The organism is Pseudoalteromonas sp. MIP2626 (assembly GCF_013414205.1).
GTDB classification, from domain to species: domain Bacteria; phylum Pseudomonadota; class Gammaproteobacteria; order Enterobacterales; family Alteromonadaceae; genus Pseudoalteromonas; species Pseudoalteromonas nigrifaciens.
The window spans coordinates 1-49,691 of sequence record NZ_JAATTW010000025.1; the positions used below are offsets into that span (position 1 = coordinate 1).

Annotated in this window: 39 protein-coding genes and 1 tRNA gene; 15 read left to right on the top strand and 25 right to left on the bottom strand. The window is 37.3% G+C overall.

What is annotated here, in order from left to right:
• Positions 1 to 968 precede the first annotated feature (968 nt).
• A complete protein-coding gene (locus HC000_RS11395) occupies positions 969 to 2,135 on the bottom strand; it encodes a nucleotide sugar dehydrogenase (RefSeq protein ID WP_011327154.1) in 1,167 nt (388 codons plus the stop codon).
• Between the two features lie 287 nt (positions 2,136 to 2,422).
• On the opposite strand from HC000_RS11395, the gene HC000_RS11400 reads away from it, so the two are divergent.
• From HC000_RS11400 to HC000_RS11450, 10 genes are all read left to right on the top strand, one after another.
• Positions 2,423 to 3,850: an MBL fold metallo-hydrolase gene (locus HC000_RS11400; protein WP_179807680.1), complete on the top strand. Its 1,428-nt coding sequence runs from the start codon at positions 2,423 to 2,425 to the stop codon at positions 3,848 to 3,850.
• A gap of 362 nt (positions 3,851 to 4,212) precedes the next feature.
• Positions 4,213 to 5,580 carry an MFS transporter gene (locus HC000_RS11405; protein ID WP_179807681.1) on the top strand — a complete coding sequence of 456 codons (1,368 nt, stop codon included), beginning with the start codon at positions 4,213 to 4,215 and terminating at the stop codon, positions 5,578 to 5,580.
• A 300-nt stretch (positions 5,581 to 5,880) separates the two neighbouring features.
• Positions 5,881 to 6,558, top strand: coding sequence for a hypothetical protein (locus tag HC000_RS11415; RefSeq protein WP_225741053.1), 678 nt, complete (start codon positions 5,881 to 5,883; stop codon positions 6,556 to 6,558).
• A gap of 4 nt (positions 6,559 to 6,562) precedes the next feature.
• Positions 6,563 to 6,895 (top strand): type II toxin-antitoxin system RelE/ParE family toxin, encoded by a 333-nt coding sequence (locus tag HC000_RS11420; protein WP_179807683.1) that lies wholly within the window; start codon positions 6,563 to 6,565, stop codon positions 6,893 to 6,895.
• Positions 6,896 to 6,967: 72 nt separating this feature from the next.
• Positions 6,968 to 7,294 carry a helix-turn-helix transcriptional regulator gene (locus HC000_RS11425; RefSeq protein ID WP_179807684.1) on the top strand — a complete coding sequence of 109 codons (327 nt, stop codon included), beginning with the start codon at positions 6,968 to 6,970 and terminating at the stop codon, positions 7,292 to 7,294.
• 27 nt (positions 7,295 to 7,321) lie between these two features.
• Positions 7,322 to 7,446, top strand: a tRNA-OTHER gene (locus HC000_RS11430).
• A gap of 1,001 nt (positions 7,447 to 8,447) precedes the next feature.
• Positions 8,448 to 10,130, top strand: a complete 1,683-nt coding sequence (locus HC000_RS11435; RefSeq protein ID WP_179807685.1) for a hypothetical protein — start codon at positions 8,448 to 8,450, stop codon at positions 10,128 to 10,130.
• 178 nt (positions 10,131 to 10,308) lie between these two features.
• A complete protein-coding gene (gene istA, locus HC000_RS11440; protein WP_086961189.1) occupies positions 10,309 to 11,853 on the top strand; it encodes an IS21 family transposase in 1,545 nt (514 codons plus the stop codon).
• 28 nt (positions 11,854 to 11,881) lie between these two features.
• On the top strand, positions 11,882 to 12,646 hold the full coding sequence (istB, locus tag HC000_RS11445) for an IS21-like element ISShfr5 family helper ATPase IstB (protein ID WP_008111090.1): 765 nt from the start codon (positions 11,882 to 11,884) through the stop codon (positions 12,644 to 12,646).
• A 40-nt stretch (positions 12,647 to 12,686) separates the two neighbouring features.
• Positions 12,687 to 13,232: a hypothetical protein gene (locus HC000_RS11450; RefSeq protein WP_179807686.1), complete on the top strand. Its 546-nt coding sequence runs from the start codon at positions 12,687 to 12,689 to the stop codon at positions 13,230 to 13,232.
• Positions 13,233 to 15,377: 2,145 nt separating this feature from the next.
• Here the strand turns inward: HC000_RS11450 and HC000_RS11460 are convergent.
• From HC000_RS11460 to HC000_RS11470, 3 genes are all read right to left on the bottom strand, one after another.
• On the bottom strand, positions 15,378 to 16,700 hold the full coding sequence (locus tag HC000_RS11460; RefSeq protein ID WP_179807688.1) for a DUF4172 domain-containing protein: 1,323 nt from the start codon (positions 16,698 to 16,700) through the stop codon (positions 15,378 to 15,380).
• A 218-nt stretch (positions 16,701 to 16,918) separates the two neighbouring features.
• Entirely contained in the window at positions 16,919 to 17,200 is a 282-nt protein-coding gene (locus HC000_RS11465; protein WP_179807689.1) for a helix-turn-helix transcriptional regulator, read from the bottom strand.
• Positions 17,193 to 17,348, bottom strand: a complete 156-nt coding sequence (locus HC000_RS11470) for a hypothetical protein (RefSeq protein ID WP_179807690.1) — start codon at positions 17,346 to 17,348, stop codon at positions 17,193 to 17,195. Before HC000_RS11470 ends, HC000_RS11465 begins: the two co-directional genes overlap by 8 nt.
• Before the next feature lie 1,551 nt (positions 17,349 to 18,899).
• Here HC000_RS11470 and HC000_RS11475 point away from each other — a divergent pair.
• The 5 genes from HC000_RS11475 (at position 18,900) to HC000_RS11495 (ending at position 26,585) form a co-directional block, all read left to right on the top strand.
• Positions 18,900 to 19,373, top strand: a complete 474-nt coding sequence (locus HC000_RS11475; RefSeq protein ID WP_179807691.1) for a hypothetical protein — start codon at positions 18,900 to 18,902, stop codon at positions 19,371 to 19,373.
• Between the two features lie 13 nt (positions 19,374 to 19,386).
• Entirely contained in the window at positions 19,387 to 20,952 is a 1,566-nt protein-coding gene (locus HC000_RS11480) for a hypothetical protein (RefSeq protein ID WP_179807692.1), read from the top strand.
• Positions 20,945 to 23,797, top strand: coding sequence for a site-specific integrase (locus HC000_RS11485; protein WP_179807693.1), 2,853 nt, complete (start codon positions 20,945 to 20,947; stop codon positions 23,795 to 23,797). The genes HC000_RS11480 and HC000_RS11485 overlap by 8 nt, the downstream gene beginning before the upstream one ends.
• Positions 23,798 to 23,807: 10 nt before the next feature.
• On the top strand, positions 23,808 to 25,118 hold the full coding sequence (locus HC000_RS11490; RefSeq protein ID WP_179807694.1) for a hypothetical protein: 1,311 nt from the start codon (positions 23,808 to 23,810) through the stop codon (positions 25,116 to 25,118).
• 312 nt (positions 25,119 to 25,430) lie between these two features.
• Positions 25,431 to 26,585, top strand: a complete 1,155-nt coding sequence (locus HC000_RS11495; RefSeq protein WP_179807695.1) for a DUF3596 domain-containing protein — start codon at positions 25,431 to 25,433, stop codon at positions 26,583 to 26,585.
• Between the two features lie 148 nt (positions 26,586 to 26,733).
• On the opposite strand, the gene HC000_RS11500 is transcribed toward HC000_RS11495, so the two are convergent.
• From HC000_RS11500 to HC000_RS11600, 21 genes are all read right to left on the bottom strand, one after another.
• Positions 26,734 to 27,495, bottom strand: a complete 762-nt coding sequence (locus HC000_RS11500; RefSeq protein ID WP_179807696.1) for an IS5 family transposase — start codon at positions 27,493 to 27,495, stop codon at positions 26,734 to 26,736.
• Positions 27,496 to 27,582: 87 nt separating this feature from the next.
• Positions 27,583 to 28,464: a UTP--glucose-1-phosphate uridylyltransferase GalU gene (galU, locus tag HC000_RS11505; protein WP_179807697.1), complete on the bottom strand. Its 882-nt coding sequence runs from the start codon at positions 28,462 to 28,464 to the stop codon at positions 27,583 to 27,585.
• 202 nt (positions 28,465 to 28,666) lie between these two features.
• The gene (locus HC000_RS11510) at positions 28,667 to 30,628 is read right to left on the bottom strand and encodes a nucleoside-diphosphate sugar epimerase/dehydratase (RefSeq protein ID WP_179807698.1); all 1,962 of its coding nucleotides are present in this window, start codon (positions 30,626 to 30,628) and stop codon (positions 28,667 to 28,669) included.
• A gap of 350 nt (positions 30,629 to 30,978) precedes the next feature.
• Positions 30,979 to 31,527: a sugar transferase gene (locus HC000_RS11515; RefSeq protein ID WP_179807699.1), complete on the bottom strand. Its 549-nt coding sequence runs from the start codon at positions 31,525 to 31,527 to the stop codon at positions 30,979 to 30,981.
• 15 nt (positions 31,528 to 31,542) lie between these two features.
• A complete protein-coding gene (locus HC000_RS11520; RefSeq protein WP_179807700.1) occupies positions 31,543 to 32,496 on the bottom strand; it encodes an SDR family oxidoreductase in 954 nt (317 codons plus the stop codon).
• The gene (locus HC000_RS11525) at positions 32,493 to 33,608 is read right to left on the bottom strand and encodes a glycosyltransferase family 4 protein (RefSeq protein WP_179807701.1); all 1,116 of its coding nucleotides are present in this window, start codon (positions 33,606 to 33,608) and stop codon (positions 32,493 to 32,495) included. Before HC000_RS11525 ends, HC000_RS11520 begins: the two co-directional genes overlap by 4 nt.
• Before the next feature lie 73 nt (positions 33,609 to 33,681).
• The gene (locus HC000_RS11530) at positions 33,682 to 34,824 is read right to left on the bottom strand and encodes a hypothetical protein (protein WP_179807702.1); all 1,143 of its coding nucleotides are present in this window, start codon (positions 34,822 to 34,824) and stop codon (positions 33,682 to 33,684) included.
• Between the two features lie 101 nt (positions 34,825 to 34,925).
• Complete coding sequence (locus HC000_RS11535; RefSeq protein ID WP_179807703.1) at positions 34,926 to 36,026, bottom strand: glycosyltransferase; 1,101 nt, start codon at positions 36,024 to 36,026, stop codon at positions 34,926 to 34,928.
• Entirely contained in the window at positions 36,023 to 36,964 is a 942-nt protein-coding gene (locus HC000_RS11540) for a glycosyltransferase family 2 protein (RefSeq protein ID WP_179807704.1), read from the bottom strand. The genes HC000_RS11535 and HC000_RS11540 overlap by 4 nt, the downstream gene beginning before the upstream one ends.
• 614 nt (positions 36,965 to 37,578) lie before the next feature.
• Complete coding sequence (locus HC000_RS11545) at positions 37,579 to 38,850, bottom strand: oligosaccharide flippase family protein (protein ID WP_346010171.1); 1,272 nt, start codon at positions 38,848 to 38,850, stop codon at positions 37,579 to 37,581.
• A 68-nt stretch (positions 38,851 to 38,918) separates the two neighbouring features.
• Complete coding sequence (locus HC000_RS11550) at positions 38,919 to 39,947, bottom strand: hypothetical protein (protein ID WP_179807706.1); 1,029 nt, start codon at positions 39,945 to 39,947, stop codon at positions 38,919 to 38,921.
• Positions 39,937 to 40,635 (bottom strand): acylneuraminate cytidylyltransferase family protein, encoded by a 699-nt coding sequence (locus HC000_RS11555; RefSeq protein ID WP_179807707.1) that lies wholly within the window; start codon positions 40,633 to 40,635, stop codon positions 39,937 to 39,939. Before HC000_RS11555 ends, HC000_RS11550 begins: the two co-directional genes overlap by 11 nt.
• Positions 40,636 to 41,688 carry a nucleotidyltransferase family protein gene (locus HC000_RS11560; RefSeq protein ID WP_179807708.1) on the bottom strand — a complete coding sequence of 351 codons (1,053 nt, stop codon included), beginning with the start codon at positions 41,686 to 41,688 and terminating at the stop codon, positions 40,636 to 40,638.
• Complete coding sequence (locus HC000_RS11565) at positions 41,678 to 42,337, bottom strand: NeuD/PglB/VioB family sugar acetyltransferase (protein WP_179807709.1); 660 nt, start codon at positions 42,335 to 42,337, stop codon at positions 41,678 to 41,680. Before HC000_RS11565 ends, HC000_RS11560 begins: the two co-directional genes overlap by 11 nt.
• The gene (gene neuB, locus HC000_RS11570; RefSeq protein WP_179807710.1) at positions 42,327 to 43,403 is read right to left on the bottom strand and encodes an N-acetylneuraminate synthase; all 1,077 of its coding nucleotides are present in this window, start codon (positions 43,401 to 43,403) and stop codon (positions 42,327 to 42,329) included. Before neuB ends, HC000_RS11565 begins: the two co-directional genes overlap by 11 nt.
• Positions 43,400 to 44,068, bottom strand: a complete 669-nt coding sequence (locus HC000_RS11575; protein WP_179807711.1) for a PIG-L deacetylase family protein — start codon at positions 44,066 to 44,068, stop codon at positions 43,400 to 43,402. Before HC000_RS11575 ends, neuB begins: the two co-directional genes overlap by 4 nt.
• Entirely contained in the window at positions 44,065 to 44,976 is a 912-nt protein-coding gene (locus tag HC000_RS11580) for a formyltransferase family protein (RefSeq protein WP_218910998.1), read from the bottom strand. Before HC000_RS11580 ends, HC000_RS11575 begins: the two co-directional genes overlap by 4 nt.
• A complete protein-coding gene (gene neuC, locus HC000_RS11585) occupies positions 44,960 to 46,123 on the bottom strand; it encodes a UDP-N-acetylglucosamine 2-epimerase (RefSeq protein ID WP_179807712.1) in 1,164 nt (387 codons plus the stop codon). The genes HC000_RS11580 and neuC overlap by 17 nt, the downstream gene beginning before the upstream one ends.
• Positions 46,123 to 47,277 (bottom strand): LegC family aminotransferase, encoded by a 1,155-nt coding sequence (locus tag HC000_RS11590; RefSeq protein WP_179807713.1) that lies wholly within the window; start codon positions 47,275 to 47,277, stop codon positions 46,123 to 46,125. The genes neuC and HC000_RS11590 overlap by 1 nt, the downstream gene beginning before the upstream one ends.
• 15 nt (positions 47,278 to 47,292) lie before the next feature.
• Complete coding sequence (locus tag HC000_RS11595) at positions 47,293 to 48,483, bottom strand: UDP-N-acetylglucosamine 4,6-dehydratase (protein ID WP_179807714.1); 1,191 nt, start codon at positions 48,481 to 48,483, stop codon at positions 47,293 to 47,295.
• A gap of 80 nt (positions 48,484 to 48,563) precedes the next feature.
• Complete coding sequence (locus HC000_RS11600) at positions 48,564 to 49,604, bottom strand: NAD-dependent epimerase/dehydratase family protein (RefSeq protein ID WP_179807715.1); 1,041 nt, start codon at positions 49,602 to 49,604, stop codon at positions 48,564 to 48,566.
• Between the last annotated feature and the right edge of the window lie 87 nt (positions 49,605 to 49,691).

Sequence of the window (49,691 nt, forward strand, 5' to 3'; positions counted from 1 at the left end):
ATTGAATTTGAGGAACGACTCAGCAAGCATATTTAAAATCTAAAAACGGGCAGTTACACAGAATCCGTTACAGGCTCATTTTTTTATATTTAGTGGGCTTAATACTTGTTCAGTACTTAGGTATTAAAACAACAAACGTGGCCCCAAAAACAATATCAGAATTTATTCGTATCATCTTTTTAAACCCAATTGGAGGATATTGGTTTCTTCACTCCTTAATCGTTATTCAACTCTCAATTCTCTTTTCAAGATATGTAACAGCTCGATTCTCTTCTGATACTAAAAGCATTGCTATCGCACTGCTTATCTCTATATTTATCTTATTAATTATGACCAAGTTCGGGGTTATAACATTTAGAACTGTTACCTATTTTATACTCGGAATTATAGTTAAGCAGCTGTACCCGGATGGCTTTTCGTTCCCCTTTAAACTGTCTTTGCTGCTTGTAGTATTGTTTTATTTAGGAAACACTTTTTGGCTTATCGATATATATAATCTGTTTTCCGCCTCAGAAGTTATATGGTGTTTACTGCTCACATCGTTCTTTTGGTCTTTGTTTATTATTTTTAAAGATAACTATGTAACAAACTTAATGGCATACCTTGGCCGAAACACTCTAATTATATTAGTTTTACATGCACTCTTTATTGTCGCCATGAAACCTTTAAATAATTTATTTTTAGTCTTAGATGCTACGGGGATCATGCAATCGCTTATCGTTACAGTTATAACGTTAGTATTGTGTTTATTTTCAGCAAGGGTATTTGATTACTTAAACATAACCAGATTCATTTTCAATGTAGAGAATATATACAGTAAACAAGATAGAACAGGCTAAAGATAGCGCTGCATTTTAGTAATACTCAAACTTACCCTAATAGGCGCGAATTTATTTCGCGTGCTTTTAACCCAAGCGAAGTATAAACCTGAAAGCAACTATTAATCTCTATCTTTAACCGCCTCACTTTCAATCACTACCAAATAAATCGCGTGTGTATACTTTATCTGTAATATCACTCAACTCTTCAACCATACGGTTAGAAACAACTACATCAGATATTTGTTTAAATTCATTTAAGTTTCTAATAACGCGAGAGTTATAAAAAACATCTTCTTTAAGCTCTGGCTCATACACCACCATTTGCACATTACTGGCTGCAATTCGCTTCATGATCCCTTGAATAGCAGACGCTCTAAAGTTATCAGATCCCGTTTTCATAACGAGCCTGTAAATTCCAACGACTTTAGGATTTCGTTTAATAATTGAATCCGCTATAAAATTTTTACGTGTGGTATTGGCATCAACAATAGCGCAAATCATATTGTTGGGTATGTCTTTATAATTTGCTAATAACTGCTTGGTATCTTTTGGCAAACAATAGCCACCATAGCCAAACGATGGATTGTTATAATGATTACCAATGCGAGGGTCAAGTCCAACCCCTTGTATAATTTGTTTACTATTTAATCCATGCGCTTCGGCATACGTATCAAGTTCGTTAAAATATGCGACCCGCATTGCAAGATAGGTATTTGAAAATAATTTAATGGCTTCAGCTTCGGTCGACTCAGTAAACAACACTGCTATATCTTGTTTAATCGCCCCTTGCTTAAGTAAATTAGCAAATACAGCAGCACGCTCACTTTGCTCACCAACCACAATGCGTGATGGGTGTAGGTTATCGTAAAGCGCCTTACCTTCACGTAAAAATTCAGGAGAAAATATAATATTGTCTACGCCCAGCTGCGCTTTCATCCGCTGCGTAAAACGCACTGGCACTGTCGATTTAACAATTATTACCGCGTGTGGATTATAAGCCAAAGCGTCGTTTATCACGGCCTCAACAGAGCTGGTATTAAAATTATGAGTGTGGGTATCGTAATCGGTAGGGGTCGCTATAATAATAAAGTCAGCGTTACAGTACGCCATGCTTTTATTAGTTGTTGCAGTAAAACTTATATCATCTCGTTGTAAATATTCACTTATATGAAAATCGACTATCGGCGATTGCTTATTATTTAAAAGGGCTATTTTTTGCTCATCTATATCAAGTGCTATAACCTCGTTATGCTGGGCTAGTAACATGGCGTTCGACAAACCAACATAACCAGTACCTACAACTGTTACCTTCATATTCATCCCTAATATTTAAAATATTCTATATCAGCTAAAAGTATAGTTAAGGCTAAATTATAGGCAAATTGAAAAGTGCAAAAAACACACTAGCAACACACTCTGCCCTTATTTTTATTTCTAACTGAAAACTAATCGCAACCCATTACCTACCCTTGCATTTAAACTAATTAAAACTAAGCTGTTACAAACAATACGTTAAAACACTTAAAAGCTGCTTTCATCTTTAATTGAAAGTTACGGCTAAAAGTAGATCACCGCCCTTTTTAAGCATACAAGGACGAACAATGAAAATACTGCATCATGGGGCTGTTAATGGCGTTACCGGTTCGTGCCATGAACTAGTGATAAATAACAGCACATCAATACTCATTGATTGTGGACTATTTCAGGGGGAGGATTCAAAAACTGATTTAGCTATTGGGTTTGATATAACTAATGTTACGGCATTAATTGTTACTCATTGCCATATTGATCATGTGGGGCGCATACCGTATTTATTGGCTGCGGGATTTAAAGGGCCTATTTACACCACTAAAGCGTCGGCCAGTTTATTACCACTGGTAATAGAAGATGCATTAAAAGTAGGGGTAACACGCGATCCTAAAATAATTGCAGCCTGTTTAAGCTTATTAGCTAGGCGCATTGTTGCGGTTGATTTTAAAACCTGGTTTAACTTATCTATCAATCCAAGCGTTAGTAATGCTGAAAATACCCAAACAGCCAAAGCACGGTTTCAGCGAGCCGGGCACATTTTAGGTTCAGCCTATGTTGAAATTGACATTCTTGAGAACAAAAGCACTAAAACCACTCCTAACAACACACAAGGTAAAAGTACGCATCGCGTGGTGTTTTCTGGCGATCTAGGCGCGCCCTATACACCGCTATTACCCACACCTAAGCCGCCGTATAAAGCCGACACTCTAGTCATTGAATCGACCTATGGCGATAAAAACCATCAAGGGCGTAAAGAGCGTACTCAAACATTAAAAAAAGTAATCGAAGGTGCGGTTGCCGATAACGGCGTAGTACTCGTGCCCGCGTTTAGTATAGGTCGCACCCAAGAGCTACTTTACGAACTAGAGCAGTTAATTCACAGCGCAGCTAAAAACTCACCATGGCACAGCATACACGTAATACTCGACTCCCCCATGGCGGCAAATTTTACTGAGCAGTACAGAAATTTTAAACATTTATGGGACGCTGAAGCCAAACGCAAAGTTGCCAAAGGCCGCCACCCGCTCGACTTTAAAAACCTAACCACAATCGACACTCATAAAGAGCATGTGGCCATTATTAACTACTTAGCCACTCGCCAAACCCCCGCCATTATTTTAGCCGCCAGCGGCATGTGCACCGGCGGGCGCATTGTAAATTACCTAGCGCGTTTTTTAAGTGACAAAACCACCGACATACTGTTTGTAGGCTATCAAGGACGCGGCACATTAGGGCATGATATACAAACCTATGGCCCTCGTAACGGCTATGTATTTGTAAACGACACTCGCATTATCATAAACGCCAAAGTACACACTATAAGCGGCTACAGCGCCCACGCAGATCAAAATGGGTTAATAAAATTTGTAACTGGCATGCGTAAAAAGCCCAGCCATATAAAAATAGTGCACGGCGACGATGATGCAAAAAATGCGCTCGCAAATAAATATCGCGAAATTTTAGGAGAAAGAACATTCGTGGAAATAGCTAAATCATAAAAATTAACCATAGGGTATGAAGTCTTAGTACACAATGTGTAAAGCTGTCATTTAGTTCAATTATCCACAATGGAAACTTTTATTGAACCGCATATTAATATTGAACACTTTAATCTTAAAATCATAAAGATATTCCCCCCTTTTTTGGTGATAATGCGTAACACATATAAGCTCTGTTACGTTCGCTGGTAATAATGTACTGAGCTAGGTGTTAGTATGCCAACCTGTTAAGTGATCCCGGCTTGGGTGAGTGACACATTATGCTGACCTAAAGTCATTGCTTCGCTCTTAACGACATCAAAGCCTGTACAAGTCAATATCTTCACGTATCATTTTAAGGCCAGTAAATAAAAGGACTCTTCTTGTTTAAACTTCCCGCGACTACTATTGCCCTTATTATCGTTTGCAGCGGTTCTATTATTGGTCCGCTTGGCATGGCGGGCGTTAACATAGCAATTCCAAACCTCGCTGAAGATTTAAATGCGAGCGCGAAAATGATCGCGTGGATGCCTACTTTGTATTTACTCAGTAGCGTCATGTTTATGCTGCCGTGCGGAAAAATAGCTGACAACTATGGTCGAAAACGCATATATGCTTCTGGTTTAGCCTTAAATGCACTGGCCTCGCTGATGTGCGCGCTAGCAAAATCGATTGAGTGGGTGCTTTTTTGGCGCTTTATACAAGGGGCCGCTGGCGCCATGATTTTTGGTATCGGCGTTGCCATCATAACCTCTGTCACACCTGATAATAAACGAGGGATGGCACTGGGCACCTCTGCGGCATGTGTGTATATAGGGCTCAGCGCAGCCCCGGCAATGGGTGGTTGGCTCACTGAAATGTGGGGATGGCGCGCCGTGTTTTACTCGCAGATCCCCTTGGTACTTATGCTGCTCATTACCATTAAACTGTGTTTACATGGTGAGTGGAAAAACGATAAAAAATCGCCATTTGACTGGTGGGGCACCGTTATTTTCTCGCTTTTTGCACTGTGCTTAGTGTTAGGGTTAAGTAATTTACCAAGTATTCTTGGCTGGCTTTTAACATTACTTTCAATCATCTTTTTGATGTTATTTATTGTTCATCAAAGTCGCAGTAGGCGACCACTCATTAGAGTGCAAATGTTTTTAGAAAGTCGTGTATTCAGCCTATCCTTGTCCACTTCCTTTTTAATGTATGCCAGTAACTTTTCACTGGCCTTTTTATTAAGTTTGTATTTGCAATATATTAAAGGATTAAGCCCCGCACATGCAGGGCAAATCGTATTACTCCAAGCGGTGTCAATGGCTATCATGGCGCCACTGGCAGGTAAATTTGCCGATAAAATACAGCCGCGCTTACTTGCTACATTAGGCTGTGTCATTGTTATGGTTGGCTTTTTTCTACTTTCTCTACTAACGGTGAACTCAAGCACAACTTATATTAGCGGCTCACTGCTATTATTGGGCATTGGCTTTGGCTTATTTTCGACCCCAAATAACAATGCCATTATGGGCGCAGTAGATAAAAGCGAGCTAGGTGTCGCATCTTCTTCAATGAATTTGTCACGCACGATTGGTAATTTATTTGGTATGAGCTTAATCAACTTAATTGTGCAGTATTACCTTGGAGACAGTACTTTTTCAGCGCAAAATAGCCCCGCATTAATGAGTACCATTTCATTGGCGTTTAAAATGTCTTTAGGGTTTGTAATTCTCGCAAGCTGTATTTCTGCACTGCGTGGTCGAGCCTAAAGTGTGTTTAAAAATAATAGAAATGGACAATGCCCATCCTTAATTGGAGCCTGGCATTGTCGCAATTATCGACCCATTTCGAATGTTCGAATAGTTGACGTGTTAAATATTTCATTTTTAGCCTGACACAGAATTATGAATGCCTTCTACTTCACATGCCCTGGTGAACGAAGATGTTACCCCGCCTAAATCACTATTCCAATATCATCCCAGCCTAATTAACCGAATTTCCTTGTTAATAGACTGTGATAGTGTAATCTATATTGCATTAAATAACATTTTGATTATGCAACGAATAAAATGCTAAGACAAATATTAGTCGATAACGATATAAATTCGCTTCTAAATGACGCGTGTACTGGTAAGTATTCACTTAAAGATAGGTATCTAATAACCCAACTTGCTTGCGTCCCCTTGTCACTTACAGAGCATAATTTATTAAAACTACATCAGTTGATAAGTGACAAAGGAGAAGTTTATCGCAAGTGGGTTTTGCCAGCAGAATATAGTCGAAACAAGAATGAGCGCATTATCGAAGTGCCTGAAGTTTTTTGCCAAGCACTAGAGCAATATTTAGACTGGTACGAACAGCAACAAGATTTACCAGTTGAATACAGGCATAACTTAGGAACGTACAGGGGGTTTAGTCAAAAAGCCCCTGCTTTACTTAATGACCGCCTAACTGCGTTTGCTATGAGTGAGCGAACCGTTAAAAAGGGCATTAATAAACAACCAACAAACCTAAGAACCAAAGTTAATACACTGCTTAAAAAGGCTGGTTTAGATTGGGCTACAGCGAAAACCTTTGAGGACTCGCTCATAATCCATTTAGCAAAAAACGTAGATCATGGTGTTGTAGCTGACTTGTTTGGTTACGCATCAAGACAAGTAGTAACAGATAAGTACAACGGTAACTTGCTGCAATTATCGGACGCTATCAATAGCGTGTATTCAAGAATTAAAGTTACAGGACATTAGGAAGTTGAAAAAGTTTAAGTTCATAAACAGTCAATCAAAAAAAGAGTTTCTAGCGTTGCCAGATAAAATTCAAAAGCGCTTTGCAAATGATTTAAACGCTATCTGTCAAAACAAAGAGCCATTTAGCAAGTTCAAGCACTTAAAGGACAGTGTAGGTATTGGCGCGGTTGAACTGATTGAAAACGGTAGACCAGCATACAGAACGATTTATGTTGCTAAATTTGCTGACACTGTTTTTATTTTGCACTCATTTACCAAAACCACCAACGGGGTAGATGGGCAGGCAATGGACACTGCGAAGAAACGATACAAATTAATGCAAAAAGAAATTAAGTGACATATATCAATACTTGTATATATATCAGCACTGATATATAGTACCTGTAAGTTAAACAATAAGGTTGTTAATATGACTCTTGAATACTCAAATATCTTTGATGCAATCACAAAAGATAAAGCAGAAGCCTCTGAACTACAGACGCGCTCAGATCTGATGATTGTTATTCGTGACATTATCAATGCTAAAAATTGGTCACAGGCCGATGCAGGGATTAAATTAGGGCTAACTCAACCTCGCGTAAGCGATTTGGTAAATGGCCGAATTGATAAATTCAGCATTGATAAGTTAATGACTTGTTTGTATAGAATTGGTTTTCGTTTCAAACCATCCTTTACGGATGATCAGTTAACAATGGCAGTCGAAGCCGTTAAAACACACTCGTTGGAATGCGAGTAGCGGCCATAAGTCGCTATTTATTCGCATGCGTTTTGTAGCTCAGATGGTTAGAGCGCTACGCCGTTACCAAAGTGTTTGCAAACGCTGAGGTTATAATTTCGCGATAAAGGCTATATGGGGTCTGTCACTGGTTCAAGTCCAGTCAAAACGCAGCCGAATAAATTAAATTGGAATAACGGGGGTAACATATGCACGTAGACAAAAAAGTCGGCTGGGCGCTAGAGGCGATAGGAGTTGTATTACTTCTTGCTACGGCTACTTTCAATCTGAAAATATTTTAGGCTGTTTTTGGTTTTTCATGCACAATAGCAGGAGCGTACAAAGTGATCAAAAGGCTTATTGTTGAGCGAAATTCAAGCGCTATTTAAAATGAAGATATTTGGATTTCAAGTGATGACATAAATGAACGACGCGAACTGGTCTTGAATAAATTTTAAGCTATTTAAAATCAATTACTTAAATTGAAACTATCTTACTTTAAACAATCATTAAACACGGCTAAAACCACGTAAACCATTGAAATTTAAATAAAAACAAACCCAATAGTTCCCGCTATTAGAAGGTTTTACTCCCCTCCCCTGAAACCCTTATACAGCAAGGCTTTTCGCGCGATTTAGCTTTTCAAATGAGACAGAAAAACGTCTGAAAATGGCAATTTGAGACAGTATTAACCAGCTAGAATCTGAGATGCAAACGTGAAAAAATTCACTTTTTTACTACGCTAACGTATCAACTAATGCCCATTAAAAAAGGGATTCACCACGTCTCAATATGAAAATTTTATAGGGTCTTAGCAGCTAAAAAGCTGAGATAAAAAAGTGTAAAAATTCACTTTTCTTTTACCAGAGAACCGAAATAAATATGCTTGAGAGGTATCCATAGTGGCTGAGTGAGGACATTTTAGGCAGGGTTAAGAGCTCGAACTCTGAGTGATTTTATGTAATTTCGTTTAAATACAGTAGACCACTTTTTAATTCAATATTAGGTCTCCCCCCTATTCATCGGCGAAATCAGTTAAAAGCGCCCCTTAAAAGATAATTTAATTTTATTCTTGCTAAAAATGAGAAAGAGCAACTAAATTATTAGTACTGCAGCGCTAAGTTGTCATATCGTAAATAGTGCTACATCACGGTTGTGAGAGGCGTCAATTGCTATGGATAAAAGAACTGAAGCTTACCTATTCTACGAAAAGTATAAAGCTAAACCGATATCAAGTTGGAAGGGCGCGACTAAAAAGCAAAGGTTTAAATGTGAAGCTATGCTTGATGGTAATCAGTGCGGCTGTATTTTCGAAAATTCGTACTCTCGTATGACAATTATTTTCAATCGATGGAGAAAAAAATTAGTGGGCCATGATTTATATGGAGTGATGTGCCCAACTCATCGTAAAGCCTTTACCAAAAGCAGAACAAAGCATACCTATTATGAAAACATGAGCAGTTTTGGTCTTTTAAAATTAGCGCTAAAAAACAGAGGTAAAGGAAAGGTTTACAAGCACGGTAACGACACTGTTCATTACCTAGAAATGTTACGAAGAAAAAATGAGGACGGTTTAACACTTATAGATCTCATTAATGAACACCTAGGTGCTCGGCGATTGCGTCCAGAATTACAGCAGTATACTTTAGATGATTGGCGCGCATATCATAAAAAGAAAAAATTTTTTAACAAATCAGAATGGAAAAGGTTGGACTCGCACACTCAGATGCTTTGTTATAAACAAGGCTACATGGCTCAGTTAACAAAAGAGTTTTTTTCAACTCCTCTCATTTTCGAATCACACACACATGCAGTAATTCAATGTGCAAGCTATGCTGAACTTGTCTTTGCAAAGGTGCTTGATGAATTACGGCTGGATTATAAAGATCACCCTGAATGGCCATTTTGGTTCAAAAATGAATCCTATAAGAGCAAAGCTGATTTTTCCATTATGCTTAATGGTAAAGTTGTTATGGTTGAACTATGGATGTTACGAAAAGATCTTTTATCCGTTGCTGAGTTGTCAGATAAGTTTGTTCAAAAGTACCTTCGTAGAAGAGCAAAAAAAGAATTAAAGATTAAGGAGTGCGCTGAGTCCGCATATGATATTTTTATAAATGTTGAAGCTAGAATACTCAGAAATGATGGTTTAGAAGCTTATTTAATAGAAATTAAGAAAATATTAAAATCATTAAACATTAAAAATATTGAATGTATTTCCCCTAGTTTATTTACTGATGTTGAAAAGTTACTCTTTAAATTAAAGACATTAGACGTTGAAGAGTTGATAAGTTATGCCAAATTAAATAACTTTCATTATTTTACGCAATTTGATGATCGTCTAGCCAAAGCGATACGAAAAAACCCTGAACTCCAAAACCAGCTAGAACGGGCACTAGCTAAGGAGTTTAATAGAGTCCCAAACTCTCGTTTTTTTGAAACCCCTCCTCTTGATAATATTATTGAATACGTTAGTGCAAGAAAAGAACTTCATAATAAAGAAGCTTATACGGCAGCTCATACTAATGGGTTGTTGCCTGATGGTTTTATGGCAAGCCCTGTCAATAGTTACCCTGAACTTAAATGCTGGAAACAACTATGGGGCGAACCACTACTAGTAAGTTACTTTGAAGCAAAACAGATAGTCAATAATTTACAGGTAAAGGGGAAAACTGACTTCACACGCAGACGCGCTAAGGTTAAAAAAAATTTAAACAAAAACGATCCTGATTTTGAATTATTAAAAGTACGTGCTAATCCTGGTAATCATATATCTGGAGGGTATGCTGAATTTACAACATGGGATAACTTTACAGGTGCGTATTCTCATGCATCGCGATCACCTAATACTATCTAAGCCGATCACCTTATACCATCCATCAAGATCACTCAATACCATCGATGCCGATCACTTTTCGGTCAAAATGGTATTGAGTGATCGACTTGAATGGTATCGTTCAATTTGTACACGTTTTTGTCTAGCCAGTAGGTGTTTTTAACCGTTATTCTTTTCATTTTTGATGATGAGAATGACCATGCCAACGGCACCTATTTCAATGCGTAAACTTAAAGAGATTTTAAGACTAAAATACAGCTGTAAACTCAGTCATCGTCAGATAGCAACAAGCTTATCTGTTTCACCCTCAATCGTGTCTAAATATGCCTGTAAATCAGCAGAGTTAGATATTACTTACTGGCCGCTTGATGAGAAGTGGGATGATCACGCTCTGCAACAAGCGTTCTTCAAAACAAAGCCTCGATTAAAGGGCTTTACCATTCCTGACTGGTCGTTAGTTCAGCAAGAGCTTCGGCCTAAAACCATGACGTTGTTGCTGCTTTGGGAAGAATACAAAGAGCGGCACGCGGAAGGTTTTTACAGTTACACTCACTTCTGCCGTCAGTACAAGGCATGGCTTAAATGCCAAAAACCCTCCATGCGACAAAATCATAAAGCAGGTGAAAAACTGTTTGTGGATTACTGTGGCCCAACCATGAGTATTGTTGATACAAGTACAGGCGAATGTCGTACTGCACAAGTGTTCGTTGCGGTCATGGGTGCATCAAATTATACCTATGCCGAAGCGACTTACAGCCAGAAACTCGAAGATTGGGTGATGAGTCACGCCCGTTGTTTTGAGTTTCTTGGCGGTGTTCCTGAGCTAATAATTCCTGACAACCTTAAAAGTGCCGTCACCAAACCGTGTCGATATGAGCCTGACTTAAATCCAACCTACCAACAACTAGCGACACATTACGATACGGTCATTGTGCCCGCTAGACCCTATAAACCAAAGGATAAGGCTAAGGCTGAAGTGGGTGTGCAAATTGTTGAACGTTGGATAATGGCGCGCCTTCGCAATGAAACCTTCTTTAGCTTGCGTCAATTGAACCTGAAAATACAAGCATTACTGGTCGATTTAAATCAACGTAAAATGAAAAAGCATCCTGGCTCACGGCTCAGTCAGTTTGATGCTATCGACAGACCTGCACTCAAACCACTGCCTACACAGCCTTACAGCTATACCTTAGTAAAACAGGTGAGCGTGCATATTGATTATCATGTGGAAATTGAAAAGCACTACTACTCAGTGCCACATACCTTAATTAAACAAAAGCTTGAAGCCCATGCCTCCGGGAAGTTGGTGACACTCTACCATCAAGGCATACGAGTCGCTGTTCACCCCAGATCATACCGAGAAGGTGCGCACACCACGCTTGATCTGCATATGCCTATCGCTCATCAAAAGCAGCAACAATGGACACCACAGCGGTTCGAACGCTGGGCGAGTAAATTTGGCACATCAACTGAGCAGTTTGTTATGCAATTGATGCAAGCTAAAAAACATCCAGAGCAAAGCTACCGTGCTTGTATGGGGTTATTAAGCCTAGGTAAAAAGTTTAGTGATCAACGTCTTGAAGCCGCCTGTCATCGCGCATTAACCACAGGTGTTACTCGCGTTAAACAAGTAAAGACTATCTTAGAAAAAGGCTTGGATAAACAACCCTTGCCACAAGCTCAAGGTGATTTACTACAAGATATTGATCATAAAAATATCCGTGGCAACCACTATTACCATTAATAAAAATTAACAAACCATAGGAAGACTTATGCAAAATATCAATCAACAAGTTAATAATCAGTTAAGTAATTTAAAGCTAAGCGGCATACGTGATGCGCTATTGCAGCAATACGAGCAACCCAATTTATACGTTGAACAAAGCTTCGAAGAGCGGCTAAGTTTATTGCTTGAACATGAAATAACGCAGCGTGATCAGCGTAAAATAGATCGCCTAACGCGACAAGCAAAGTTCAGAGTTGGCGGCACACTTGCCCAACTCAACTATGGCGCAGCACGACAACTCGATAAAGCTCAGATCCGTTCATTAGCACAAGGTGAATGGCTTCGTCTTCACCAAAACATCTTGATCACAGGAGCAACAGGTTGTGGCAAAACTTACCTCGCTTGCGCGCTTGGTCAAAACCACTGCCAACAAGGGAGTAGCGTTTATTATTTTAGGCTCAAAGAGCTATTAGAAAAGATGTTTCTAGCGCAAGCCGATGGTAGTTATCGAAAACTGATCAACAAGCTTAGCTCTGCCAATTTACTGATCTTAGATGATTGGGGATTAGAGCCATTAACGGCTCAACAACGGAGTGATTTACTGGAATTAATTGATGCAAGATATGATACAAAATCGACCTTAATAGCGAGTCAATTACCGATAGAAAATTGGTATGAAATGATCGGAGAATCGACACACGCGGATGCGATTCTAGATAGGCTTGTGCACGGGGCGATAAAGTTGGAATTAAAAGGCGAGTCGATGCGAAAAAAACTAAATTTCTTGACTGATGCCGATCACTCAAGTTAGATTTTACTGAGGTCTACTGACAGACAAAAAAGTGATCGGCTTGAATGGTATTGAGCGATCGGCATCATGGTATTACGCAACAGGCGATAATGCACTAATTCGAAAAAAGAGACGAATAAAAAAACTAAAGCAATATATAGATATAATTCAAAGAGGCGATCTTATCGAAATTACTAATGAGTTTAGTGTGCTTAATTTTTCATCTCTAACTGAATTGCGAAAAATAATAGGTAGCAAACCATGGGATGCTTTAGCTCATTTAAAAAATGTCGCTTTCATTGAGTTAGCTCTAGTTGGTAAAACAACACAGCTTATTCGAGATCTAAATATATTCGTAAATTACATTCCTGAAGACGCATATAAAACTGAAAAAGAATGGCAAAAACAGAGACTAAAAAATATTACATATCGATTGTTCCCTTCAAAACTACAAAGACATGTGATCTCAGGTGAAGAAGTCTCATGGAGTAAAGTTAAAGATATACTGAAAAAAAAATCAGACAATAGAACACCTATAGGCGAGTGGTTTGTATCAAATTTAAAATTACTTGAGCAGTTAATGAATAAAGAAGACCCAAGCATGTGACACATTTTGTGTAACCCAGTGTCAATGACCATCATGGCGCCACTGGCCGGTAAATTAGCTGATAAAATACAGCCATGCATACTTGCCACTTCTAGCTCTATCATTGTTATACTTGGCTTTTTTTGCTATCCCAACTATCGGTTAGCTCAAACACAACTTACATTAGCGGCTCACTGTTATTATTAGGTATTGGGTTTAGTTTATTTTCGACCCCAAACAACAATGCCATTATGGGCGCAGTAGATAAAAGTGAACTAGGCGTCGCGTTTTCTTCAATGAATTCGTCATGCACAATTGGTAATTTATTTGGTATGAGCTTAATCAACTTAATTGAGTATTATTACCTTGGTGACAGTACTTTTTCAGCGCAGAATAGCCATACACTAATGAGTACAATTTCACTGACATTTAAAATGTCTTTAAGATTTGTAATTCTGGCAAGCTGTATCGCTGCATTGCGTGGTCGGGCTTAATTTACCACTATTACGCTGTAAATCCATATTGCAGACCGTTAATGACACGGCGTATCAATTCGCGGCCGCGAATTGTATTCATCAGTTCGCCCAGACAGTGATTATCAAATTGTAGATTGGGTATATCTAACCACTGATTCCAGCGTTTGACATCACCAAAGTAATCCACCCCAAAGCCAGATAATTTTTCTACCTCTAATGCATGTTCACTGATCTGTTTATTGAGTGGCTTTGCAGTATTGCGAATTAAGTCCGCTCGGTTGTCCCTGTTGCTTTTGCAATATCACTCACATTCCAGCCCATTAAATTAGCAAATGCACGAAGACCCGCCGTTCTAAGACCGGTTTGCGCTATTTCAATTTCCGCAAGCGGGTTTGAGCGAACAGTTAATTTCCCACATGTAACAACAGCGATAAAGTCTGGGTTTTGCTCCCTATTCTGCCTCCTGTGTCAGGATAGTTGTCGCCTCTAACTTTCAACAGAGACAGATAAAGTGGGACGTCGATTTACAAAAGAATTTAAAGTTCAAGCAGTTGAAAAAGCATTATCTCAATGTGATGATGTTCGTCTAGAAGATATTGCAGATTATTGAGTAAAATGACCTGAGTACGTTATTCCTCTATTTAAAACCAGTATGTAGTAGCAAGTTTATACTCGGTGTTATCACTTAACTTTTTGATTATATTAGCTTAATAAATTACAGATCAGTATTCTCTATTTAAGCGTTATCCTGCGGGTTAGCGTGTTTAAATAGTCTGAGTACGTTATTCCTCTATTTGAAACCAGTATGCAAGAGCAAATTTATACTCGGTGTTAGCACTTAACTATTTGATTGTATTAGCTTAACAAATTACAGTTCAGTATTCCTCTATTTTAGCGTTTCCTGCGGGTTAGCGTGTTTAAACAGTCTGAGTACGTTATTCCTCTATTTTAAACCAGTATGCGGGAGCAAATTTATACTCGGTGTTAGCACTTAACTATCTGATTTTATTATCTTAATAAATTATAGATCAGTATTCCTCTATTAAATAGCTATGAGTAATTGTGCCACATGATATGTAATTAAACTGATATCATCATTGGCGTACTTTTCCAGCATCTATGCTCTCAGATGAAACTAGTCCAGCCTGCGTTATTTTGTCTGGTAATTCATCACTCACAGTTTAGACAACGTATTTCGCAGTTAGGCTCGAAACTCGTCATGAGTTAAAATTCTATCAAATATAGATCTAAAAAATGATGCAAACGATGTAGGAAAAATATTTAGTATACTATCCAGCGAGATTACTTCATTCTGAACACCGGTTTGCTCAACAACATTAAATAAAGCTTTAGCCTGTAAACATTAAATTTGTACTAAAAATTTTCAAAGTTATAATTTAACATGCAGCTTAAAATATACTCATCAGAAGATCATTTATGAACGTCATACAAGTAGCAACGCTATTGATTTTAGTCATGACTGCATTGACTCTCGTCGCTGGTTTATACGCTCTTAGAAATGGTAATAGATAGTGTTCTTTTTTAGTTAGGAATGTTTTCCAGCTTTAATATCGTATTGAAGAGTAGTGTTTAGAAATTAAGGGCTTTCTTTATTTAAACTGTATACCATTCAGTGAAGCGTAAATTGCAACATCGATACCACCATCACCAATGCGAGGGTGTAACTAATTTACCTGTTTCGCCCTAAAAGCTTTTCTAGCTTTTGCCCCGCTATTTTATCATCCAATGATAGAGCCTTATATTCATCAATAAGCTTCGTTAAGCCTGGATTTGTCTCACCACGAAAATATTCAATATTACGCTCTATTTTCTTTAAGAGTTTGCTTAAGCTAATATCATCCACCAATGGAGCATTTTCTTTACCTACAAACAGGTTGTGATCTTGCGGGAAGTTCACAAAGTAACGTAAGCCACGTTTACCTTCACCTGATGGATAAAGTAAGCCATTATCAACCAATGATTTTAAATCCCTTGTAGCGGTTGCCGGTGGCGCACCGGTTATGGCTCGATATTTTTCATTAGTTAAACCATCACGCACAAAGCCGTCAGCGCCTACAGTAAAGATTTTTTTCATCACTTTTTCTTGGCGTTGGTTGAGTTTGACCTCATCATATTCAGCCCAAAACCTTGATTTTTGCAATACAAATTCAACGGACTCAAGTGACTTATCTTGCGAAGTTCTAACTAGCTCAACAAACCATGTTATCCACTCATTAATTTGTAAGCTTGCATTAGTATTTCTAAGCTGTTGATAATACTCCATTCGATTAGTATTAATCATGCTCGACATACTAAAAAGCGGCGGTCTCGAAAAGTCTTGAAATAACGCATGCTCGGCTATGGCTCTACCAACACGGCCATTACCATCTTGAAACGGATGAATAGCGACAAACCATAAATGAGCAACGGCTGCTTTTATCGGGCCTGAACAATTGGCGTTGTTATACCACTGTATAAACGTATCCATTTCATGTTCAACCTCAGTGCGATTATTGCCCGATGCTTTGTAGATGATTTCACTGTCGCCGTATAAGTCTTCTCTTATTACATCAATAGGCGAATCTCGATAATCGCCTTTCGTAATAGGGTTTACATAATAATCTTCACTACCGTGCAATAGCAGCGTGTGCCAATGGCAAAGTAAGGTTTTAGACATAGCACTTTTAATGCTTTTACGCACATCAACAAGCATCGCCGCAATGCCTTTTTCTTTAGGGAAGTAACCACCACGCTCTGGCTCTTTTAACCCTAAAAAACGAGCAACCGATGAGCGCACCTCTTCACAGTTAAGTTTTTCACCTTCAATGGCACTGGTGCTTAATGCTTCTTCCACTAGTAAGTGAACAAATGCATCATTATGGTCATTTAACGATATTTGCGATAATGCCCCTTCAATGCTGTAAGCTTTTTTCGAATACTCGCTGACACTTGCCTCAAAGCGTGTCACATCATATTCAAATTGAGGCCAATTTTTTTGTTGCCAATGATACATATGATTTAAATCTTTGTTCGTTATAAATCAATTTATATATAATTTTGATTTAAAAGTCCATGCTTTATGAATCATATGGAGAGGTATTTTGATTCGTGAACTCGCAGCGACATCGCTTCGTTCTGAACACTGGGCTTCTACAGTCTGGCTTTTGTGGCTAGCTTGCTTCTCTTTTCTCAGCTCCATCAGCAAACTTCTATAGCTCGAAGACTTTCGTTTTAAGAAACAGTCCTTGTCATCACCTTTAATGTTAAAACAAACCCACACGGCTTTAGCACCTTTTTTAAAACCGATAAGCGAGGATCTGTGTTATTTTTCTCAATATCACGTAATGTTCTGTCTGATACTTTTACATAATTAGCAAAGCGTGTTTGCGACATTTTATAAAGTTTGGTGCGAACTAATCGTACTGCATCACCTATTTCTATCTCATTATTTAAAATATCGAGCTCTATTTGTGCTAAAAATGCTAACCTTTCTAATCCATCATACTTACTCATCCACAACCCCCATTTGTACAAATTTACTCTCTAAAAACTCAAGTCCGATAGACGGAAAATAAACAATACGTTCTGGGCAACCAGCGGCTAAAAGTTTTATGGGTAAATTTTTGAGCCTGTTGGCTATTTCATGTAGATATGCAGTCATTACCCACTATGGAAAATAGATAGTCCGTAAAGTAAGTGAGCCTTACTTTAGAGCTCATTTCATCACCTGTAAACGTTAATTCAGCAGCATCATGCCACTGACCACCGTGAAACAATTGGAATATTACACTCATAAACACCTCAGAAGCATGCTTCCGAAATTATAATAAAAAGGGAAGTATAGTTCTGTTATTGTATTTATTCAATAAAAAAGGAGAATTAGACTTCCGTTTTTAGTTAGTGCTATTAATAGTAGATAAGAGATGTCATGTCAGAGAGATGTTGCCGACTAAATCTTTGCAAAAGCTGTTGAACTGAGGGACTTAAATCAACCTCAGATCTGCATAAGAATTAAAGCCGAGTCACTTTTATACTCGGCTTTTTAGTCTGAAAGGTATAGGCAATTAATCCAGCCATCAAATTAACCATAAATGAGATGCTGCTGCCGTGCCTTGTGAGGTCTATTTGAATTCAGCTAAAAGCTATTAGGCTCCGTTTTACATTTATATTAAATCCGCGCCAGCTTTTCTTTAAATGCCCGCACGAAAAATAAGTGATCTAGTATGCGATTAAAAATCGCTCATTTTTGCACACTAAGGTAATCCCCCCATTTTTAATGGAGGCTATCTGTAGAATTTCCGTTGTTTAACTTTTCCAGTTTTTGTATGGGTGTGAGCTCTAATACGAGAACCTTTAAACCAGCCAAATTAATTGACGCTAGATACAAGTCAATATTTCTGGTTATTTCATACTGGATGTAACCTAACCACCTACTTAACATAATAATAGCTATCGTAAATTGGGGTTTACGAGAGTTATTTCTCACCCATGATAGGGGCTATCTGCATACTTGTAGCAACATACAAGAAGGATGAAAAAGCGCGGACACTGACAACAGGTATTGATCTATGAGGTTAATAATTTAAGCCACCTAAAACTATTAAAAAAAGAGCAAGTACTCACAAACCGACTTTTTCTCAAATACATCTACTTAAATAAAGTGCTGCATGCGTATTCATTACGCCGTATTAAATTTATAGCCCAAGATTTCATTGAGTCATTATTTTTTATGATAAATCAGCGCATCAATATGAGTCCTCATTGCTTTCCCACTCCCAACCGTACCCAAAAAACCACATTTATTTCCTTAAATTAACACTGTCAACTTATAAATAATAAAAAAAAGCGAAAAAAACGTTTTTAACAAAGAAAAGAAAAACAATCAGTAACATATTGAAAATAAATGAATTATACATTTAAAACACACTACTTTTTAAATACGCGAAATTTAGAGGGCACAAAAAGGGGTGCTCTAATTTTAGAACTATTAAGAAAACCAGTTTAGAGTTTTTCAAATATTTATCACAGCTAAAAGCTGTGAATGGTCTAAAAGCGTCATTTTCAAAAAACGTAGTGTAAATACACTCCTATTTGCTTTATAGGCAACCCGAATAAGTAGGCCTACATAGCCGGACATAATCGTCAAAGCAACAATGGTAAAGGGTTACCATAAATAAAAACATAAATGCGTTAATTAAAAAGAATGAGTCATATGAAACATAAGCAAAAAAGGATTCAGTTTACCAAAGCAAAATTACAAGCTCATCCACGATTAAGGGAGCTGATTAAAAATGATTTCGTAAATTTAAAAGTAAACCACTGCATTAGTGAGTTACCCATTGAGGTAATACAAACGTTATTAGATTTAAATCCACTGCCAGTGACACCCGATACTAATGATGATTGCTACCTGACACTTGCGCCGAGCGGAATACTAGAGCGCTTTAAAGCCCACCCTTTAAGTAAAAAGCTTATCTTAAAGGTACATATTTACCCAGCAGATGTCGTTGATCATGTATTAAGCGTTACCTTGCTATATAACTGTGCGATAACACTTTATTTAAAAAATGGCTTGGGCGCTAATATTCAACAGCGACATGGCTGTTTTAAAGCGCACGGTATACACGCCCCTAAAAAAACGATATTGGCAAACTTAGCTAATACCTCACCTTCTACTTTTAGATAATGGAGAAGTCGATATGAGTATGTTTACACACATAGCGAAAAGTAATCGTTTAAACAATGCGGGTGGCTGTTATCCAGATGCAATGGCACATGCTACAACATTTACCATCTTGATGATAAAGCTAAATAAAGAAGACAAAAAAGATCGTCTTGCAATGACTATTATTGCACTTTTTCTTTGGTTCACTCAGCAGTGGGCTAGTATTAAATCTTACAAAGATATTCCAAATTTTACTCGTATATCAGGGACGTTTGATTGTCAGCCATTCACTTTTCGTACCTTTACACGAGGTAATAATTGTTGGGCAGAGTACGCTCATGAGATAAAAGATAATCAACACACTTATTATGTATGGCAGCCGATCCCGCGCTATTTGAATTGTATTTTTCAACCTTATTTAGGTGATCAAAGATATAATGTCCCCTTTTTAAACGATCGCGTTAAACAGCGACTTTTTAAATTAATAAATAGCCGTTGGAAGACGCCACTAGCGCTCAAAACTTTTAAGCCGGCGAGAAGAAATACCTTTTATCGTTACATATCGTTATGTGCTCGGGCAGACGAAACATTGACCCCTATCCCAAGAAAGCACTTAGTAAAATCAGTTAAAGCACACCATACTAGCGCTATATGCTATCAACGGCTCAGCAGCGACCGTCTGAGATTTAAAACTTTTGATGCCCATAACAGATATATCGGCTTTTTATTTGAATTCATACGAAAAGAGAATTTGCATTCGTATTTCAAAGTTCATCTCAAAAGTAAAACGGTTAACCTTATTACTGAGCGCCTAAGAGACACGCCTTACGAAAATATTGATCCAGATCTGAAACATAAAGGGAGTATGAGTCAATATAAAATCATTAAGACAAAAGGAAATAGTGATCATGTTGCAGTGTCTGCAATTATGCTCGGTAGTCGCCGTGTTCCTAAAGATAAAGACGTCACTGACTTTCTTAATCGTATTGATAGTTATGTTAAACAACTTAAACCAACCAGTAGGGCTTCACGTGCGCAGTGGTTAGCTTACTTTAATGCAGTCAGCTTTCGCATAGCATTGCTGTTTATTGTATTAACAGGAGTAAGGCCAACTCACAGTATTAGTTTGCTCTCTCATTATTTTTCATTCACTCACATTACGTTTGTCAAAGATAAAGGCCGCTTAAGGCAAGTTATTTTAAGTGATTACCTGCTTAAAGAAATTACGCATTACACTGAGCTAAAGGCATCACTTCATTCCCAACTAAGCTTACATGATGATTTACCTGAGCTTTGGTACATTTATGATAAGTCAGAGACTCCAACACCATTAAGTGCTCGTGCGTTACGTGTATTTATGAACAAACACTGGGCTGGTGTTGTTCCTTATCAGCTCAGACACTATTTTGCTCAATGTGCTCATACAATTATTAGTCTTACACCACTTACGGCTCAAGATATAGATCGCTTAATGGGCCATGAAAATACAGGGGAACATTTAGGTAGCGATATTATGTTCCCAAAAAATATTGACGTTCTGAAAGCTTACTTAAACGGGCTAGACCAACATATCGGCGTTAAGGAGTTACCTTATGTCTAATCGCGTATTGCTACATGCTGCAGATATTCAAGACTACCTAAGTAAAACGGCACAGCCGTGTGCTGATACAGAAGTTATTGCTGAACTTTTAACTAGATGGCCGGTAATGCAGCAGCAAACGCGTTCATTAAAAGAAAAAGAAATAAAGAAGGCACAAAAAATAATAGCAACTGTGCCAACAGGTAAGCGAGTACACTTCACTAGAGCTCTGCAAAGCATTCTTTATTATTTACGTTATGCGTGCCAGTGGCAGTTGCCGGAGTCTCAGGATGGCTCTGAACTTGTTAAATCCTTACTTACTGACGCAGATCATGAGTGGTTTGAAAGTATAGCGAATGAAGCTGGGCTATCACATTGTGTGTTCTCACGCTATCAAATAGACCTCGATATTTTTTATGAGCAGCGTGAGCTTAGCACTGCTTTTATGGTGATTATGATTGGCTTTGAGATAGCGCCTTTATCGCTTGGCGATATATCAACTATTTTAAATGACCCCCAATCGATAACTAATGAACATCCTTATCCACGACTTCGCATTAAACACCAGTGTAACAATACAGATATCACCCATTTTCCTACTCATTATTCTTTATCATTATTAAGTCAAAACTTACTGCGTGATTACTATGCACAACAGCCTAAGTCAACCACAACAGCGTCTTTAATAAAAGAGCTTAAGCACTGGCTGGATACAAATGGCATTCAACACATAGCAAAAACACAATGGTCGAGACTATTTCAAATTCATTGGTATAACCAATATGAAATAAATCCTATTTTTATTAAGGATTTAGCTCAACCTGAGCGTCATGTGGGGCTAATAACTGACGATAATGTCTGCAAACAAAAATTAGCTGATATTTACAAGAATAATCAGGGTACGACGTTGTTTACGTCACTATCAACGCATAGGCCTAAGAACCCATGGCAACATGGGAAGTTACTTAAAGCTGTCGACATAAATGAGGTAAATGAAATAGAACCCCCTTCTTGGGATACCGATAATATTTTGCCACGCTTGATGTTTGACTTCACAAAAGATTGGATAATTAATGGCGGCCCTAAAAAAGCAGCGCTTGAGAAGGGAACCATTAGAACGTATACCTCACTCACAAAGGTACTAACCCCCTTTCCTCTGACTTTAACTGATGCGCTCATTGAGGAGTCGATTAATGAGTGGGCACAGGATATTTTTGTTTCAATTAAGTCTGATGCAGTAAAAAAAGCCTTTTATAAATTTTTAGCGTTTTTAAGCTGGCAAGAGAAAACCGAAGCTCTGGATTTATCTAATTTTAGCACACCAATAATTCCCCCTTCTGTTAGCGCTGCCCGCTTATGCGTAGATGAATGTGACCTTCTTATAAATGCACTTATCGTTAATGGAGCAACAAAGCCCACATTACACATTTTATTTTGTATTGTTGCCACGCTGTTAGGTTTTTACGCTATGTTGCGCCGTGGTGAAGTACTTAGATTACGCATTAAAGATATTAAATTTAAAAATGAGACGGGGCTTTTAACACTCAATATTACGAACACCCGTGAAGGTAAAACTAAAAGTGGCTCCTCCCGTATGGTTTATACAACGATACCCACACGATACCGCTATTTTTTTTATACCCTGCTTGATATTAAAAAACACAGTAATCAAGATTTACCACTGATAAGTCATGACCTTGAGACACTATCCTCTCGCGCTATATCCTATTTAGTTCCCGTATCGAGGGCATTACGAATATTATTTGGTATTCACTTTAACTTTCACCATTTGCGTCACAGCGGTGTGCATATATTTATGCTGCAAATATTACATTGCGTTAGCTATACGCCCGACAATTTGCGTGGGGAAACACCTCTTGAGCAAGAAGTGCTATCAGAAGGTTCAGTGGCCGTTCGATTAGATTATTGGTTCAAAGGCAGAGAGGCAATTGAGGTTAATAGTGCTGCTTTTTTAGATAATATGGGAAAACAAATTGGCCATATTTTTTATGCAACTACACGGTGGTCTTACCTACATGATATCGATTGGCTTTTACCAATAATAAGTAAATATCATAACCCTCATACTAACAAGAAGTTTTCACACTCTGCGTTACGCTACCTGATGGGGCTAAGTGCGTCATCTACTGATTTATCTAGACTACTAAGCCATATTATCCCTTATTATGATCAGCAAACACTTGCTGAAAAACGACGTCAATCAATAACAGTAACTGAACACGCACTAAGGGTACATGTGTTTCAGATAGGTAATTTAAGCCAAGCCGCACAAAATGTGCATATAACTAACACACTAAGCAATACATACTTGAAAGAAAAGTGGTTGGGTACGCTTGAAAAGAGCCAGTTAACACTGACTAACTTTCTTTTTGATAAGCTAATAAACCCTGTTCCTAATGGTGAAGAAGCAATAATTAACTTTGAGTCTATTAGTGCTATTTGGGAATGTGGGTGTCATCACCGCTCTCAGCCTATCAATAATAAATATCTAACAGCATATAAATCATTCCCCAACATAACAGTGTGTAAACACAAACACGCATTACGTTTAAATATTGCCTGTACCACCAAAGATGCGTCTGCGTTTAAGGCTGTATTTAGACATACAGAGTGGGCATGGGTGCGATGTGAATTTGAGCTTCACATAAATAGAAAAGTAGACAGTAAGCGACCGTTAGAAATGGTTAAAAAACATTATGCAAAGAAAAGTGAATATAAATATATCAACGTTTTACGTCAGCAAAAAGGGCCAAGTTCATTGACTATTTACCTAAAGCCAAAGAGCAAAATATCTATCCATACACTTGAATATGTAGAACAGTTTATTAAATTAATTAAAAATTAGGGGGGTCGTCATGGACGCTCACTTTACAGACAAAGAAATACATAAGTTAAAAAGGTTCACTAAATCCATATCTAGTTCAAAAAATAAGAACAGATGTAAAAATGTGACAGGTGTCATTGATAATACGATAAAAAAACTAACTCTTATAGCAGGGGAGGTACCGTACTGTTATATATGTAACATAGACCTTAACAAAACCTCAGGGCAGCTCAAAAATCGTTCTTTTTCCGTCAATGCCGAATTTTTGATTCAGCTGCCTTTATATCTATCAAAAAGTCCAATTTTAGCTATTACGCAAGAAAAGGGGCTCATTAAATTAGGTGTTACTGATCATACTATTAGGTCAAGTAAAAACCATCCACAGCTCCCCGGCTTTAAAAGCTATAAATGCGCTAAGGGCCAAAAAACTCATTTAGAATACCTAGATGAGTATCAAAAAATTGAAGGGGATCCAATATCAAAGACTGCTTTTGAAATGCTTGTTTTTTTAGCAAGTAAATATGACAGCTTTGACTTTATTGAATTTGACCCAGTAAATAAAGCTATTTTTATTCAAATAAACGGTCATGTGTCACAGGTAACACTAGATGAAAAGATTAAATTAACAGTCCCTTTAATATTAAATGAATTAGCGGTAGAGGATATAAAACAAATGCTCGACCAAAACACAGACCCGTACATTCATTTTTTACAGCGAGGTAATGATCTCCTTTTGCAAGGCTCTGATATATCTATCACATGCCCGTTAGCGGGTATTGAGGAGTTTAGAAAGAAAAAGAAAATGCTGGCAAATGTCATTATCAAGGCCTCAATAGATTTTTACGCATTGAATATGGAAGTAAATAATTGTAAAAAGGCGTATAAATCAATAAAGTCTGGACACTTATATATTAGTGAAAGCCTAGTATCTATCAACAATATAGGTGACGATGGGGACCTAAATAACGAAAGAGAGAATTTCACACGACCTTTGACTATTTTTAGTATTGATAAGATTGAAAAAGCAAAGGAGTACGTATTTCGCTTTACAGTAAAAGACTTTAAAGATCTAAAAAATCTTAGCATTAAAAGAATAGAAGAGATAAAAGAGATGTTCTTTCAGGTTACTGAAAACCAGGTTGGTCAACTACTTCTAGAGATTTTTGAATGTTCAGAAAGTACTGTGCCACTCAGTGTACTCTCTGTTGAAAGGGATGACAGTCGGCTTCAAGAAATTTTAGCGTTACACAAGGATTATAAGCCATCACAACTTGAGCAACCATCCGATACAGATGAAAATCAACACAAACAGCAAGGAGCACAAGGGGAGCTTGATGTTTGATTCCGATGTGGGTAGAGGATAAAGAGGAAGAATATTTAAAAAACAACAAAGTACTGGACAAATAGACAGCAGTTGCTATATTAATTAATGAAATTTTGAACAATTGTGAATTTAATGCCTAAAGCGTAAAAGCATTGCGGTATAGCACGATTGGAGAAATAAAATAAGCAGTTGGGGTAAAGAGGCTGGAACCTCCCTACCCCGCACCGGCTGCACCGCTTTTAACCGTATCCAGCCGATGATCCAATTCTAACGAATTCCATCGGTGAGGGATAGATCTATTTATAGATCCATTAACTGATGGAGGCCATTATGGCTCACATTCGCATTCGCCCCAATGGGCGTATTCAATTTGACTTACACATTTATGGGCAGCGCTTTCGTGAAGGCACTAAGCTCATGGCAACCCCTGTTAATATTAAAAAAGCACAAGCTACGCTTAAAAAAATCAATGCTGAAATTGCTTTAGAAACTTTTCAGTATCGTGATTATTTTCCTGAAAGTAAAAAAGTCGCTAAGTTTGAAACACTGCAACGCACCAAAGATCCCGACCGTCTTTATCCATTTTTCAATGACTACGCGAATGAATGGTTTGATCGTCAAAAAGCGAAATGGAAAAATAGTTATAAAAGTGTGATGCGTAATACGCTCGATAGTTATTTGATCCCAGAGTTTGGCAATATACTCATATGTGATATCAAACTGGCTAATTTGGACTATTTCCGTGAAAGCCTGACGATGATAAAAAAGAATGGCCGACGAAAACTGACGAATAAACGCATTAATGGTATTTTGTGGCCACTCATTGCTATTTTAAGCTTAGCCGCAGAAGAGTATGACTTTCCTTACACCATGCGTCGTTATAAAACACTTAAAGAAGAACGTGCTGATTCTAACCCGTTAACAGCTGATGAAGTACAATGCTTTTTAGATGCAGCCCCCACTGAATGGAATGATTACTTTAAAGTGCGCTTTTGGACTGGGATGCGTAGCTGTGAGGTTCACGGTTTGCGCTGGGGAGATGTGGATTTTAATCATCGGCTGATTCGTATTCGTCATAATTGGGTTAATGGTGAATTGGGTGATGTAAAAACCCCTAAGTCACGCCGTGAATTAAAAATGTGCGATACACTACATGCGCTATTTAATCGTTTAAAAACCCAAGCTGATAGTGAATTTGTATTTACTCATAAAGGTAAGCCACTCGATAACCACTTTGTGAGTAAACAGCTTTGGTATCCGATACTCAAAAAAGCAGGGCTTGTCCCCAGGCGTCCTTACGAAACCCGCCACACCGCAGCCGTACTGCATATCGCAGCGCATGAAAACCCACTGTACATTTCGCACATGCTGGGGCATAGCGATACACGCTTACTGTTTGAAGTTTACGCACCGTATGTTGCTAATGCTTCTAGGCAGGATGGCTTTGCGTTTAATGAAATGATGATTGAGCGAGGGATAGCCTGAGGTAATTAATTATAGCTAACGACTATTTTTTCGTTGGCTATAAAAGTTTAATGCCATAAACACTTAGCGCGGCATAAAGCCGCGCTAAGTGTTTATTTTAAAATTAATTTCTGAGAACTAGGGGCTGTTGATCTTTGTAGTACATATATCAATCAGCCCACATTGGTAGCCACATCATAGTAAATGCTAAAGCGAGCATTGAATGATAATTTCGTTCAAGCTTTTCATACCGTGTGGCTATCCCTCTATATTGCTTAATACGGCCAAATGCATTCTCAACCAAGTGCCGATATTTGTACATGCACCAGTCAATATCCTCATTGCCTACTAAACTGTTACCCTTACGTGGAATAACGGGTGTAGCGTTATTATCACGCACAAATGCTCTCAGTTTTTCACTGTCGTAGCCTTTATCTGCGACAACCATATTACTTGTTGAGCAATTAGCTACGAGTGACTCTGCATGGACGATATCATGCGTATTTCCACAGGATAATTCATAATAAACAGGCAACCCTCCGCTATCGACTGCAAGATGAATTTTCGTAGAATTTCCACCTCGGCTCTTTCCAATTGATTCATTGTCAGCAGTTCTTGCACCGCAACTATGTTGATGAGCCCTGACAATACTGCCATCAATGAAGACCCAATCCATGTCCGCATCACGAGATAATGCGCGAAACAGTTCATTCAAAATCCCTTTTTTGGACCATAAATTAAACCGTCTGTAGATAGCACTCCAACGGCCAAAATCAGAAGGTAAATCTCGCCATGGAATACCTGTGCGCATCTTGTACAGTATGCCTTCGAGCGTTTTTCTATGGTCGGGCTTATTATAAATTCGACCACTTAAGTACATTACTTTTGATAAGACATTCCACGTCCCGTCTGTTAACATTAATCTTGGCATGTAGGTTCGGTGTAAAGTTTTCTGGCGAATTCAATTATACCTTATCTTCATGCTGTTTGTTTTTCATACCGCAAAGATCAACACGCCCTAGTTTACCAGCAATTTTAAATGCTCTGTAAACTCTTGACCTAACGTTTCATGGCGTAGGCTGTATTCGACAATGGCTTTTAAGTAACCGAGTTTATCGCCACAATCGTGTGAGCGACCACTCATATGAAATGCTTCCACGGTTTCGGTTTCCATTAACGCATCAATCGCATCAGTTAGCTGTATTTCGCCACCAGCGCCTACTGTAGTTTTAGCCAGTAACGGCCAAATATTTTTACTTAAAACATAACGGCCAACAACCGCAAGGTTTGATGGAGCAACGTCTACCGCTGGCTTTTCAACCATAGTTTTAATTGCAGCACTTTCACCTGGATTTAACTGCACACCACTAATGTCGGCAATACCGTATTTGCTCACATCTTCAAGTGCTACGGGCTCTAGCATAATTTGGCTGGCTTGCGTTTGATTAAAGCGGTCAATCATTGCTGCTAAATTTTCAGTTTTTTGATTTGCTGTATAGGCATCGAGGATTACATCGGGCAATACCACTACAAAATCGTCATCACTAATAATAGGCTTTGCGCACAATACAGCATGGCCTAAGCCTTTAGCTTCGCCTTGGCGTACGTGCATAATGGTTACATCAGCTGGGCAAATAGAACGTACTTCATCAAGTAAAACACGCTTAACGCGCTTTTCAAGCGTTGCCTCTAGCTCAAAACTAGTATCAAAATGGTTTTCAATCGCATTTTTAGAGCTGTGCGTTACTAATACAATTTCTTTAATGCCTGCAGCAACACACTCATTTACTATATATTGAATAAGAGGCTTATCAACCAACGGTAGCATTTCTTTAGGAATGGCTTTGGTCATAGGTAACATACGAGTGCCTAAACCGGCAACAGGGATTACAGCTTTCACAGATAGTCCTTTAATTTATTCGTTAAGTGTTTATACAAATTAACAGCTCAGCAATATATCTAAGCTGAATGTTTTTAATCTTTTTTTAAAAGTGCTGTGTAATATAAGCAGCAGGTTTAATAACCAAAAAGCACCGAGTTCAAATTGAACTCGGTGCTTTTTTAGCTTTAATACGTATCTGCAACTTGAAGCTTATCGTTAATTATTTATTTAAATTAACCACATTATTTATGCTTTCAGTATTACCTTCAGATTCATTTTCAAGTCTGGCATTCCACACTAAATCACAAATACCATCAGTGGGGTTAAAGCCAGTTGGTGCATCGAGTAATAGTTGGCGAATTTTTTCATGCTCAAAGTTATGGCATGCAATATCAAGCGCATCAATAAATACATTAAGCTCACTAAGTGGCAGCATTACTTCTTTTGCCGTCATTATGCGCTCATGCGGAGTTTGCTCTACGTTATCGCCTATTAATAGTTCTTCATATAATTTTTCACCTGGGCGAAGGCCTGTACATTTTATTTCAATATCGCCATGAGGGTTCGCGTCGGTTTTAATTTCGAGGCCTGATAGCCTAACCATCTTCGTGGCAAGATCTTTTATTTTTACTGAATCACCCATATCGAGTACAAACACGTCACCGCCTTTGCCCATAGCACCTGCCTGTATAACAAGTTCTGCCGCTTCAGGTATGGTCATAAAGTAGCGAGTAATATCGGGGTGAGTTAATGTTATTGGGCCACCTTCTTTTATTTGGCGGCGAAATAGTGGCACTACTGAACCACTTGAACCAAGTACATTACCAAAACGCACCATACAAAAACGCGTTTTATGTTTAATACCTTGCTCTTGTGCTAAGCCTTGTAACACTAGCTCGGCTATACGTTTAGTCGCGCCCATAACATTGGTTGGGCGTACTGCTTTATCGGTAGAAATCAATACAAAGGTATCTACGTTAGCCTCAACAGCTGCTTTGGCCGCGTAATATGTACCAAATATATTATTACGCACACCTTCTACAACATTGTGCTCAACCAATGGCACATGTTTATAAGCCGCTGCATGATAGATGGTTTTTACACCAAAAGTTCTCATTACCGTTTCAAGGCGGTTAACCCGTTGTACTGAGCCCATAATAGGGATTAAATCTATTGCGAGATTTAGGCGGGTAATGTATTCAGCAAGTTCTTTTTCTATAGAGTAAAGCGCAATTTCGCTGCGTTCATAAAGCACTAGTTTAGTGGGTTTTATTTTAATTATTTGTCTACACAGCTCAGAGCCTATCGAGCCACCAGCGCCAGTAACCATAACTACTTTATTCGCTATGTTTGCAATCATTAGTTCGGGTTTGGGGGTTACAGGATCACGACCCAGTAAATCTTCAATACCCACATCTCTAAATTCAGTGAGTTGCGCTTTACCTTCGACTATATCGGCCATTCCAGGGATTGAAAGCACTTTGATAGTCAAAGGCTCAAGTTGGGCGAGCACTTCTTTACGCCTTGCACGTGTAGCACTGGGCATTGCCAGTAATATTTTCGTTGCTTTACGTTTTTTTATTAATTCGTGTATATCGTCAAAGGCACGTATAGGAATACCCTGCACTATAGAGCCGTGCTTTGTCACGTCATCATCAATAAAAGCATTTACAAAATACTCTGGTCCCGCATTCAATGCCGTGGCTAATTGACGCCCAGATGAGCCCGCACCATAAATAATAACCGGCTCTTTGCTACCAGTAGTCATTTTTCCTATCAGTGCACGCACCAATACACGCGAGCCCCCTACTGTTAATAAACATAACCAAGCAAAAATAAACGGCATAGTGCGCGGTATACTTACCCCAGCAAAAAAAGCCAGTAACACTAGGCTCGCTGTAGTAATAAGCGTGCCTAATACAATAGCCCATAACGCTTGCGAGTTCATGTATCTCAGTACAGCTCGGTATAAACCCAATCCAATAAACGCATATAAAGCAATAGGGATTAACATTAATAACAGCAGCCAATTATCAGCACTTTTTAATGGCTCAAAGCTATCGAGCCTAACAATAAGGGCTAACCAAAAGGCGGTCGCTATAAAAAGTGAGTCAATGAAAAGCGTAATAAGGCGTTTTCTAGGCCTAGAAGCACTTAAAATAGAACGGATAAAACTATCCACGGCAAGTTCCTTTTCGATTCCGGTCCAGGGCATAACCCAATATGATGTTTGAAATTAACAATATTAAAACTATAACAAAAAACTCATTAATGTAATTAGTCTTAAATGATGATTTATTTGTTACACGCTTAGAGATTAATTAGAGCTTAAACGCTTAATTGAGACAGTTAAAATATATAAGTAATGTGACTATTGGTGAAGTAAATAATGTCTAAAAACTGTCTCAAGAGTGTCTCACGCGAGACACTCTTCAAGAAATAGTGCATTTAAATTAATGCGTTAAAAGCATCCAATATTTAGGCCCAATAGATATTACAATCGGCCTAATCTACCATTGTAAACAGTAAGCGCTATTTAACCCTGTCACCACTACCACTACCAGTAACCGTCATTAGTATATATTTAAAATAATTACCAATTGTTAGCGTATCTATCATTTCACGGTCTGTTTTAGCAAGCAGCCCTGGGGTAGACATATCAATTTCGTTTACTTGAGCTAAGCCTGTAATACCAGGACGAACAGTGTAAACATTTTTAGCTTCACGCGCTTGCGTTAGTTCTTCTTGGTTGAATAAACCAGGGCGTGGGCCTACTAAACTCATTTCACCTTTTAGCACATTCCACAGTTGAGGCAATTCATCAAGCTTCGTTTTACGTAAAAAACCACCAAAAGGCGTTATTGACGCAGTACTGGCTAAGTGGCTTGCTACCGATGCTGTATTAACACTCATAGTTCTAAACTTAACTAATGTGAATGGCTTTTTATTGCGGCCAACACGCTCCTGCATGAATATAGGAGAGCCGGTATCAAATAAACCAATAATGTATAAAATTACTAAAAATGGCATAGCAAACAACAAGCCAAATAGTGAAAGCAAAAAATCGAGTAAACGTATCATTTATAAATCCAGTAATTATTTTGTTAAAGGCTTTTTAGCGGCAAGTTTAAAACCATGCTCAACTGAGTATGGAGGCGTCCAATTAAGGGTGCTTTTTGTATGGGTGATATCTAGTTGAAGGGAGCCCGTAAGCCTATCAATCACATCTGTTTTATTTAGCAACTTTCCGGCTAATTTAAAGCACCAAACAGGCACAGGTAAAGCAAGGTTCTTTTTATTTTGCACCTTAGCCATTAGAGCTACCATTTCAGCCGTTGATAAATTATTGTCGTCGCTTGCTAAAAACATCTGATTCGCTGCTTTTGGGTGTTCAATACATACCATAATTAAATCGACCAAATTATATACTGAAATCAGGCTGCGCTTATTATTTTTTATCGCCCTAAAAGGCAATGGCAAACCTTTTCCAACAAACCGCATCAAAGAGGCAAAGTTTGCTTTCACCCCTTCACCATAAACTAATGGTGGGCGGATAATAACAATCTCCATACCTGTTTGCTTACCAAGTTCCAACAATTGCTGTTCAGCCTCTGCTTTCGAGATGCCGTAAGGGTCTTCAACAGCTGAGCTATCGCTTGCAGTGAAAGGACCCTTACCACTTGTACTTTCACCGTTCACTTTAATCGAGCTTAAAAATATAAAGCGTTTAACGCCTGATTGTGCTGCTTGTTTAGCTAAATTAAGTGTCCCTTCAGTATTCACCTCTCTAAATTCTGCTAAAGGATCTTTAGCGTCATCATTCATTATGTGGGCGCGGGCTGCACAATGAACAATAACATCTATAGAGCCTAATGCTTTACTGTAATCAGTTTCTCCATCAATAGAAGAATTGAAAAAGGTAGTATTAGGTAAGTTAACTTTACGTCGTCCAATAATCACCAACTCTTCAGCGCTTAACTCTTTTATCATTAGTTCTTTAATCAGGTGCTTTCCTACAAAACCTGTTGCGCCTGTTATTGCAATTCTCATATTGCCTCTTTATATAGCTGTAAATGAGTTTCAATGACATCAGTTATGTCAAAACAAGACTCTGCTAATACTCTTCCCTGCTTACCCATTTCTACTCTTGTGTCATCATTTTCGTAAAGTGTTTGGATTGCGCTTATTATAGCCTCAGAAGACTTTACTGGAATCAAAATACCCGTTTTATTCGGTGTAATTGCATCTCTACAGCCTGGTACATCAGTGGTAACAACTGCGCGCCCACAGGCAGCAGCTTCAATTAAACTTTTTGGCAGCCCTTCCCTATAAGAAGGAAGCACCATAATATGAGATTTGGAGATGATTTCTGCAACATTACTCGAAAAGCCCCAGTGCTCTATATAACCAGAATCCACATAATTATTGAGCTCTTCCTGAGTTAAAGAATTTGGATTATGAAGATCAATATCGCCCACTAATACAAACCGACCTTTAAAACCTGATTTTTTAAGTGTTATCGCAGCATCACAAAATTCAACTAAGCCTTTATCTTTTAATAACCGTGCTAAAAACATGATAACTTTTTCGCCAGCAGGCTCAGGTAAATATTTATATATTGTTAAGTCGACTCCAGAACCTCTAATGATAAGACTTTGCTTAGCTTTAATTATTTTATTTTCAATAAAAATACTTTTATCATTTTCATTTTGAAAAATCACCTTAGTATTAAATGAGTTTAATGCAATACGGTATAACTTAGTCACTAAAAACCGAAGAATACGTGCTTTAAACCCTTTATCTATAAATACAAAACCCAAACCTGAAATAGAAGCGACTCTCACTTTAATCTTTTTAAAACGCGTCACTAAACCACCGTATACAGCGCCTTTAATAGTAACCAAATGAACTGCATCAGGTGATACTTGCTTCACCACTTTATTCATTTCTTTAATAACTTTTAGTTCTTTTAAAAGGCTAGTGCCACTTCTGCTAATTGATAAAGAATGAACAATAATACCTAATGCTTCAAGTTCATTTTTACGATCAGTTATTCCACAAGCTAAATGTACTTCGTAGCCTTGTTCAACAGCCGCTAATGCAATGGGTAAACGGTGAGATATAAAAAACCAATCTACGTTAACTATAAATAATAACTTCATTAAAAACCTTTAATAATGTTCATATTATGAATATACAAACAGCAGTCATCTTAGTGTTAAGGTCACTCAAAATTTAACAACTAGGGTTAAGCTTTTTTTTTCTATTAAAAATATGAGTTATATTACATGTGTAAGCAACATATACTACATACAGCGCAATAAACGGGAATCTATATCGAGCAGCCGTACCATAATTAAAAACAACTAAACCGTATATCGACAATGACACTAAAAATAATACCAACCAAAACATCAAATCACGAACACTTTTACGCCATGCCTGAACAGTTAACTTAACAACGATGAACATAATAATTAAGTTTTCGAATACCTGAATTAACTGCAATGGGCTATTAGCTTCCCAGGGGAATGGTTTAGCAAAAAAGTACAAACCACTGGTTATACCTAAATAAATAAAATCACCAACATTTGTAATTAAAGGAATACCTTCAGCATTTACACCACCATCTTCCCGGTACATAGCTAAACGAGAGCTATTAATCAATGGCGCTGCTATAGGAAAGCTCATGAGCATTACAATAATTACAATAACTAAAATAACTAAAGCTTTACGCACCGATAAGCCCTTTTTAGTTAAATTAAATAAAGCAAAAGCGAACAAAGGTAGCATTAAAAAAAAGTTTTGAAATTTTATAAAGTAAAGAGGCGCTATAAATAAAGTCATTAATAAAAAGTTACGTTTAATAGCAAAATAAGCGCTTAGCATCATAGAGCAAAAAACAAGTGTATCGCGTAAGCTCAACCCCGTATAAAGCACAATACTGGGATATAGCAATAAAAAATAAGCTGAAAACCGGTTTACCCCCCCCTTTTTATATAAAAAAGCAAACATTAAAATAAATATAAGCTTATTAAAAAAACCCAAGCTTTGTGTTGTTTCAACAAAGGGGAGCGGTATAAAAGCAAGCATCCAGCTTGCATTCGCTACGTTACTGCTAGACTCAGTTACACTATTACCACTACGTATATCTATAACACTTGCTATATATTTAAACTGATCTGGCATATAACTTGTCGGAAAAAGCACATCATTAAGTATAAATGGTACAAAGCAATGCGCTAACAAAAGTAACATATAGTTGCGTGGTAGCTTAACTGAGCTACTTACAATAAAAACAACCAATATACATATTAAAAAATTAGGTAAGTCATATAAAAAGGAGGTTTCTAGGCCAATTCTTTGATACCAGCTCATAGTAAGTTCTTATAAAAATTCATAATATTAATCAATTCCAAATTAATAATAGCTTATATGCCGAACTAAAATTTAAGTATGCCCAACGATAGTTAGCACTTTTACAATTTTGTAAAATCAGTCTGTGCATATAGTTTACAATAGGCTTCAACATTAGCATCTAAGGAAAATTTCTCGTTAATACGTTGCCTTGCTTCAGCACCTAATTTAGCTTTAGCACTATCATTTAGCTCTAAAGACTCACCTATGGCTTGCGCAAGAGCTTTATGATTTTTAGGTTCAACTAAAATACCACAAGAACCCACAACCTCTGCAACCCCTCCACAGTCAGTTGCAACAACAACACGTTCACATGACATGGCCTCTGCGACAACTAGGCCAAAGCCCTCCCACGCAGAGGATAAAACAAATGTATCACAAGCCGCCATTAATTCAGGAACATCACGCTGTATACCTAAAAATTCAATATAACTTTCAATATCAAGATTGGCAACGAGCTCTAAAAGTTCCGCTTTAAGCGGCCCATCACCTACAATGAATACCTTAAAATCTTGTCGTTTTTGCTTAAGTAAAGCAACAGCATTTAGTAAATTACCGTAGTCTTTTTGCTCATTAAGTCTACCGACTGCTAAAATCACTTTTTCATTATTAACACCTAATTCAGCGCGCTTCTCTATACTTTTTTCTGGATCAAAATGAAATTTGTTAACATCTATGCCATTGGTAATGCTCACCATGCGATCATGTTTTACCGCGCCTTTTTGAATAAAAGCAGCTACAGCTTCATCAGTAACATTCGTCGATATGTCCGCCAGGTAATCAGTTAATCTATAAGCTAGCATCCGAAGTTTCCCTCCTTCATTAGTATTATGTGCAGTACTAATAAGCCTAGAGAAACTCAAAGTTAATCTTAATAATCGAGATATTAAATTAGCGTGGAACATGTGACTATGCACAACATCAGGACGAAATTTCTTAACAAATGCTCTTAGTCTAAAGTAAGCCTTAAATAGGTCTTTAGAGCTATTAAATCCAACAGAAAACACTTCAACATCAGGGTTGCTAGGCAAGACGACAGGTTCACCGGTTAAGTATGCAATTTTCACTTGATTCCCTCGAGAAACCAAGTTATCTGCAAGATTAACAACCACATGCTCAGCTCCACCCATTCCCAAACCGGTTATAACAAGAAGGATTTTCATTTATAAATAAGCTTTTTAAAGTAAGGAAATAAAAAATGTTTTACTTTGGCTCCAAACTTATAACCAAATAAACCGCCAAAAATATTAGTTGCTAAACTATACCCTTTTTTTGAATAACCATGAGCCTGCGCACGTGACTTCCAAGATGCTCCCCCCTCTATATAACTATTTGAAAAGCACATCCAAGACTCTTTACAACAGTACCTTCCTATCTCATAGCTATAATGGCGTTGTTTCACATTTGCAGCCTTACTCATTATTAACTCATATACAATGTTTGAGGTGAAATCTCTATCTATAATATGTGCATCACTAACTCTATGTTGTGACTCATGTTGCCAATAAGTACTATAGCCTTGTGTTGATACACCTATGTTAAAGTCGTTTAGAAAAGCTCTAATAACAATTTCACCATCTTGATTTTTTTTTAACCTTTCATCCCAGCCACAAATACTACGAATTGAATCAACTCGCCACAACACACTGCAAGTCGGAATGACTCCATAATTTAACCAAAACAAAACCCATTCACTTGAAGTTAAAGCCGGTGGATATCGCAAAGTTCCAGTCTTCATTTTATCACCATCAAAGCGCCACGGACCAAAAGCAATATCAGCATTGGCGCTATTAGCCACTTCAATAAGCCCTGAAATCAACTTATCAGATACAAAGTCATCTGAGTCAATAAACATTACATACTTTGTTTTAACTTCTGCAAGGCCTACATTTCGGGCTTTTGGAGCCCCCATATTTTTAGCTTGAACAATGTGCTTAATATTATATTTATCTAGAGTAGCTTTAGTGTTATCAAAAACTCCATCTTCCACAACAATTATATTTTCTGCTAAGACACCTTCCTGAAGAATACTTTCAAGTGTCCTTGCTATTAGTGCCTCTGAGCGATAAGCCGGTATCACGACTGATAATTCGTTTAACATAAAAACCTTTAGTACTCTGTGTACAATAAATTAATTATTGCATCCCTACCTGCAATCCTTTATACACTGCATAGCAAGAAACACATTAACTCCAATGAATAACAGCTATCCCCCCAGGGTATATCAATCAACAACTTGGAAGGTGGATATCTGTAATCAATTCATTAATAAACTTTAAATACTTCTAATTAAACTTCCCTTGCTCTTTTAAACTAAAGTAATGCGCAGAATCTCGTTTACTGAACACAGCGGCAGGGTGCCCACCCGCACTAGATAATGGAGGTATGTCAGAAACAACAACGCTACCAGCCTGAATGATAGCGCCTTCACCTATTGTTACCCCCCTAAAATTATAACCCTACTGCCTAACTAAACATTATCGCCAACATCTATATCTTTAAAAATGTAAGCATCATCATACGGTAAGGTTTTACCATTTATATTATGGTTTTGAGTAATCATAATGCACTCGGGCCCAGAGTGATAGTTATCACTAACAGTTACCTCCCCATAACCCGAATTACTCACTCTATTAAAATAGCATTAGAGACTATTTACGCATCCTTTTAACACTGTACTTACACAGGCTTAAAGTACATATAGCAACCACGGCTTTAACCTTTCAAACCCCAAGGCATTTTATATACTTTTGCACTAAGCGCCCATGTTCCTAGGAATCTCAAAAAGTTAGCAATTAAAAAAGCCAATGCTGCACCATTTATCCCATAATGAGGAATAAGCAAAAGCAATAAAACAACATTTATTGCTCCTGACGAAATAGTTACATAAGATAAGTACTTAGTTTTTTTAATATAAAATATATAATTAGTTACCATAAAGTACATACCTAAAAATATCTGCCCTGTTATTATTAAAGGTAAAACATCTGCTGCCTGATGGAACTTTTCACCAACAATTAACTTTAATATTGGCGGAGCAATTAAAAAAGACAATAGCGCCATAAGCACTAAAAAAATAAAATACAGATATGTTTTTTTAACAATAGCCCTTTTATTAGCTTGCTTATTTTCTTTTAACTGCCCAAACAACCAAGGTGAATAAGCTTTATTAATACTATTAAATATTATATTTAAAGCGCTACCTAAATTAATAGCAACCATATAAATACCCGTCATTTCAAGCCCAAGCTCTTTATTAATTACCAGCCTATCGACCGATAACAATAAAAAACCACCCAGCACATGAGGGATTAACGGAACACCAAATGATAGTGCATAATTAATATCGGCTCGGTTATACTCAAACAAAACAAGCTTGTCGTTACGAAGGGTAAAGAAAGACAAAGCACCTATAATTACACTTGTCAAAACAATGCCATAAATACGGCCGTTTGGACCTAACTTAAGTGAAATAACAAATAATAAACTAAATAATAAAACCACAAGCGCATTTGTTATTTGCAGAGCACCGTATGATTTTGCTTTTCCTCTAATTTGCCACTGACCTAAACGTAGGTTTAAAATAAAACTGCAAAAAACACTTAATAACCCCAAGTAAACCCAGGTAGGAGGAATACCTAGGTAACCGGCTAAAAACACATCTACAAGCACTAAAAAAAACAAAGCAACACATGCACTAGCTAATAAAATAAAAAAACAGTTACCGTTAAATCGTGCTAACTCAGTATCTGAAATGTTTTCGTCAAAAAAGCGCCTGTTTGCAGCCCCATTTACACTTAAACCTATTAAAGCCGCTAACGCGGTTGTAAATATACTAAACATGGCTATTTGCCCATATTCCGCAGGCGTTAAATAACGTGTTAATATAGGCAATAAAACAAAAGGAATGGCAGCACTAGCAATAGAACTAAATATGTAAATAGAGCTGTTTTTTAAAAAGTTACTCATACGTTGCCTTACAATCATATATTAATATGTGGACACTTAAATTAAATAACTTGTTCAAAAAGCACCTTTTATTAAATAGGTCAGCTTCATGGCAGAGCACTTAAATCCACAGGAATGACATCCACATGACTATCTTTTAAGTAATCATAGATATAGTTTGTATTGCTTTTTATATTTTCATCATCTATATACTTAGAAAAATCAAAACTCACTACTTTTTCGATTTCGAACATACTGGGTAATGATATAAGGCTAGTTGTATAAAAACCACCTATAAACCGAGGGACACACCCTAATGCTAGAAAATAAGCTTCACAAGGGGCGCCTAGCTGTTTAACCGTTATACCCATTCTAGAGATGGCGGAGAGCTTTTCCTGCGAGTCGTCACGATGTGCAATATAAACAAATGATTGACTATACCTTTCTTCAATATACTCAAAAGAAAAAAGCAGTATTGATAACTCTACATTTAACGGTAAAATACCAACCTCAGAATACTTAGCCCCAAAAAAATAAAACTCGTCTATAACTTCAACTTTCTTTGGCTCTAAAGTAATCCGTTCATTTTTCTGGCATGGTAATAACCATTCCTTCAAGTTAAAAACACTGAATAAGTCAGGAGGATTATCATCTATTTTAAAACGAAATAAATAACTAAAAAACAAAAAAACAAAAAATACTTTTTGATTACTATAATAATTACACATACCTTTCTTTTTAGAAAAATATTTATTTTGCAACATTATAGTTACACAACCATCATCAAGAAGAACCTCTTTTCTTGATGATAGAGCCTTTGCAAGAATACAAAAAAATATATTCCTGTATTCTCCAATATATACTTTTGTTCGTTCAGACTTAAACTTAAATTTAAACTTAATGACAAAGAAAAAAACAAGTAGCTGATTTACATATTTATTACTAACACTAAAAACACTAAAAACACTATCCCAGTGATTTGGATCTACAAGTTCTTTGAGCTGCTTATAATGCTCATGTCTATTACTAGAACCATACTTAATAATTAAAAAATGCTTTCCCTTATTATAATTTTTGGCTTCAATTGCTGACATTAACTGTGTTGGTGACTCAACCAGATAAATATTATTTTGCATATTTTTCTCTTAAAAGCACTTCAGCAAATTTAAAATCTAAACGTGTATCTATATCAACTGAGTTTTCAATAGTCATTATAAAGGGATAATAATCGTCGTCTAAAAATATTTTTTTTGTGTTAAGCAATGTGACCTTATCGACTAAGTATATTGCACCGTTTAATTGATAAAACTCTTTTAGATCTTGGGAACGAGCGTTAGTAAGACCTTTTATAAACTCTTTAAACTCAGCAGGTGTATCTAATCGGGTAGCCCATAGTGGCGAGTGTTCACATTTAGTCATGGAAACAACTCCTTTAGCCTGCTTATCTATATAAAGAGCTATTGCGTTATCTATATCCTGCGCTGTTCGTAAGGGTGATGTAGGTTGTAACAAACAAACAATATCAAACTCCTCAAATTGCTTTGCATACTCTACAGCATGTAAAACTACATCAACAGTTGTGGCTGTGTCTGACGCAAGTTCCGTAGGTCTGTTTAAGGGGTAAGTATTGGTATATTGAGTACTTATATTAAGCGCTTCTGAGCAATCTGAAGTCGCTATTGTTGCGCTAATATATTTCGAATCTTTTATTGCCTCAAATGTATGCGCTATAAGCGGTAAACCATTTAATAGTTTAATATTTTTTTGAGGTAGTCGTTTACTGCCTGCCCTAGCAGGGACTATAGCTAATACTTTTGGTTTCATTTATAGGCCTAAATCGTGTATATCTACTTGTGCTTTATTAAAGTCAGCATGACGCCCCACATCTAGCCAATATTCATGGATAGGAAACTTTAATGTTTTAAAACCTGCTTGCTGTTTTATTTCAAATAATGTTGGCATATCTAATCGCTCATTTTTTGGAAGCGAATTAATTATATGATTAGAAATAATATAAATACCTGCATTCACAAAATAACGATACGTAGGCTTTTCTACCATTGCTGTAATTTCGTGCCCTTCACCTTCTATAACACCAAAGGGAATTTTAATCTCATAATCACGGACGCACATTGTTGCATCACTTGCCTGCTTAGCATGAAAGTCGAGTACTTTAGAAAAGTCTACGTTTGTTAAAATATCACCATTAATCATAATTAAAGGCTCATTTGGTAACGTATTTGGTAATAAAGAAAGTGCGCCACCTGTGCCTAATGGCGTTTCTTCATGTACGTAGGTAATTTCTACATCAAACCTTTCGCCAGTACCAAAGTAATCCATAATAACTTCTGGCAAGTAATGTGTAGAGATATAAAACTTATAAAAACCATGATTTTTAAAGTTATTAATTAATGTTTCCAGCATTGGCTTGTCGCCAACTTTCAGCATTGGCTTAGGGCAATTATCGGTGAGTGGCTTTAATCGAGTTCCAAAGCCCCCAGCCATAATAAATACAGGGTTTTCACGTTTTTGTACTGCTAAGGTATCGTATAATGTTTTCAGGCCGACTAAACGGCCTTCGTCATCGACCAACGGCAAAGATAATATTTGTCTTTGCTGCATTATTTTTCTTAGCTCTTCTGTAGCAAGATTCACGTTAGCACTTAGTGGAGTGTTATTCATTATTTTATTAACTGTATCAGTTAACTCAACCCCTTTAAGTATACCGCGCCTCACATCACCATCAGTCACCATACCGACCAGCTTATTGTTATCTACTATAAGCGCGACTCTGAGTGCTTCTTTATCAATTACTTTTAATGCGTCTTTAATTGAAACTGTTGGGGTGATTACCACTTTTTGCCAGTTAACAGTCATGTGTTATACCTAATCCTTTAATTACTGAACGCTCACCATACACAATGGAGTTTGATGGGATTGATTTAGTTACATTAGTCCCAACTCCAACTATTGTGTTGTGACCTATAATAATATTATTAATAACATTGACGCCTGTTGCTACGTGCACATTTCTCTCAATTACAACCTGACCACTTAAAGTTGTTCCAGGTGCTAAATGGCAGTGTGCACCAATAGTGCAATCGTGATCTATAGACGTTGATGTATTAATTATGGTGTTCTCATCTACCTTGCAGCCAAGATTTACTACACAATTATTCATTATTTGAACACCACATTCTAAAGTAGAATAATCTGATACTAAGGCTGAATCAGCTATGACTGTAGCAAATACATAACCTAGCTTTTTAAACCGATTATATACATCTTCTCTTAATGATTTATAAGGCATAGAACCAATACCATTGACTAATAGTATATCCTCCGGTCTAAATTTAAGAATATCGTCATCATTTAGAAAAAGCTCAATATTCTCAAAAAGTATATTTCCGGCAGTCAATTCAGGTGAAACGACACCAACTATCCTTTTTTTTTGCTTGATAAGGATTTCTGCTAATGCTGCGGCGTGGCCTCCACCACCAATCATTACAAAGGGCTTATTTTTCATCTAGTAATTGACCAACTGAGTAATTTTTAGTGGCCGGGGTATCTAATAATTTCCAAAAATTAATTGGTGCAATACCGTCCCCTGGTCGTTTCACTGAAATATTCTTTTCAGTCAATATGTCTCCTTGTTTAATTGCTTGTGCTGCAACTAAACTTTTACGCGCAACGACTTTATTTTTAACTTCAGAAGGCCGTGGTCCTTTAATACCATCACCTAATATTTTTTCTACAATGCGAATTCCATCAACCATTTCTTTTAATTCTATTGGATCAAGAGATGCTTTGTGATCTGGCCCTGGCAAAGATTTATCAACTGTAAAATGCTTTTCGATTAAAACAGCCCCTTTCGCGACAGCTGCAATGGGTACTACAATTCCGGCGCTATGATCTGAGTAACCAACTTCTAGCTTAAAGGCGTCTTTCATAGTGTCCATGGCATTTAAATTTATATCATTAAATGGTGCTGGATATTCGGTAGTGCAATGTAGAAGTGTTACTTTGTCTTTTAATAACTGCTTACCTTGCTCAGAAAAGTACGCAGCTTGTAGCGCTTCATCAGTTGGATTACCTTTTGGATTCATATAACCAAAGGCAATTACCGATAACGCCTGCTCTATTTCAGAAAGTGTTGCCATACCTGTTGATACAATTAAATCACAACCTGTTCTTGCGTGTTCTAGCACTAATGGCGCATTTGTAATTTCACCTGACGGTAGTTTTAGCCGTGTTATTCCTAAATCATCAACTAAAAATGAAAGGCTTTCTGATTCGAATGCTGTAGATAAAAATTGAATACCTAAATTATTACAATATTCAACCAATTTATGATGTGTTTCGTAGCTTAATTCTAATCGCTTTAACATTGAGTACTGTGACTCTTTTTTTCCACTATTAGTAATTTGATACTCTGCTTGTTGCGCATCTTCAGTAACCAGATTTTTAGCTTTAAATGTTTGGAATTTAACTATATCAGCTCCAGCTTGATGCGCTGCATCAACAAGAGCAAATGCTAATTCGTCGCTACCATTATGATTAACACCTGCTTCTGCAATGATTAATGTTTTCATATTACCTCCTTGATCATAAAGTACGCTTCAGCGGCATTACAATTTGATTGCGCCCCTCTAACAAATGCTAAAGATTCTAAAGACTTTCTACTTCTAGGGAAGGGGAACTCACCAACTTCTGATTCAAACACTTCAAGAATATCTAATTTAGCTTCTAAGAAAGGGCCTATATCAATAAAAGTGTTTGGTCTAAAGCCACCATCTTCAGGCTTTAAGCCATAATCTGTTTCTGACATTGTTTCATACGCTAAAACTTTTTTAATAAAAGGGTAGCGAAAAGATTTTGTACATGACATAACTGCATCATATACAATCTCGTGATCGCTATGCGCATCATTTCGATAAGTAGTATAAACTTCATCTGGTTTTATTTCGTTAACAACTTTCGAAATAGCGCCTATCAGCTTCCCTTTGCTAACAGTTTCAAGGGCTGCCGGTGGGAAATTAAGTTCATTTAGACTACTAAAACCGTAAAGCTTGTTTACTTTATCAATTTCTTTATTTCTTATTGTTATTTGCTCTCGAGTAAAACCAAACTCTTCTTTCATTCCTGTAACTAATAGCCAGTGTACTTCGTGCCCTTCTTTTATATACCTTAATATTGTTCCGCCGCAGCCTAATGTTTCATCGTCTGCATGTGGAGCTACTATTAATACCTTTTTCATAAGTACTCTCCAATTTCATTCAAAGCATTAGGATCGATATTATGTAACCAAATTGCATCTCGGCCTGCGCACTTAACTAAGAGCTCATTTTCTTTAATGGATAACACTTTTCCTGGCTCTATGTTTACTGGATATGTATCAAATATTGGAGTTGAACCCATAACAGTAAATAGTTTTTCGTTCACCGAAAACTCAGCTCCTGGATAAGGCGCAGCTAAAGACCTAATTAAATTATGAATAGTATTTGCAGTCATTCGCCAGTCGATTAACCCGTCTTTCCGACTGCGCTTTCTCCAATAGTTAGCTTGCTGATCGTTTTGTTCATAAAACTTAGCAGTACCATTGTGTAGCTCTTGAGTAAATTCAACAATTTGTTCATTAGCTACTGCTAAGACTTTATTATATAAAGAGGTAGCATTATCACTTTTTTCGATAATTATAGCCCGCTGGCTTAATATTGGTCCTGAATCCGCCCCCTCATCCATCTTAAAGAAAGTTGAAGCGGTTTCTTCTAACCCTAAAGTTAGAGCCCATATTAACGGGTGCCTTCCTCTATTAGCCGGTAGCTTAGCAGGATGAAAGCCGATCACACCATATTCAGTCAACTCTAACGTTTCTTTTTTAAGTAAATAGCTCCACCCAAAACAATAGATTACATCTAATTCAAAGCTTTTTAAAAATTGATACGTACCTTGTCGCTCTTGTGGGTTTTCAAAATAATATGGTATGTTTTTTTCTTCACATAAACTAGATAAGTCAACAAAGTCAGAGTTAACCTTGGAGTGCTTTCTGGTCACCACTCCACAAACTTCTACACAATCCATATTTATTAGGGTGTTTAATGCTCGAAAGCTTGATTCGACACATCCAATAAAAGCAATTCGTAATTTTTTATTCATTGAAGTCATAAAATGATTTCACCACAATATTTTGAAGAGGGTATGTTAGAATTTTATTTACAATCTTTGGTGAACTCGTGCCATCGCCATAAGGGTTTTTTGCAGCCTTGCACACTTTATTAAACTCTGGGCTTAAAGCAATTTTAAAAGCCTCTCTTATTTCTTCAAAAGTATCTCCACTTTGTATTACTGTATCGCCAGCAATACGACCTTTTTGTCGATTCCCAATATTAATAGTTGGAATATTAAAGGTTGGAGCTTCAATTAATCCACTTGATGAATTACCTATAACTGCTGCAGCATATTTAAGTAGACTTAAGTACCTAAGCTGTCCTAAAGATTGAACTAATAATATTCGCTCTGGATATTTATCTTTATACTCGTTTAGCACTTCGATTAACTTTCTTCCGTGAGTGTCTGCATTTGGATATGTAATTATGCATTTATAATCAGGAAATAAATCTAAAACTTTATTTAAGTTGTTTAGTGATTCAACCCCTCCTGTATTATCTAGTGTTACTGGATGATATGTAATCATAAAATAAGGGGATGATAGGTCAAATTTTATTGACTCTGAGAGCTTTTGTTTATCTAGAAGATCAAGTTTTAATATACTGTCGATACCTGGTGCACCATAATTAAATACTTTTTCTGGTTGCTCACCAAGTTGAATTACTCTTTTGCGATAATCTTCTGTCGCCGTGAAATGAATATGTGACATCTTCGTTATTGAATGACGAATAGCTTCATCAATCAGCCCTTCAGTTGTCTCTCCACCATGTATATGCGCTATTGGTATACATGCTAACATCGCTGCTTGCGCTAGTGCTAAGGACTCAAAGCGGTCACCTAATAATACAACAAGGTCTGGCTTATTACGCTCTAAAACTTCAGAAGCAGAAATGAGTGCTAATCCCATTGATTTAGATATACCTACTGCAGAATCTGAAGATAATAAAAACTCCATTTTCTCAGTAACACTGAATCCATCAGCAACAATTTTATCTATTGTGTATCCAAACTCAGGAGAGAGATGCATTCCACCTACATATAATTGCAAATCGCACTCTGAAGAGCACTCTAATTCTTTAAGAACCCAGTAAAGTAACCCATATTCTGCACGGGTACCTGTAAATACTGCTATTTTTTTTGTCATTATAACTTACCTAAATTTTTAACTGGAGAGCTTGGTATGTTGACTAAGTGAGCTTCAATAAACTCTGAATGGCTTAAATCTCCTCTCATTGTATTTTCGAACATAGGTAGTCGATGCATTAATTGCCATATTGGTCTAGTCATTACACCATCTGAATTAGTTTGCTTTAGTAGCTTTTCTCGCTCACTGGGATTTGGGCAAATAATGGCATTTAACCAATAGTTTGATTTTGCATAACTAGGCTCAGTGACAAATTGAAAGTCAGATCCTTTAAAAAAGTCTAAATATACTCTGGCAAGATGACGCTTATTGTCGATAAATGCAGCAAGGCTTTCCATTTGCGCGCAACCAAGTGCCGCATTTAGATTAGGCATACGATAATTGAAGCCCGCTTCATCATGGAAGAATTCATACGGATGAGGAACCTTAGCTGTAGTGGTTATATGCTTTGTATGCTGCCCTGTAGCTAAGGTTTTGCATAAAACCATACCACCACCACCGGTGGTAATAATTTTATTACCATTAAAGCTAATTGCGCCAAAATCACCTAGCGTACCTGTATGCTTACCTTTATAAAATGAGCCAAGGCTTTCTGCTGCATCTTCGACTAAAGTAATCTGCCACTCATTGCACACACTGATTAGTTCATCAAGCTCAACAGGATGCCCAAATGTATGCATTGGCACTACTGCCTGAAAGCGCTGTTTTGTTTTTTTATGTATCGGTCCCGATTCGGTTAATACCGCATGTTGCTCTAAAAATGCAGACAATGCTTTAGGGCATAAACCCAAGCTAACGGGTGATACATCAACAAACGCAGGCTCAGCCCCCATGTGATGTAAAGCATTACAGGTTGCTACAAAAGTAAGTGCTTGAGTAATAACGATATCGTTATTTTTAACTCCCGCCATATACAGTGCTGCATGCAACGCGGCGGTACCATTTACAGTAGCCACTGCTTTTGCGGTGCCGGTGTAATTTTCAATATGTGTTTCAAAGTCATCTACAAACTTACCAACACTTGAAACAAACGTGCTGCTTATAGTTTCGGATACATATTGTTGTTCATTCCCTGAAAAAGTGGGTGCGTGCAGAGGAATAAACTCGTTAGTTTGGTAGAGATCTTTTACAAATGAAACAAGCTGTTTAGTCATGATATATCTGCCTAATTACATTTTACCATCAAGGTATTTTCCCGTTTCTTTATGCCCAAAATCAGGAAGCATTTTAAAGAAAAGTGAGACAATTTCGTCTTTTGTCCAAGTTTTATCTGCTTTCATTTGCGTAATTCTTTCTTCAAACTCAGATAATAATGCTTGCTCGAAAATTGCGTCATTTTTAATAATGCCTAAATTATCGAAGCGTTCCATGTCTAATGTTTCACTGTCAGTAAAAAATTCTTCAAAGTCTTTTTCACCTGTAGTGTCACTTTCAGTAAACAAACATGGCCACTTCCCTTGAGCTGGTAGAGTTTTTACTAGTTCACGTGCTTCGTCTTCCGTTTTACATAAAACAGGCTCAAAACCACGTTCTTGAAGGTATTTAATAGCAATATCAGCGAAGGTAATTAAGTGCAAAGCTTCACTTAGCTTTGGAAAAAAAATGTCTCTATTATCACCAAAAATACACGACATTAAACATAGCTCACCCGACTCTTGCGGCGTAACAAAATAGCGTTTTATATCACTAGGAGAGACTATTGGCTGTTGCTTTTGTATACGCTGGTTAAAGCCATGTAATAATGAACCGTCAGAAAAAGCAACGTTTGCAAATCGAGCGGTAGAAATAGCAATGTCTTTGCTTTTACGCATTAAAAACATTTCCATAATACGTTTTGATGCACCCATCATATTCACGGGATTCGCTGCTTTATCTGTAGATACACAAAAGTATTTTTTTGCACCGCAATCAATCGATTGTTGAATTGTTTTATCTGTATTAAATACATTTACGTCAATCATACGCATTAATGTAAATGGGTCTTTTTCACTACGAACATGTTTAAGTGCCGACAAGTTCAATACATAATCATATTGGCCATCTGCTTTTATAAATGCATCATACTCAACTGAGCCAATATCAAGTGCGAATGTTTGAAAGTCACCCTCTATATAACCAAACGAGCTACGAACATCGCGGACCAACTCAACCATGTTATTTTCACTAATATCGACAACATGAAGCTTAGCAGGATTTCGCTTAAATATTTCTTTTGTAACGGCTTGACCTATTGAACCTGCACCACCTAAAACTAGAAATCGAGACTGAGATACTGTTTTCCGAAGTTCAGTTTCAGCTTTTTTAATGTCATGCAAGAAGAGTGTTTTGTTACGGCCAATTAACTCAAGTATATTGCTCATTAACTATTCCAGTTTATTTACTATCAATAAAATAAATATGTCACTTTCAAAGTATCAAAAGCAACACATTCTGTATCATATTACTTATTACCTAAGAACTCTTTATACCACGGCATTGCTTTACTAATACCTTGTAAAATTTTGTACTCTGGCGCATAACCCAAATTATTAACAGCTTTACTTACATCAGCTTGTGAATGGCGTACATCACCTGCTCTGAAATCTCGGTATATTGGCTCTTTCGCAGATTCTACATCACACTCTTTAAGTGCTGATTGAATCGATTTATATAAATCATTGAGTGTTGTGCGATCGCCTACTGCTACGTTATATACGTTATGTTTAGCTTCATCTTCTGCTGTGGCTGCTAGTATATTCATTTGTACTGTATTTTCGATAAAGCAAAAATCACGGCTGGTTTCGCCATCACCGTTAATAAATACATCTTCGCCTTTGATCATATCAGCAGTCCATTTGGGGATTACCGCAGCATAAGCACCGTTAGGATCTTGTCGCTGGCCAAATACATTAAAGTAGCGTAGGCCGATTGTTTTAAAATCATAGGTTTTTGCATAAACACCCGCATATAGCTCATTTACATATTTAGTTACTGCGTAAGGTGATAATGGGTTACCGATATTTTCTTCGACTTTTGGCAGTGCTGGATGGTCACCATAAGTAGAGCTACTTGCTGCATAGGTAAAGCTTTTTACGTTAGCCTCTTTTGCAGCTTGTAACATATTTAAAAACCCAGTGATATTAGCCGCATTAGTTGTTAACGGGTCAGCAATAGAGCGCGGCACTGAGCCTAACGCAGCTTGGTGTAATACATAGTCAACATCATTACCTTTATTAGCTAGGGCTGTTTCACAACTTTCATAGTTACGAATATCACCCTCAATAAAGTTAAAGCCTTGCCACTGCTCCGCGGTAACTAAACCTTTTACTTCATCAAGGTTATGCTGATGACCCGTTGCAAAATTATCGAGCCCTACTACTTTTTGATTCAGTTTTAATAAATGTTCTAAAAGGTTTGAACCAATAAAACCAGCAACACCCGTCACTAACCATGTTTTAGGTGAGTTAATTAATGCTGCTTTAATGTGTTCGTAACGAGTCATGATATTCCTTTAGGTTCTAGGTTCTAGGTTCTAGGTTCTAGGTTCTAGGTTCTAGGTTCTAGGTTCTAGGTTCTAGGTTCTAGGTTC

Excerpts from the sequence above, each read along its gene's own strand:
- HC000_RS11395 (WP_011327154.1), bottom strand. The coding sequence starts at position 2,135 with ATGAAGGTAACAGTTGTAGGTACTGGTTATGTTGGTTTGTCGAACGCC.
- HC000_RS11400 (WP_179807680.1), top strand. The coding sequence starts at position 2,423 with ATGAAAATACTGCATCATGGGGCTGTTAATGGCGTTACCGGTTCGTGC.
- HC000_RS11415 (WP_225741053.1), top strand. The coding sequence starts at position 5,881 with ATGCTAAGACAAATATTAGTCGATAACGATATAAATTCGCTTCTAAAT.
- HC000_RS11425 (WP_179807684.1), top strand. The coding sequence starts at position 6,968 with ATGACTCTTGAATACTCAAATATCTTTGATGCAATCACAAAAGATAAA.
- HC000_RS11435 (WP_179807685.1), top strand. The coding sequence starts at position 8,448 with ATGGATAAAAGAACTGAAGCTTACCTATTCTACGAAAAGTATAAAGCT.
- istA (WP_086961189.1), top strand. The coding sequence starts at position 10,309 with ATGCCAACGGCACCTATTTCAATGCGTAAACTTAAAGAGATTTTAAGA.
- istB (WP_008111090.1), top strand. The coding sequence starts at position 11,882 with ATGCAAAATATCAATCAACAAGTTAATAATCAGTTAAGTAATTTAAAG.
- HC000_RS11460 (WP_179807688.1), bottom strand. The coding sequence starts at position 16,700 with ATGTATCATTGGCAACAAAAAAATTGGCCTCAATTTGAATATGATGTG.
- HC000_RS11465 (WP_179807689.1), bottom strand. The coding sequence starts at position 17,200 with ATGAGTAAGTATGATGGATTAGAAAGGTTAGCATTTTTAGCACAAATA.
- HC000_RS11470 (WP_179807690.1), bottom strand. The coding sequence starts at position 17,348 with ATGACTGCATATCTACATGAAATAGCCAACAGGCTCAAAAATTTACCC.
- HC000_RS11475 (WP_179807691.1), top strand. The coding sequence starts at position 18,900 with ATGAAACATAAGCAAAAAAGGATTCAGTTTACCAAAGCAAAATTACAA.
- HC000_RS11480 (WP_179807692.1), top strand. The coding sequence starts at position 19,387 with ATGAGTATGTTTACACACATAGCGAAAAGTAATCGTTTAAACAATGCG.
- HC000_RS11485 (WP_179807693.1), top strand. The coding sequence starts at position 20,945 with ATGTCTAATCGCGTATTGCTACATGCTGCAGATATTCAAGACTACCTA.
- HC000_RS11490 (WP_179807694.1), top strand. The coding sequence starts at position 23,808 with ATGGACGCTCACTTTACAGACAAAGAAATACATAAGTTAAAAAGGTTC.
- HC000_RS11495 (WP_179807695.1), top strand. The coding sequence starts at position 25,431 with ATGGCTCACATTCGCATTCGCCCCAATGGGCGTATTCAATTTGACTTA.
- HC000_RS11500 (WP_179807696.1), bottom strand. The coding sequence starts at position 27,495 with ATGCCAAGATTAATGTTAACAGACGGGACGTGGAATGTCTTATCAAAA.
- HC000_RS11515 (WP_179807699.1), bottom strand. The coding sequence starts at position 31,527 with ATGATACGTTTACTCGATTTTTTGCTTTCACTATTTGGCTTGTTGTTT.
- HC000_RS11520 (WP_179807700.1), bottom strand. The coding sequence starts at position 32,496 with ATGAGAATTGCAATAACAGGCGCAACAGGTTTTGTAGGAAAGCACCTG.
- HC000_RS11525 (WP_179807701.1), bottom strand. The coding sequence starts at position 33,608 with ATGAAGTTATTATTTATAGTTAACGTAGATTGGTTTTTTATATCTCAC.
- HC000_RS11530 (WP_179807702.1), bottom strand. The coding sequence starts at position 34,824 with ATGAGCTGGTATCAAAGAATTGGCCTAGAAACCTCCTTTTTATATGAC.
- HC000_RS11535 (WP_179807703.1), bottom strand. The coding sequence starts at position 36,026 with ATGAAAATCCTTCTTGTTATAACCGGTTTGGGAATGGGTGGAGCTGAG.
- HC000_RS11540 (WP_179807704.1), bottom strand. The coding sequence starts at position 36,964 with ATGTTAAACGAATTATCAGTCGTGATACCGGCTTATCGCTCAGAGGCA.
- HC000_RS11545 (WP_346010171.1), bottom strand. The coding sequence starts at position 38,850 with ATGATTGTAAGGCAACGTATGAGTAACTTTTTAAAAAACAGCTCTATT.
- HC000_RS11550 (WP_179807706.1), bottom strand. The coding sequence starts at position 39,947 with ATGCAAAATAATATTTATCTGGTTGAGTCACCAACACAGTTAATGTCA.
- HC000_RS11555 (WP_179807707.1), bottom strand. The coding sequence starts at position 40,635 with ATGAAACCAAAAGTATTAGCTATAGTCCCTGCTAGGGCAGGCAGTAAA.
- HC000_RS11560 (WP_179807708.1), bottom strand. The coding sequence starts at position 41,688 with ATGACTGTTAACTGGCAAAAAGTGGTAATCACCCCAACAGTTTCAATT.
- HC000_RS11565 (WP_179807709.1), bottom strand. The coding sequence starts at position 42,337 with ATGAAAAATAAGCCCTTTGTAATGATTGGTGGTGGAGGCCACGCCGCA.
- neuB (WP_179807710.1), bottom strand. The coding sequence starts at position 43,403 with ATGAAAACATTAATCATTGCAGAAGCAGGTGTTAATCATAATGGTAGC.
- HC000_RS11575 (WP_179807711.1), bottom strand. The coding sequence starts at position 44,068 with ATGAAAAAGGTATTAATAGTAGCTCCACATGCAGACGATGAAACATTA.
- HC000_RS11580 (WP_218910998.1), bottom strand. The coding sequence starts at position 44,976 with ATGACTTCAATGAATAAAAAATTACGAATTGCTTTTATTGGATGTGTC.
- neuC (WP_179807712.1), bottom strand. The coding sequence starts at position 46,123 with ATGACAAAAAAAATAGCAGTATTTACAGGTACCCGTGCAGAATATGGG.
- HC000_RS11590 (WP_179807713.1), bottom strand. The coding sequence starts at position 47,277 with ATGACTAAACAGCTTGTTTCATTTGTAAAAGATCTCTACCAAACTAAC.
- HC000_RS11595 (WP_179807714.1), bottom strand. The coding sequence starts at position 48,483 with ATGAGCAATATACTTGAGTTAATTGGCCGTAACAAAACACTCTTCTTG.
- HC000_RS11600 (WP_179807715.1), bottom strand. The coding sequence starts at position 49,604 with ATGACTCGTTACGAACACATTAAAGCAGCATTAATTAACTCACCTAAA.